Source organism: Achromobacter colocynthidis (assembly GCF_057334535.1).
The window spans coordinates 2,342-59,488 of sequence record NZ_JBHFIZ010000029.1; the positions used below are offsets into that span (position 1 = coordinate 2,342).

Consider the following 57,147-nt stretch of genomic DNA (forward strand, 5'->3'; position numbering starts at 1 on the left):
ACGAACCAGGGGGTCGTAGGTTCGAATCCTGCCGGGCGCACCAAGTTTTGAAGTGGTTTGATTGTGCTGATGTTGAGCCGAATGAATCGCTAAAAAACTTTGAGTAGAACAAGCAAAAAAAGCAGCAAAAAAAAAGCAGTAAACATGCAGTAATGGTGAAATTGTTCTGATATAATTTTGCCTCTTTGTCGGAGCGCCCGTAGCTCAGCTGGATAGAGTACCTGGCTACGAACCAGGGGGTCGTAGGTTCGAATCCTGCCGGGCGCACCAGATTTCAGGTCACACTGAAATCACCGTCAAAGAAAATAGAAAGGCCTTTGATCATTGATCGAAGGCCTTTTTGTTTTGTGCGGCGTGGAATGCATGGAAGCGATGCGGGAGTGATGCAGGGGGCGGGTGGTGTACATGCAGTGGTGTACGGCGTAGTGCGCGACGGTAGTGCACATCGAATTTCCCCCTCGATTTGCACGACCCTATTTTTTCATGTTATAAACACGCCTCTTTCGGGGCGCCCGTAGCTCAGCTGGATAGAGTACCTGGCTACGAACCAGGGGGTCGTAGGTTCGAATCCTGCCGGGCGCACCAACTTATTTTTGAACACGCGATATCCGAAATGTCGTGGTTCAGCCGAAGCGTAAAAGCAAACGGCAACACGCAATGCAAAGCGGCTTGATGGTCATCCATCAAGCCGCTTTTGTTTTGTCTGGTGCAAGGCGGATCGACGTCAGCCCGGATCAGCCACCCCGTCGTCGGTCCACCGCGGTCAACGAGACGCCGCTCTTGATCATCTTGTAGGCCTGGCCGCCCAACCAAGTGACTTTTTCGCCAGAGCTTGTGCGACAGATGCAGTGCGTCTTGGGATCGAAGCGCGAGGTGCCCAACGCGGAATAGGCATCCAGGTCCGCAACGAAGCGTTCGATGCGATACAAGGTGCCGTCGGGCGATGTGACAAGCACATCGGTCAATCTTCTTGCGGTGCCGAGCATACTCAGTACCTCCACGGGCCGGCGGTGTTGCGGCGCCAAAGTGGTGTGGACGCTTCAGGGCGCCGCGCGTGCGCGATGCAGGCGCGGCACTACAGAAAACGGCCCCCAAACAATGAATCATCAAGTTGGTCGGGTGACACGCCTAAGGCCTCGGAGACTCGGTCCAGCACAATCTGTCGAGGGCGCGGGCGTGGCCGTTCCAATTCAATGTAAATGGAATGATCCACGCCAAGCCGGGCAGCCATATCAGCGGTAGTGATATTGAGGTGCTCGCGCCCCGCGCGTATCAAACTCCAGTCGTTGCCGGTTTTTAGATTGACAACAGCTAGCGGTAAGGGGTTATGCCCGTGGGCTCGTCTTTTGTGCGGGCCAGTTGGGGCGGGGCCGTGTTTGCTCCGTTTGGCGGCGCCGCTTTTGCGGCGTTCGCTGGTCGGGGCCGTGACATCGGGTTCAGCGGTGAATATTGCGTCGCCGTTGGTTTGACGATATTGATTGCTTCCGATCCACGTAAGCGCCTCGCCGTTATCAAGCATGCATTCGCAATCCAAGTGGTAATTGCTGGGGATGCTCTCAAGTTTGGCGATGGTTGCCGTGGTCGTGGCGTGGCGCACAACACGGTGCAGCGTGCCATCCGACGCACGTACGAATACGTCGGGAAGTCTCCAGGAAAAAGGGATGATGATCTCCACGGTCGAAGCCACGATCGCCACTGTAGCCCGATGGCGACGCGGCGAGATTTGGGGTTTCCCCTCGACTGCTGCGCTAGCTCGTTTCTACTCGATGTGGGTCGTAAAGATCTTCACAAATGTTCACCAGGCTTATGCAAATTGCACGGCTATGCAAAGGCCGCCGCCAGCACGCGCGGCATCACGTCGGCGGCCGCGCCATGCAGATTGCAATGCGCCTGGGCATCCAATGGCGTGACGTTCGGGTTCACCTGCACCACCGTCGCGCCCGCGGCCAGCGCGCGTTGCGGCAGTTCCGCGGCGGGGTAGACCAGGGCCGATGTGCCGATGCTGAAGAGCAGGTTGCATTGCTCTGCCGCGCGCAGCGCGATGCTCCAGGCATCGCCAGGCAGGCTCTCGCCAAACCACACCACGCCGGGCCGCACAGGCTGCCCACAGCGCGTGCAGGCGGGCGGGGCAATGCGCCGGCCTTCGTCGGGCTCGTCGGGCGCATTGTTGGCGTAGGCTTGCGGCGCGGCGCACACCGAGCAGCGCGGCGCGTGCAGGCTGCCATGCAGATGCACCACCTGCGTGCTGCCCGCGCGTTCGTGCAGGTCATCCACGTTCTGTGTGACGACCGTCAAATCAGGTACGTGGCGCGCGAGCCCCGCGATGGCATGGTGCGCGGCGTTTGGCGCGGCGCGCAGCACTTGCGCGCGCCGCCATTCATACCAGCCCCAGACGATATCGGGATGCGCGCGAAAGGCCTCGGGCGTGGCCAGCGCTTGCGCATCGAAGCGCGACCATAGCCCCGTCAAGGCGTCGCGAAAGGTGGCGATGCCGCTTTCGGCCGACACGCCGGCGCCTGTGAAAACGACGACACGCTGCGCGCTGCGCAACGCATCCAGCAATGCCTGGGGAATATCGTGATGCGTGTTTTCCATTTCAACCCTTGAAGACAGTGCATACGCTGCGCGCCGTGGCCCGGGGCTGTCAAGCAGGGCTTTGCGTGATGTAGCGACCGAAGCACAAGGCCCGGCGTGCGCAAGCATCCCGAATGGTGGATACTGCTTTTCTAATCTGGGATTGCCCCAACGATTGCCCCAACGGTTGACCCAACCACAGGAGACCCGTGATGCCCGATTCTTCCGCCGGCCTGGACCGGCTGCGCCGCTTCATTGCCACCGCGACACGCTTGGCGACGCCGGACGCGCTAGCGCAAACGCCCGCGCTGCGCGATGCCTTTGCCGAGCTGGTGCGCCACGACGACTGGCTGCCCGAAGACTGTACCGTGCCGCATCCGCAGTACTACCAGCAATACCTGCTGCACTGCGACCCCTTGGAGCGATTCTCCTTGGTCAGCTTTGTGTGGGGGCCGGGGCAATTCACGCCCGTGCATGACCATGAAGTGTGGGGCTACGTGGGCATGCTGCGCGGGGCCGAGATCAACCAGCGCTATGTGCGCCATGCCGACGGCCGCGTGCTGCCGGTGGGCGACGCCACCACCTTGCAACCCGGCGACGTTGAACGACTGTCGCCCGCCGAGGGCGACATTCATCGCGTGTCCAATGCCTTCCTGGATCGCGTGTCGATCAGCGTGCATCTGTACGGTGGCAATATCGGCGCGGTGTCGCGCCATGTCTATGACCCGGAAACGGGGCAGCCCAAGCCCTTTGTGTCCGGCTATTCGTCGCCCAGCCTGCCCAATCTGTGGGACCGGTCGGCGGCGGTGCGCGCGACCATTGCGGCCGGCGGCCAGGGGTAGCTCCCAAGCGCGTGGCTACACAGCGCACCACACAACGCACCACACCCGCCGCGCGTTGTTCGGCGGCCTTGTCTCGTGCTATGTTCCCGTCCTAAATATTAGGAAAAACACAAGATGGACAAGACACTGCTCAAGGGGCTGATGGTGTTGGAGGCGGTGACGGATGTGGACAATCCGCCGCGCACCATCGATGCCCTGGCCGCCCGGGTCGGCCTGACCCGCAGCAATACGCATCGCACGCTGCAAACCTTGATACACGCCGGCTACGTCATCAAGGACGATGACGGCGGCGGCTACCGTGGCGCGGTACGGCTGTTTGAGTTGGCCGCGCGCCCGCTTTGGCAGTTGGACGTGCGCATGCGGGCCGCGCCGTTCATGCGCACGCTGGCGGACCAGACGGGCGAGACGGTGCACTTGTCGGTGCTGGATGGGTTCGACGTCGTGTATGTAGACAAGATCGACAGCCCGCAACCCATCCGCGCCTACTCGATGGTGGGTGGACGCGCGCCCGCCTATGCCGTGGCCACCGGCAAGGCGCTGCTGGCGTATCAGCCCGAAGGCTATGTCGAGCGCTACGCCGATCAGCTTGTGCGCCACACGCCGTCCACCATCGTGTCCTTGCCCTTGCTGAAAGACGAACTGCGCAAGATCGCGCGCGCGGGCTATGCCGTGAACCGGGGCGAATGGCGCGAAGGCGTGGGCGGGCTGGCCGTGACCTTGTTCAATAGTCTTGACCAAGCCGTGGCGGCCGTGGGCATTTCCGGCCCCCTGGACCGCCTGAGCGCCGCTAGGATGAAGCAGTTGGCGCCGGATGTGTCGGCCTGTGCGCAGTCCATTTCGCAAGGGATGGGTTATCGGCGAGGCTATCTGAATCAGTGATTCGTGCCGGCCTGGCAAGCGCCGTCGCAATGCGCACCGCCTGGTCGCGCGCCAACCTGGCGTTGACATCCATGGATGTGGTCCAGAAGTACGTGCCGCCCGCCAGGCTGCCCAGCACCGACACCTGGCCCAGCACCGCGTCCTGCGCAGTCTTCAGGCAACCCGTGTTGAAATCCAGCGCCAGGCCGCCGAACGGATCGGCGCGCGCATGGCCGTCGCGCAGCAGGGTGGCGATCAGCGGATCATCCGTGCGCGCCACGTCCACTGAAAAGCTGGTGGCGTTGATCAGGTAGTCGCTGCGCTGAGTGGTTTCGCCATTGGTGCCGCGTAGCCGGGTATGGAAACGGCCACCGGCCGGGTCATGGCCAGCGTCACGATATCGCGTATCCACATACCCCGCGCGCACCTGCAATTGGCCCGTCTTGAAGAGCGCTTGCAGCTTTAGCGCATTGCGCATCGGGAACGTGGCGCGCCGCGCCATCCACAGCGCGCGCCAACGCGATTGAAAGCGCTGGCGCTCGGCATCCGGCATCAAGTGCCACACCTGCTCTACCACCGCGTTAGTGGCAGCGGCCACGGCCTGCCAGGGGCGGGCCGCTTGCGATGATCTGCGTATTTCTTCGTCCAATGCGCGTTGCGCATCGCCGGCCAGCCCGAACACCTCATCCGCATCCAGCGCGCCATGCAGCGCCAGCACCTCGTCTTGCAGGGCGCCGGCTATCGCGTCCAGCGTCAGCGTGCCGCCCTGGCGCGCCGCCAGGCGCAGGATGCCTTCTTGGTTGAAATGGCGCAGCGCCGTCGGGGCCTGGTTGTGCGGGCTGCGTACCGAGGGCAGGCGGCCGTTGCGCGACACACAAAGCAGGGGGCCGCGATGGCCCGATTGCTGCAAGGCGGCCACCGCGTCCACCGCGCTCAGGCTGGTGCCGACGATGCACACGGAGGCGTCCGGCGGAATCTCCCGCGCCAGGTCGGCTACGGGATACGGGCTGTTGAAGTAGCCCGGCGCACCTTGCAAGGCCGGGAACGCCTGCGACGGCAGATTGCCGTTGCACAGCACGGCGTAGCGCGCCAGGCACGGTGCGTTGCCCTCGGCCTCGATTCGCACGCTGCCATCAGCCAATGGCGACACGCGCTGCACGCGGCGTTGCACCTGGGCAAGCGCCACGCCTTGCGCCAGTGCCAGTTCGCGGCAACGCTCGTACACGGCGCGCATGTAGGCACCGAACAAGGGGCGCGGAAGAAAGTCCGACGGCGCAATTGCATCCACGCCATACCCCCGCAACCAGGCAGGGTCTTGCGTACGCAGCCAGTCGACAAAGTCCATGCGCTGGTCCGCGCGCGCCGACATGTTGCCGGCGGGAATGTTGAGCAGGTTGCTGGGCAGGTCTTCCTGATACGCGCCGCCCGGGCCGCACACCGCTTGCGGTTCGAACACGGTGATGGTCAGGGGGCGGGCCGCGCTGTCTGCCTGCCACGACAGCAGCAACTGGTACAGGAAGCTGACGGCGACCGAGCCGCCGCCCACGATCGCCACGTCGGTGGCGATCGAACCTGAAGAGGCGTCAAGGGGCTTCATTTGGCGGACGACAGGCGCACCACGTCGGCCCAGCGGCCCACTTCTCGCTTCAGCACGCGGCTGGTGTCTTCTGGGGACGTGGCCACTGCATCGGCGCCCAGTTTCAACGCTGCTTGCTGCACGGATTCCATGGCCGCGGCCTTCTGCATGCCGGCCGACAGCTTGTCCACCACGGCGGGCGGCGTGCCGGCGGGCGCCAGCAGCGCGTAGGCGGTCGCCACGGAATAGTCTTTCACGCCTTGCTCCATCAAGGTGGGCAGGTCGGGCAGGGCCGTGGCGCGCTTGGCGGTGGTCACGCCCAACAAGCGGATCTTGCCGCTGGCCACTTGCGGCAACAGCGCCGGCAGGGTTTCGATGACCATGTCGATCTGGCCACCCAGCAAATCGGTAATGGCCGGACCGCTGCCGCGATACGGCACATGCATGAGCCGGGTGCCGGTCACCACCTGGAACAGTTCGCCGGCCATGTGCTGCGAGGTGCCGGGCCCGGCCGAGCCGAAGGTGATGGTGCCGGGCTTGCTCTTGGCCAGCGCAATCAATTCCTGCACGTTGTTGGCGGGCACCTTGCTGTTGACGGCCACCGCCATCGGCATGCTGGTAGCCATGGACACGCCGACGAAGGCGGTGGCGAAGTCGTAGCCAGGCTTGTCGGGCATAGCCGCATGGATGGCGTGGCTGCCCACGGCGCCCATCAACAGGGTGTAGCCGTCGGGGGCGGATTTGGCGACGTATTCCGCGCCGATCTCGCCGCCCGCGCCCGCCTTGTTTTCAACGACCACGCCTTGCCCCAGGAAGTCTCCCAGGTGCTGCGCGTAGATGCGGGCCGCGGCATCGGTGGCGCCGCCAGGCGGGAAGGGCACGACCATGCGAATGGGTTTGGTCGGCCAGGTCTGGGCCAGGGCGGGGCCGGCGGCCAGCGCCAGGCCCGCGCCCGCCAGGGCAATGCGCCACGTTTGCTTCATGAATGTCTCCTTGGTGTGCCGGGCCGTCTTGCGCAGGGCGCGCCGCGGACCGTTTTTATAAATCCTAAAATATAGGATTCGAATTCCAATAAATGGTTTACGTAGAATTCCACAGGGTGATATGCTGGTCAACAATTAAGCGCAAGACCTAGGGATTGCACTAGGAACCACCGAGAAGGTGGCGCGAATTGCCAGGCATGATGCCATCCGGAACGCGGCGCACTTATACTGATTTGCTTATCCCAAATATTGAATTTTCATAATGAGAGGTCAGACATGACACCCAGTTCGGCACTGGCCGGCATCACCGTGCTGGAAATTTGCAACGTCGCGGCGGGACCGTTTTGCGGCATGTTGTTGGCGGATATGGGCGCCGACGTCATCAAGGTCGAAAACCCCGAGGGCGGCGATACGCTGCGTAGCTGGCCGCCCATCTCCGACGGCTACAGCGAGAATTTCGCGTCCTTGAACCGCAACAAGAAGTCGGTGACGCTGAACCTGAAAAACCCCGAAGACCTGGCCCTGGCGCGCGAATTGGCGCAGACCGTCGACGTGCTGATCGAAAACAATCGGCCCGGCGTGATGGATCGGCTGGGCCTGGGGTATGCGCAACTGCGCGAGGCCAATCCCAAGCTGGTCTATTGCTCGATCTCGGCCTACGGGCAGTCGGGCCCGCGTTCGCAGGAAGGCGGTTTCGACCTGACCATCCAGGCCATGAGCGGCATCATGAGCGTCACCGGCGAGGCCGGCGGCGAACCCGTGAAATGCGGCGTGCCGGTGGCGGATTTTTCGGCCGGCCTGTATGGCGCCTTCGCCATCGCATCGGCCTTGCGCGCGGCCCAGGCCAGCGGGCAGGGCACGCACATTGATGTGCCGATGCTGGGCGCGACGCTGGGCATTGCCGCCTTGCAGACGTCGGAATTCTTCGGCAGCGGCAAAGACCCCGTGAAGCTGGGCTCGGCCCATCCGCGCAACGCGCCGTATCAGGCGTTCCGTTGCCAGGGCGGTTATTTCGGCATGGCCGCCGGCAACCAGGCGTTGTGGAAAAGCGTATGCGCCACCGTCGGGCGCGATGACCTGCTGGCCGACCCGCGCTTTACCGACACCAGCGCCCGCGCCCGCAACCAGACCGCCTTGCGCGAGATCCTGGAAGCCATCTTCGCCAACGATGACGCGCAGACCTGGCTGTCGCGCTTCCGTGCCGCGGGCGTGCCTTGCGCGCCGATCAACACCTATTCCGAAGTGCTGGCCGACCCGCAGGTGGAACACATGGGCTGGGTGCAGCCGGTTGAACTGCCCAACGGCGTGCAGACGCGCACCTTCGGCCTGCCCGTGCGCTTTGACGGCCAGACCACGGCATTGCGCTTGCGTCCGCCCGCGCTGGGCGAGCACAACGACGAAGTGCTGGGCGCCTTGCGCGCGGCCAGGAAGGGAGTGGTGGCATGAGCGCGCTGCGTATCGACAAACAGGGCGCGCGGCATGTGCTGACGCTGACGCGCGCCGACAAGATGAACGCGCTGTCCGCCGAATTGGTGGACGCGCTGATCGCCGCGCTGGACGAAGCCGAGGCGCAGGGCGCCAAGCTGATCGTGCTGAAGGGCGAAGGCAAGAACTTCAGCGCGGGCTTTGACTTCGGGGACTGGCAATCGCAAAGCGAGGGCGACCTGCTGCTGCGCTTTGTGCGTATCGAGACCTTGCTGCAACGCCTGGCCGCGTCACCCTGCCTGACCGTGGCGCTGGCGCATGGCCGCAACTTCGGCGCGGGTGTCGATGTATTCGGCGCCTGCAAATGGCGCATCAGCGCGCCGGACGCCACGTTCCGCATGCCTGGCCTGAAGTTCGGGCTGGTGCTGGGCACACGCCGCTTTGCCGCGCTGGTGGGTGCCGAGCGCGCCCGCGTGGTGCTGGAGCAGGCCGCCACGTTCAACGCGGAAGAAGCTTTGCGCGACGGCTTTGCGACCCGGCTTGCCGTGGCGCAGGAATGGCCCGATATCGAACAGCAGGCGTGGGACACGGCGCAGGCATTGACGGACGCCAGCCGCATTCAGCTCTACGCCGCGCTGTCGCAGGAAACGCCCGACGCCGATCTGGCGCGCCTGGTGCGTTCGGCGGCGGCGCCCGGCTTGAAGAACCGCGTGGCCGCCTATCTAGAAGCGCGCTAACGGCACAAGAACCAGCAGGAGGAAGACAATGGCTTCAGGCTTCAATCAACCCAACAAGCAGTGCACGGTGGCCGAACTGGCCGCGCTGGTGCCCAATGGTGCGTCCATCGCGCTGGGCGGCAGCTTTCTGCACCGTGGGCCGTTCGCGTTCGTGCGCGAACTGATCCGGCAAGGCAAGCGCGACCTGGAACTGGTCAAGCAGTCGCCGGGATACGACGTAGACATCCTCTGCCGCGCCGGCGTGCTGCGCCGCGTGCGCGCGGGCATCGTCGCCATGGAAGGCAACTTCGGCCTGGCGCCGTGGTATCGCCGCGCCGTGGAACGCCGCGAGATCGAACTGGAAGAACACGCCTGCGCGAGCCTCACGGCCGGCTTGCGGGCAGCGGCGTTTGGCGTGCCGTTCCAGCCTTGCGGCGGGCTGCATGGCAGCGGCCTGCCGGAACTGAACGGCTGGGCCTGCCTGGACGACCCCTACGGCAGCGGCCAGAAAACCTATGTGGTGCCCGCCATCCGCCCGGACTTCGCGGTGATCCAGGCGTCTGAAGTGGATGCGTTGGGCAATGTGCGCGTGCATGGCACGGCGCATTGGGACCGCATCATGTCGCGCGCGGCGGGCAGCGTGCTGGTGGTGGCCGAGAAGGTCGTCGACAGCGCGGTATTCGAAGCGCAGCCGGAATCCACGCTGGTGCCGTACTTCATGGTGCAGGCCTACACGGTGGCGCCGGGCAGCGCCTGGCCGGGTTCGTGCTGGCCCGACTACGCCATCGACTATCCGGCGGTCGAGGCCTACATGGACAAGAACAGCGATCTACAAGCGCACCTGGCCGCCGCGCCCGAAGTGCAAGGGGGCAATCATGGCTGAACAATGGTCGGGCTTTTCCTACATCGTGACGAATCTGGCGCGCTTCATCCGCCCCGATGAAATCACCTTCAGCGGCGTCAATTCCACCATGCCGATGCTGGCCTGCCTGTTGGCCAAGCGCGCCTATGACTGGGACTTCGTCTACATCAACGTGGCGGGGGGCGTGAATCCACGCCCGTCGCAGATTCCCATTTCCAGTTCAGACCCGGTGCTGGCTGAACACACCGCGTCGATCTTCTCGAACGAAGACTTCTACGACCTGTGCACGCGCGGCCGCATGGACCTGACCTTTCTGGGCGCGGCGCAGATCGATGGCGCGGGCTGCGCCAACAACTCCTGCATTGGCGACTGGCATGAACCCAAGGTGCGGCTGCCTGGCGGCGGAGGCGGCGCGGTGATGCTGCCCACGGCCAAGCGCGCCTGCACGTGGCGCACCGAGCATTCGCGCCGCACCTTCGTATCGAAGCTGGATTTCATGACGTCGTGGGGCGGCTTTCATGGGGTGGTGACGCCCATTGCCGTGTTCATCAAGCGCGACGGGCGGCTGGCGCTGCAATCGTGGCATCCGGAGTCCAGCTTGTCGGAAGTGCGTGAGCGCACCGGCTTTGAATTCGACGCGACCGGCGCCGAGCCCACCGCGCCGCCGACCGAGCAGGAAGCGCGCGCGTTGCGCGAGCTGGACGCGGACGGTCAGTTCGAACGCGACGCCGCCGTCGCGCTGCGCTAGGGAGGGAGGCCGACATGACGCTTTCCGAACCCACCTTGGTGGCGGCGTTTGCGCGCGCCTGGAGCCAGCCCGAATGGGCCGCGCGCCCGGCCATCGTCACGGCCGACACCACGCTGACTTATGCCGACCTGCACGGTCGCGTTGCGCGCATTGCGAGGGGCTTGCGCGCGGCGGGCGTCGCGCCCGGAAGCTATGTCGCCATAGCCATGGAGCGTTCGTTGGAACAGGTGCTGACGATACTGGGCGTGATGGCGGCGGGGGCGTGCCCCTGCCCGCTGGAGCCCCGGCTGTCGGTCGACGAAACGGCGCGGCGAGTGGAGGCGGTGGGTTTGACGTGGCTGGTGCATGACGAGGCCAACACGGCGACGGCGGCGGCCAGTGGCCTGGCGCCGTCGCGCGTGCTGGAGGCGGCGAATGTCGCCAATGCCGCGCACGCGGACAATGCGGACAATGCGCGGACGCTCGATCACGCCACCGATATTTCGCCTGACGCCCCGGGCTTGTTGCTGTTCACCTCCGGCAGCACCGGCAACCCCAAGGGCGTGCTGTTAAGCCACCGAGGCCTGGCGAACAACGCGCGCGGCGTGCTGGCGCATACCGGGCTGACGCCCGACGACCGGCTGCTGCACGTGATGCCGCTGCATCACACCAACGCACTGAACAACCAGATCTTCGCGCCGCTGCTGGCCGGCGCCAGCGTGGCCTTGGCGGGCCGCTTCCGCGCGGACGACATGCCGGGGCTGTTGCGCGCGTTTCGTCCCACCATCATCACCGGCGTGCCGACGATGTACGCCCGCATGCTGGAACTGGATTTCGACCCGGCCAGCCTGGCGGGCCTGCGCTTTGCGCGCTGCGGATCAGCGCCCATCACCGAAGCGCTGCATCGGCGCATTGAAGCGTTCCTGGGCTGCCCGCTGGTGGTGTCCTACGGTCTGTCTGAAGCCACCTGCACGTCTACGATGAACCCGCCCGCCGCGCGCCGCCTGGGGTCGGTCGGCACGGTGCTGGCCGGGCAAAAAGTCACGCTGCGGCTGCCGGACGGGTCCGAGGCCGCACCCGGTGGCGAAGGTGAAATCTGCATCGCGGGCGACAGCCTGATGCTGGGTTATCTGGGCGTGGACAACGGCGACGATGGCGCGCCGACCCTGTTGCGCACCGGCGACCTGGGGCGCTTCGACGACGCGGGTTACTTGAGCATCACGGGCCGCATCAAGGACGTGATCATCCGTGGTGGCGAGAACATCTCGCCCGCCCTGATCGAGGGCGTGGTGACTGGACTGCCGTTCGTTGCCGCGTGCTGTGTGGTGGGCGCGCCGGATGATGACCTGGGCGAAGTGCCGGTCATTTTCGTGCAGGCGAAGGGCGAAGTCATGCCGGGCGCGGAGGAGGCCGCTGCAATCTTGGCCGAGGTTCAGTCCAGGCTGGGCCGCATCTACGTGCCGCGCGAGGTCTTGTGGGTGGAGCGCCTGCCGGAAAACGCGGTGGGCAAGGTGGATCGCAAGGCCTTGGCCAAGCAGGTGATGGCGGCAGCCAGTGCTTGAGTAGATGCGTAAGTGCGTAGGTGCGTAAGTGCCTGAGCGCCCGACCGTTCGAGCGCGTGAGAAGCCAGAAGCGTGTGTGGCGCGTCATCGGAATGACGCGCCCGTCACATCGGCGCGGCTAGGCCTGGCTGCGTAGCCGGGCCAGTTCCGCCGACAGTTCGGCGACCAGGGCTTCTGCCCGCGCCAGGGGATCGTGCTGCGAGGCCGACGCCCCGTCATCCACGTCAACCGACACCGACGCATCCTGCAAGCGCGGATGCACGCTTTCGTGGCCGTTGCTGACGTCCACGTCGAACACCAATTGTTCGGCGCGGTGCCAGGTGGTGAACCACTCCAGCGGCCGGTCGTGCTGGTCCATGCCCTGGCCTTGCAACATCAGCAAGGGCGTGCCGGCTTGCGTGTCCAGCAGCTTGGCCAGCTTGGCGTCGGCGGCAACCGCGCGGATCTGATTGCGACCGGCGCCGGGGCGCAGCCCAAAGCGGCGCGTCAACACGCCGTGCAGGGATGCGTCGGTCAGGTCCTCGGCGCGCAGACCGGGTACCACATCGACGGGCAACCACGTGCGCACATAGGCCAGCGGCGCGTCGGCCACGTGGCGCAAGCGTTCCAGCATCAGCAATTTGGATGTGCCGAAAAACGCGGCCACTTCAGCGGGCGGTTCGGCGCGCGCAAAGGCCAGCACGCGCGTCTGCAAGGCCACGCCAGACTGCGCGAATTGCTCGTACAGGCCGGTGGACCGCTGCACCAGCCGGCGGTGTTCTTGCTGCGCGGCAACCGTGGCGGGGCGTCCGCTTTCGCGTTGGATCAGCCCCTCGGTGGCCAGCGCGGCAAGCGCCTGGCGCACCACGCTGCGCGCGACGCCAAAGCGTACGCACAGCGCGGCTTCGCTGGGCAGCACGGCGCCCGCCGCAAGCTTGTTCGACCGGATGAACCCTCGCAGCAGGGTCGCCACCTGGGCGTGCAGCGGGATGTCGCCTGAGCGATCAAGCGTGGGCAATGCGTCGTGCGTGGCGGGCGCCATGGAAATCAACCTCCGGTTTGTGCCCGCGCAGTTTCCCATACATGCGTCCAGCCCGGGGCCAGATGCGCGGCGCGCTCGGCGGCCAGGATCAGGCTGTCTTCGCGGGCGATGCCCTTGCCCGCGATGTCGAACGCGGTGCCGTGGTCCACGGACACGCGCACGACGGGCAGGCCCACCGTGATGTTGACGCCGTCATCGCCATACACGGCCTTGAAGGGCGCGTGGCCCTGGTCGTGGTAGCAGGCGATCACGAATTGCCACTTGCCGCGCACGGCTTGCGGGAACAGGGCGTCGGCCGGGATGGGGCCGGCGGCCAGGATGCCGGCCGCATTGGCTTCGGCCACGGCGGGCGCCAGGATGTCGGCGTCTTCGCTGCCGAAGATGCCGTTTTCGCCGGCGTGCGGGTTCAGGCCCGATACGGCCACGGGTTGGTCGCCCCGGCCCAGCGCCTTGGCGAACGAACCCGCCAGGCGCAGCACGGCGCGCATGCGCGTGGGCGTCAGGTCTTCAATGGCTTGGCGCAGCGACACGTGGGTGGTGGCGTGGAAGATGTAGAGGTCGCCGGCCGACAGCACCAGCGAGAAGGTCTTCACGCCGAACTCATGGGCCAGCAGTTCGGTGTGGCCGGGCCACTTGTGGCCGGCGGCGTGCATGGCGGCCTTGTTCAGCGGCGCGGTCACGATGCCGTCGACTTCACCGGCGCGCGCCAGGGCGCAGGCGGTGGTGACGAAGCGGACCGAACCGTCGCCCGCGTCGGCGCTGATTTCACCCAGCTTGACGTGGGCCAGCGACGGGCCGGCTTGCAGCACTTCGATCGTGCCGGGCGTGTTGGAACAATCGGCCGCGCGGTCCAGCTTCTTCACGATGGCGGGGTCGCCGCCCAGGTTGCGCACGGCGTTAACCATGACGTCGACATCGCCGACCACCAGCAGGCGGGCCTTTTGGCGCAGTTCGTCGTGGCCCATCAGCATCTTGGCCGTGATTTCCGGCCCGATGCCGGCCACGTCGCCCAGGGTGACGGCCAGCAAAGGCAGCTTGTTCGGTTGGGGTTGTGTCATCGCTTGAATCTCCTGTCGCGGATCGCGCGCACGGCGCGAACCAATACGTCTTCGGTGCCAAAGCCGCCGGCCTTGGTCACCACGGGCAGGCCCGCGGCCGTGCCCCCGGTCAGCGTGCCTAGCGGCACGCCACCCATTACTTCATCCACCAGCGCGATACCGCTGGCATTCAGCGCCACCAGCACGCTGCGCGCGCCGTCGCCGCCCGTGGCGACCACACCGGCCGCGCGCGAGGTGGCGATCAATTGCGCCGCCAAGCTACCCAGGCGGTCAGCAACTTTTTCCGAATCCAGTCCTTCCAGTTGCCCTTCGGGCGCCAGCAGCAGCACCGTGCCCGCTTCGGCGGGCGCCTTGGCGTGGGCCTGCAGCAGCGGCTGGCTCCAGGCCTGCCAGGCGGCGTCGTCGGCCAGTTGGGCAAGCGACGGCGTCCAGGTGTCTGCGCCCGAGGCTTGCAGCGCGGCGGCTTGGGCGCGCGCCGCGCTGTGCTGCGACGTCACCACGACCACGACGGGCGCGGTCTGGTCGGCGCCGGCCCACACGCGGGCCAGCGGCACGGCCAGGCCGCCCGCGCCCACGGGCAGGGCGTGTTCGCCCAGCAGGCCGATGGCGCGCGCCAGGCGTTCCAGGTCGGCATCGGTGCTGGCGTCCACCACCACCGTGTTGCCGGCCTGCCGGATGCGCGCGGCAAGCGTGTCGGGCGTGTCGCCGTCTTGCGCCGCCACATGGGCGCAGCCCAGCAGGGTGGGGATATGGCTTTCCGTCACCGGGGTCACCGGGTCGGTGGCGGCGGACGTCTCGGTCACCGGCTTGCCGTTCACCAGCAGTACGCCTTGTTCCACGGTACGGCCGGTGGCGGGGAACGCGGGGCAGATCACCGCCACCGTGTCCGGGCCCCAGGCATCGCGCGCGGCGTCGATCTCGGCCTTGAAGGCGCCGCGCAAGGTGGAGTCCACCTTCTTGTACAGGCGCGATACGCCGGCGGCGCGCAGTTGGCGCACGTTCTGTTCAATGACGCGGGCGGCGTCGGCGGCGGGCAGGGCGCGGCTGTGAGTCGTGACCGCCAGCACTTCGACGCCTGCGGTAGCCGGGCCGGCCAGCGCTTCGTCGGCGCCGCCGATGGACAGGTGCGTGGTCCAGCCGGCGCGCACAAACTGCACCGCGGTATCGCCGGAACCGGTCAGGTCATCGGCGACGATGGCGATGGTGGGCGTCAAAGCGCCTCTCCGCGCGCACTGGCCAACGTGGGCGCAGCGCTGCTGTCCGGATCGGCATCTTCGGACTTGAGTTCACCGGCGCGCTTGAGGAAGTACGAGGCCAGCATCGGCGCCAGGATCGAACTGATCAGCACGCAGGCGGCAACCTGCGCGGTGGCGGTCGACACGTACTGCTGGAAGTTGGGGTCGGCCGCCGCGACCACGGCGGGCGTGGCGATGGCGTTGCCGGCGGTCGTGCCGGCCGCGAAGCCCAGGCCGCTCTTGCCGCCACGGCGCAGAATCAGGCGATAACCCAGGTAGACCAGGCCGCCGGTGATGGGGCTGATGATCAGGCCCAGGATCAGGCCGCTCATGCCGCCGCTGACGACCGCGCCCAGGTTGATGCCGGTGCCCAGCGCGAAGGCGAAGAATGGGATCACGATGTTGGGCACGGGCTTGAGCACGTCGCGCCACTTCGGATCCAGGTTGCCGACCACCACGCCCAGCAGGAACGGCACCAGCGCCGCTACCAGGGCAATCATCGGAATGTCGGCCAGGCCCGAGGCGCCCAGGAACAGCAGGCTGAAGAACGGGCCGTCGTTGACCGCGCTGGCGACGTAGGCGCCGCGGTCGCGGGCGTCACCATACTGGCCGGTGTAGGCCAGCCACAGGCCGCCGTTGCTGTTGTCGAACGCGGCCAGCAAGGCCAGGATCGACACGCCCATCACGCCGTCCAGGCCCACATAGCTGCCCAGGATGATGATCAGCGTGGCGGGCACCAGCGTCTTCATCAGCAGCAGGGTGCCGGCGGTCGCCAGGATGGGGCCGCCGGTGCGGGCGTTGACTTGCGTGCCGGTCGCGAAGATCAGCAGGGCGATCAGCGGCAGGGCGCTGTTCTTGAAGAGGGCGGTGGTAAAGCCGCCGATGGCAAGCGCATCAGGGGCGAAGGTGCCGATCAGGGAACCCAGGATCAGCGGCACGAGCATCAATCCACCAGGGATTTTCTGCATGGTGCCAAAAAATGGCGAACGGGAAGAAGCGGTGGTCGACACTTGCGTAAGTCTCCAGGACGGTTCTGGTGGATTGCAGACGTTCGTGGACGCGTCTGTCAGTGGGGGTTGAAAAACCGCTAGTGTACACCTGTACGTACTGCCTGTACGTACAGGTGTCCCCATCCTGGAGGGCGGCGGCCTGCGCCGTGTCAGATCAGAATCGGTACGTCCCGCTCAGCATGACGGTGCGGCGCGCGCCGTAGAAGCAGTCGCCACGGTCCAGGCAGACCGTTTCGTAGGTGCGGTCGGCGATGTTGTTGACGTTCAAGGCATAGCGCCACGGGCCATTGTCGTAGCTGACCATGGCGTCGAACAGCGTGACGGCGGGCGTTTCCGGCGCGCCGCCGTCGCGGAAGGCCGTCAGGTAGCGCACGCCCGCGCCCACCGCGAAGCCGGGCTGGCCGGCCAGCGCAAAGCGGTACTTGCTCCACAACGACGCCATGTGTTTGGGCAAGCCTTCCAGTTGCGGGTCGACATCGGTGTAGATGTAGTTGGCGATCACGTCCACGTTCTTGGTGACGCGGCCACGCAATTCCAATTCAACGCCGCGCGTGCGCGTCTTGCCGGCCTGGAGCTGGTTGTTGGGGTTCTCGGGGTCGTTGGTCTGGCGGTTTTTTTCGCGCAGGTCGTAGGCGGCGGCGGTGAATTCGATGTCGGCATCGCGGGGCATGTACTTGATGCCGGCTTCGACCTGTTTGCCGCGCATGGGCTTGTAGCGTTCGTTGTAGAAGTTCGACCCGGCAATCGGCGTGAACGATTCGCTGTAGCTCAGGTAGGGCGACCAGCCATTGTCGGCCGCGTACATCAGGCCGAAGCGCTTGGTGGTGGCGTAGTCGGTTTCCTTGTCCTGGCCGTCGATGCGGTTGTCGGCGCGGTCGCGGCGGATGCCCGCCAGGAAGATCCAGTTCTGGTCGAACTTGATCTGGTCTTGCGCGTAGAAGCCCAGTTGCTGCTGCTTTTGCTTGGGCGTGTCCGACAGCTCGTATTCCGGCCGGTTGCCGTAGACGGGGTGGTACAGGTTCAGCGGCGCGCCCAGGCCAGAGGCCGACTGGCTGGTTTCGCGGTAGTGCGAATAGTCCATGCCCAGGATGACGGTGTGCTCGGTGCGGCCCCAGTTGAGCTTGCCCTCGATGTTCTGGTCAGCCAGCAGCGTGCGCATGCGCGGCTTGTTGACGTAGAAGTAGCGGTCGGTAGTGGTCTGGTCGGCGTCGATATAGGAGTCGCCCCGGCGCGCGCCATACACGTTGGGGTACAGCGATTGATAGTCGACGCGGCTGACGGTGTTGCGGAAGTTCTGGCGGAATTTCCAGGTGTCGTTGAACTGGTGTTCAAACAGCCAGCCCACGCTGAATTGCTCGGTGTCGTAGGCGTCCCAGCCCGGTTCGCTGACGAAGCGGCGGGTGGGAATGCGGCCGTTCGGGTTTTCTTGTACCGACCCGCTCCAGGGCAGGAATGACTGCGTGGTGCCGGCCCTGTCCTTTTGCCACAGCGCCTGCAAGGTCAGCGACGTGGCGGCGCTGGGCTGCCAAGTGAGTGACGGCGCCAGCATCAGGCGGTCGTCCTGCGCGTACTGCACCTGGGTGTCGCTGTCGCGGCCCACGGCCACCACGCGGTACAGCCATTGGCCGTCTTCGGTCACGGGGCCGGTCAGGTCGGTATGGATTTCGCGGCGGTTGTCGTTGCCCAGCACCACGCCGATTTCGCGTTGCGCTTCGGCCTGCGGACGCTTGCTGACCAGGTTGACGATGCCGCCGGTGCTGCCCTGTCCGTACAGCATGGACGAGGGGCCGCGCAGCACCTCCACGCGCTCCATGCCATAGACCTCGGTGCGCGGGTTGTTTGAATTGAAGAACTGGCGCAGGCCGTCCAGGTATTGCGCCGGTTCCGTGCCACGGACGCGGACGTAGTCGCCGCGGTTGTCCACGCCATACGCATTGGGCCGCACGCCGGCGGCGTAGTTCATGGTGTCCTGCACGTTCTGGGCGCCCTGGTCCACGATCTGGTCGCGCGGAATCACCGTGATGGCCTGCGGCGTTTCAGACAGGGGGGTATCGGTCTTGGTGCCGGTGGCGCTGCGCTTGGCCACGTAGCCGACGACCGGGCTGGTAGCGGTTTCGGCCGTGCCGGTCACCTGCACGGCGGGCAACACGGTGGTGGGGGTGGTGGCGGGGGCGGTTTGGGCGTGGGCGGTGGCGCCCAGGCAGGCGGCGAGCGCGGCGGCGGGCAATAGGGTCTGCTGGCGCGCGCGGTGGGCGGCCCGGGTCGGGTGGCGTTTCAAGTGAGTTCCCCTGCGACGTGTTCGCCGCTGATTACATATAGGAATGGCAACGATAATTATTATTAATTGAGCCGCGCTCGCGCGCCTAGCCACGCGCCCCATCCCAGATGTAAAAAAGGCCTGCAAAACGTGCCGGCCCATCCCCTTCGTCTCTGTAAAAGCCTTTTCTTTCAGCGGCTTGGCGATAGGTTTTCAGGCCGCCCTTGCCCGGCCGCGTTGTTGGCCCGGCGCGACACACCCGGCTTACGCATACTGCGCACGCCGGGTTCCTCCTTCGCGGCGGCTGGCCTTGTCCGCCACGATATTGTCTTCGGCCATGCGCCGCCCGCGCTGCTCGATGCGGCCCAGAAAGTCGCGCAGCAGGGCGACTTCGGCTTCGTTCAAGTCCTGCACCAGCAGCTCGTTCAAGCGCAAGACCTCGGGCAGCAGCGCCTGATAGCGGGCCAGCCCCTCGGCCGTGGCTTCGACCCGCACGACGCGGCGGTCGGCGCTGTCGTGCAGACGGCGCAGCCAGCCTTTTTGGCACAGCGCGCCCAGCGTGCGCGACGTGCGGGCCAGGTCCAGCTTGGCGGCGGCGGCCAGCTCGGCCGAGCTCATGATGCCGCCTTCGATAGCGCAGGCCAGAATGCGCCATTCGCGGCGCGTGATGCCGAAACGGCCTTCGCATAGGCGCACGAAGACCGGGTTGGACTGCGACCATGCCTGGTACAGCCGGTACATCAGCATGTCGGCCAGATGGGGAGGCGGGTCCGATGGGGGCTGGCCCGGGGGCTGAGCTTCGGGCTGACCTGATTCGGGCTGACCTGACCGGGGCAGACCGGATGTCGGGTGGGTTGGCATGGCGTCTCCTCCTTGCCGCGTCGCGGGCCGCGTCTTGCACGGTGCGTGCTGCATATCGTTATTGAAAGTCCTGGATTAGATCAAGCAACGGCCGCGTTGCTAAATTGATTCTGCTTATTTGGATTTGGCCAGGCAGAAAGAACCATAACCGACAGCGGGCCACTGTCCCCAGGAGAAGACGATGCATCAATGGACCAAGGGGTGGATAGCAAAAGCCATCGTGGCCACGGCCATGGCGGGGGGGGCCTCGCTGGCCTGTGCGCAGCAGGCGCCGCTGGACGGCACCTTGACGCTGGTGGTGGGCTACCCGCCAGGCGGCAGTTCCGACCGCATTGCGCGGCTGGTTGCCGACCGCTTGAAGGACCGCGTGGGCGTGCCCGTGGTGGTGGAAAACAAAACCGGGGCAGGCGGACGCATCGCGGCCCAGGCGCTGCATGCGGCGCCGGCTGGGCAGAACGTGCTGATGCTGGCCAACCCCGCGGTCATGGTCGTGGCGCCGCTGGTCTATGCCCAGCCCGGCTATGACGCCAAGCGCGACTTCACGCCGGTGTCGCTGGTCAGCCGCTACAAGTTCGCGCTGGCCGTGCCAGCCAGCTCGCCCATCAAGGACGTGCCCGCCCTGCGCGAGTGGTTGCGCGCCAACCCCAAGCAGTTCACGGTCGGCGTGCCGGCCACCGGCAGCCTGCCGCACTTCTTCGCGCTGATGCTGGGCCGCGAGATCAAGCAGGAACCCGAAGTGATCGGCTATCGCGGGTCCGCGCCGTTGATATCGGAACTGATCGGCGGCATCCTGCCGCAAGGCATCGACACGCTGGACACCCTGCTGCCGCAGCACCGCGCCGGCAAGATCCGCATTCTTGCCACGTCCGGCGACACGCGCGACGCGGATCTGCAAGACGTGCCCACCTTCAAGGAAAGCGGCGTGGACCTGGCCGCCGACGGTTGGAACGCCTTCTTCGCGCCCGCCGCCATGCCCAAGGCCAAGGTGGATCGACTGGGCGCGGACATTGCCGCCATCCTGCGCGAACCCACCATGGAAGAAGCCGTGCGCGCCGTGTTCCTGGAACCGGTATCGCAGGACGCGGCGGGTACCGCCGGCGCACTGGACGCCTACCGCAAGCAATGGGAACCGGTGGTGCGCGACTCCGGCTTCACGGCCACGCAATAGGGGCGGCAATGAGCACGGTGCAGAATGTGTTGTTCATCATGGCCGACCAGTTGCGGGCGGATCACCTTAGCTGCTATGGCCATCCCTATTTGCAAACCCCCAGCCTGGATGCGCTGGCGGCGCGCGGCGTGCGCTTTGATCGCGCCTTCGTGAACTCGGGCGTGTGTGGTCCGTCGCGCATGAGCTACTACACGGGCCGCTATCCGTCGCGCCACGGGGCTACGTGGAACCGCGTGCCGCTGTCGGTCAACGAGATCACGCTGGGCGAGTACCTGGCGGGGCAGGGGCGCGAGCTGGCCCTGGCCGGCAAGACCCACATCATTCCCGACAAGGCCGGCATGGAACGCTTGGCCATCGACGGCGCGTCCGAGCTGGGCGTGCTGCTCAGCCGGGGCGGCTTCACGGAACTGGACCGCTACGATGGCCACCACACCCCCGGCCAGGAAAGCGGCTACCCGGCCTTTCTGCGCCGCCACGGCTACGACAGCGCCGACCCCTGGACCGACTATGTGATTGCCGGCGTGGACGCCAACGGCCAGATCGCCAGCGGCTGGAACATGCGCAACGTGCATCTGCCGTCGCGCGTGGCCGAAGCGCATTCCGAAACTGCCTACATGACGGATCAGGCGCTGGACTTCATGCAACGCCGTGGCAGCCAGCCCTGGGTGCTGCACCTGAGCTACGTCAAGCCGCACTGGCCCTACATGGCCCCGGCCCCGTACCACCAGCGCTATACCGCCGATCAATGCCTGCCCGTGCGGCGCAACCAGGAAGAATTGGCGAACGCCCACCCCGTGGTCGCCGCCTATCGCCAGCAGGAAGAGAGCGTCAGCTTTTCGTCGGACGAATGCGTGCGCGTGGTGCGGCCGGCGTATCAAGGGTTGATCCGGCAACTGGATGATCATCTGGGCCGATTGTTCGACTACATGGAAGGTGCGGGCCTGATGAAGAACACGCTGATCGTGTTCACGGCCGACCATGGCGACTTCCTGGGTGACCACTGGCTGGGCGAAAAAGAACTGTTCTACGACACCGTGCAGCGTGTGCCGTTCATCGTGATGGACCCGTCAGCGGCGGCCAACGCCACGCGCGGGCAGGCCTTGAACGACATGGTGGAAAGCGTGGACGTCGTGCCCACGGTGCTGCGCGCATTGGGCACGCCCGGACCGTCGCATCGGCTGGAAGGCAGGGAACTGCAAACGCTGCTGCATGGCCGAGGAGGTGGCTCTGCATTCGGTACCGGATCGAGTACTGCATCCGGCGGTGCATCCGGTACGGTATCCGGCGCTGCATCCACCACGGAATGGCGCGACTGTGTGTTCTCGGAACTGGACTACAGCTTCCGTCAGGCCCGTATCCTGCGCGGCAAGACGCCACAGAATGCGCGGGCCTGGTCGGTGCGCACGGACCGCTGGCGCTATGTGTACTGGCTCGACGAGCCCGAGCAGCTCTTTGACCTGCACGCCGACCCGGATGAGTTCCAGGACCTGGGTACCAGTAGCACGCATGCGGCGATACGGCTGGAACTGCGCCAGCGCCTGTTGGACTGGATGCTGCGCGGCAAGCGGCGCACCACCATCAGCGACGAGGCCGTGGAAAAAGCCACCAACGCGCATAAGCGGGCGGGGGTTTTCTTCGGGCAGTGGTAGCGAGGGTAGGGGCCTGGAAGGCGGCCAAGATGCCCGGAACCCACAACGCCGATCGCGCGGAACCCATCTTGCAATGTTGCTATGTGGGAAGGCTGCGGAAGAATTGGGTGCTGCTTGATGGGTTTCGCGCGATCGGCGGTTCGTTCTTTTGGGTGCTTTGCCGCGCTCCACCCATCCTACCTGCGACGGGTGGCGCCCGTAGGATGGGTGCAGCGCGGGAAGGTCGTGCCTAGAACCCCTGGCGCTGATCGCGCGGAACCCATCTTGCAGCGGTTGCTATGCGGCAAGGCTGCGGAAGATTTGGGGTGCTGCTTGATGGGTTTCGCGCGATCGGCGGTTTCGTTCTTCTTGTTGCCTTGCCGCGCTCCACCCATCCTACTGCTACGGCTGGTGCAAAAGCCGTTGGGTTTTTCAACTTTGACCCACGCTTTGCTTTTCCGACTGCGGGGCGGCCTCGGGTTTCAATTCCCGGCGCAGGATCTTGCCTACGTTGGTGCGCGGCAGGTCATCGCGGAACTCTACCTGGCGCGGCACCTTGTAGCCCGTCAGTTGCGTGCGGCAATGCGCGATCAGCGTTTCGGCATCCAGCGTGGGATCCTTGCGGATCACATACAGCTTGACTACTTCGCCCGAGCGTTCGTCCGGCACGCCGACCGCGGCCACTTCGCGCACGCCGGGATGCAGCGCGGCGGCGTCCTCGACCTCGTTGGGGTACACGTTGAAGCCCGACACCAGGATCATGTCTTTCTTGCGGTCGATCAGGAACACGTAGCCATCCTGATCCACGTAACCGATGTCGCCCGTGCGCAGGTAGCCATCCGCGTACATCACCAAGGCGGTTTCGTCGGGACGGTTCCAGTAGCCCTGGGTAACCTGCGGGCCGCGCACGCAGATCTCGCCCGTTTCGCCCACGCCCAGTTCCACGCCTTCATCATTGCGGATGGAGATGTCGGTGGACGGCACGGGCAGGCCGATCGACCCCGTGAACGCCTTGACGTCCAGCGGGTTGACGGTGACGGCGGGCGAGGTCTCGGTCAGCCCGTAGGCCTGCGCCAGCGACTTGCCCGTGACCGCGCGCCAGCGGTCGGCCACGGCGCGCTGCACCGCCATGCCCCCGCCCATCGTCAGACGCAGGCGTGAGAAATCCAGCTTGGCGAAGTCCGGGTGATTCAGCAGCGCGTTGAATAGCGTGTTGACACCGGTGAACGCCGAAAACGGTACCTTGCTCATTTCCTTGATCAGCCCGGGAATGTCGCGCGGATTGATGATCAGCAGGTTGCTGGCGCCGATCTTCATGAACGTCAGGCAGTTCGCCGTCAGCGCAAAGATGTGATACAGCGGCAAGGCCGTGACGATGCACTCTTCGCCATCCTTGACCAGCGGCTTGATCCAGGCGTGCGCCTGGTTCAGGTTCGCCACCAGATTGCCGTGCGACAGCATCGCGGCCTTGGCCACGCCGGTGGTGCCGCCCGTGTATTGCAGGCAGGCCAGGTCGCGCTGGCTCAGCGGAACTTCGGTGAATGGCGCCTGGCGGCCCGCGCGCAGCGCATCGCCCAGGCGCACGTGGCCGGGTAGCGACCACGCCGGCACCATGCGCTTGACGCGACGGATCACGAAGTCCACCAACCGGCCTTTAAGCGGGCCCAGCATCTCGCCGATGGACGTCACCAGCACATGTTCGACCGTGCTCCCAGGCAGCGCTTTCTGCACCGTGGCCGCGAAGTTGTCCGCCACCACGATGGCGCGCGCGCCCGAGTCCGCCAACTGGTGTTCAAGCTCGTGCGCCGTGTAAAGCGGATTGCAGTTGACCACGATGCAGCCGGCGCGCAAGGCGCCGAACAGGCAGACGGGGTATTGCAGCAGGTTGGGCATCATCAGCGCGATGCGGTCGCCTTTGCCCAGGCCATTCGCGTGCAGCCAGGCGGCGAAGTCGCGCGTCAGCCCGTCCAGTTCGGCGTAGCTGATGGACTTGCCCATGCTCAGGTACGCGGGTTTGTCCGCGTAGCGGCGGCAACTGTCCCGCACGACCGAGACCAGCGTGGTGACGCCGTCCACCTCGATCTCCGCGGGAACGCCCGCGGGATAGCTCTTGTGCCAGATTCGTTCCATCGTGTGCGGTTCCGCCTAGTTGCCCAACAGGGCATTCTTCAGGGAAGTCTGCGCGGGTTTGTCGCCCAGCCAGACGCGGAGCAAGGCGCGTGCGAAATCGGGGTTGTCGACGCGGCCCCGGTGCTTGCCGTTGTGGGTCACGGCAACGCCTTGGGCGTCGAAATCCACGTCGACCACGTCGCCCTCGCGAGCAATGCCCAGATCGGCCACCAGGCTTTTCAGGCGGTCCGCCGACGCTTTCAGCGTGGCAAGTTCCTTAGGCGGCGTGTTGTCGCGCAGGCCGTCTTGCAGCGCCTCGTCCAGGCTCTCGCTGTCCACGTCGCGCAGCAATTGCAAACGGATGCGGCGGGGTTCGGTGCTGTTGATCACCGCCGCTGCGTCCTGGCTTTTCGTGGTGACGTACAACGCGGCCACGTAGACCTTCACGACAAATCGGGTGCGCAGGCCCGCGCCGTTTAGCACCAGCGTACGGCCGCCTTCGGACATGTGTTCCGGCACGCGCTGGCCAGCCACTTCCATGTCGGCGGCCAGCGCGGGCGCAGCCGCAGCCGCCAGGCTGGCGGCAAGGATCAGGCTCAGGGCGGTGTATCGCCCTCCAGAGATGCGTTGCATGAGTCTCCTCCTGTGTTCTTTTGCTTGTAGAACTTCTTGTCCGCGATATAGATCGTGCGTTCCACCACGGCATACACCACGCCGTCCTTGTCCTTCAATTCCACCGTGTACGTGCGGGTGGTTTCGTGGTCGCGCGCGAGCACGCCGCGTATCTCCGCGATTTCCCCGGGTGGCAGCCGGAAGTCGGCATACAGGGTCGTGTAGGCCGGCTTGCGAAAGCGAATCGACGCCGCCTTGTCCCACACGATGTGGTCCGGGCCCAGCGCCGACATCAGCATGGTGGGGTGGGCGCCGTCCGTCACCGCGAACAGCGACCCGCCGTACATCGAGCCCACGATATTGCGCGTGCGCCGCAACAGCGGCAGCTTGATGCGGATGTGCTGGAAGTCCGGCGACACATGCATCACGCGGCCGCCGGTGGCGCGAAACGCCGGATGCAGGTTGAAGCCCACCCGCATCAGGCGCGCGCGCCATTCCGGCGACAGGTTCTTGAACCAATAGGGCTTCATGCTAGGCATGCCGGGTTATGTCGCACGGTGGTTTTGCTGGGTTGCGCCAGGCCTTACATCGCTTCGAACAGCCCGGCCGCGCCCATGCCGGTGCCGATGCACATGGTGACCAGCCCGTACTTGCCGCCCGTGCGGCGCAGGCCGTGCGTGATGGTGGCCGTGCGGATGGCGCCGGTGGCGCCCAGCGGGTGGCCCAGCGCGATGGCGCCGCCTAGCGGGTTGACCTTGGTGGGGTCCAGCTTCAGTTCACGAATCACCGCCAGTGATTGGGCCGCGAAGGCTTCGTTCAGTTCGATCCAGTCCAGCGCGTCTTGCGTGATGCCGGCGCGCTCCAATACCTTGGGGATGGCCGCCACAGGGCCGATGCCCATCACCTCGGGCGGCACGCCGGCCACCGCGAAGCTGACGAAGCGCGCCAGCGGGCTCAGGTTGAATTCGCGCAGGATGCGGTCGGACACCAGCACCACGGCGGCCGCGCCGTCGGACATCTGCGAACTATTGCCGGCCGTGACGCTGCCGCGCGTCGAGAACACGGGACGCAGCCGCGCCAAGGCTTCGGCGCTGCTGTCCGGGCGCGGGCCTTCGTCCACTTCCACCAGGCGGCGCACCACGCGCACCGCGCCGCTGGCGCCGTCCGGCAGATGCGACACCACTTCATACGGCGTGGTTTCAGCGCGGAAATGACCGGCCGCGATCGCGGCGCAGGCCTTCTGGTGCGAGGCCAGCGCGAAGGCGTCCTGATCCTCGCGCGAGACCTTCCAGCGTTCAGCCACCTTTTCACCGGTTAGCCCCATGCCGAAGGCCATGCCGATGTTCTCGTCGTGGGCGAAGATCTCGGGGTTCATCGACACCTTGTTGCCCATGATCTGCGGCATCGCGCTCATGGATTCGGTGCCAGCGCCGATCATGATGTCGGCCTCGCCCAGGCGGATGCGCGCGGCGGCGTCCGCCACCGCCTGCAAGCCCGATGCGCAGAAGCGGTTGACGGTCACGCCCGCCACGCTTTGCGGCAGGCCCGCCAGCAGCAGGCCGATGCGCGCCACGTTCATGCCTTGTTCGGCTTCCGGCATGGCGCAGCCGGCAATCACGTCTTCGATGCGCCCGGTGTCCAGCGCCGGCACCTGCGCCAGCGCGCCGTTCAGCGCGGCGGCCAGCATGTCGTCGGGGCGCGTGGTGATGTAGGCGCCATTGCGCTTGCCCACCGGCAGGCGCGTGGCGGCGACGATGTAGGCGTCTTGTATCTGCTTGGTCATGATGCTTTCCTCAGTTGCGCAACGGCTTGCCGGTTTCCAGCGTGTGGCGAATGCGGGCCTGGGTTTCAGGCGTGCGCAAGAGCGCGACGAATTCGCGGCGCTCAACCGCCAACAGCCATTCTTCGTCCACCTTCGTGCCGGTTTCGACTTCGCCACCGCACAGGGCCACGGCGGCGCTGCGCGCCACGCGGTAATCGTGCGCGCTGATCATGCCGCCTTCGCGCATGTTGACCAGCACCATCTCGAAGTTGGCGATGCCGTTGCGGCCCGCCACCGGGATGTTCGACAGTCGCGGCGGCGGCGTGTAGCCCGCCTGGGCGGCGGCGCGGGCCTGGCCGATGGCAACAAACAGCAGCTCGTCGGGGTGGAACAGCACGATGTCGTGTTCGCGCGCGAAGCCCGCGTCGATCGCTTCCAGCGCGCTCTTGGCCACCTGCGCCATGGCGATGGTCTGGAAGACGGGTTGCAGGTAGGGGAAAACCTCGCCCGGCGTGGCGGTCTTGGCCGCCAAGGCAGCCGCGCGGCCGGCGAATTCCTTGCTGCCGCCGCCTGCGGGAATCAGTCCGACGCCCGCTTCCACCAGGCCGATATAGCTTTCCAACGCCAGCACGCGGTGCGACGCGTGCATCAGGAATTCGCAGCCCCCGCCCAGCGCCATGCCCTGCACGGCGGCCACGGTGGGAATCTGCGCGTATTTGAACGACTGGGACGCGCGCTGGAATTTCTCAACCATGGCTTCCAGCATGTCGAACTGGCCCTCGGCGCACGCCTGCACCACCTGCTGCAAGTTGGCCCCCACGGCAAAGGGCGGTTCGTGCCAGATGACCAGGCCGTCGAAATCACGTTCGGCACGCGCCACGGCTTGCAGCACGCCTTCCAATACTTCGCCGCCCAGCGTGTGGTTCTTCGATGTGACGGACAGGATGGCGATGCCCGCATCCACGTCCGGCAGGTTCCACAAGCGCACGCCTTCGTTTTCCCACACGGTGACGCCACGATCATCCGGGCCTTCACCGAAGACACGCTCGGGGAACAACTGGCGGCGATACACCGGCAATGAAGAACGCGGATGCAAGGTGCCGGTGCGCGCGGAATACGAGCCTTCGGGCGCATGCACTCCCTGGCGGTCAGATTCCTGCACCCAGGCGGGCAGGGGCGCGTTGCTCATGGCGCGGCCGGCGGCGATGTCTTCAGCCACGGCGGCGGCAATGTCCTGCCAGCCTGCGGCCTGCCAGGTTTCAAACGGGCCTTGCGCCCAGCCAAAGCCCCAGCGCATGGCCAGGTCCAGGTCGCGCGCGTTGTCGGCCACGTGCTCAAGCTGCACGGCGCTGTAGTGGAAGATGTCGCGGAACAGGCTCCACAGGAACTGCGCCTGCGGGTGCTCGCTGGCGCGCAGCGCGGCAAAGCGCTTGGCGGGGTTGCGTTCCTTCAACAGGGCGGCAACCTCATCGGCCAGCTTGCCGGCGCTGGGCACGTAGTCTTGCGCCTTCAGGTCCAGCACCAGGATGTCGCGGCCTTGCTTGCGGTAGACGCCCGCGCCGGTCTTCTGGCCCAGCGCGCCTTTCTGGATCAGGGCCGACAACCATGCAGGCAGCGCGAAGTAGCGGTGCCAGGGGTCGTCGGGCAGGTTCTTTTCCATGGTGCCCACCACGTGGGCCAAGGTGTCCAGGCCGACCACGTCGGCCGTGCGATAGGTGGCGCTCTTGGGGCGGCCGATCTTCGGGCCGGTCAGCGCGTCGACTTCGTCAAAGCCCAACCCCAGGCGCGCGGTGTGGTGCATGGCGGCCAGGATGGAGAACACGCCAATGCGGTTGGCCACGAAGTTGGGCGTGTCCAGCGCGCGGATCACGCCCTTGCCCAGCGTGGACGTGAGCCAGGTTTCCAACTGGTCCAGCACGGCCGGCTGCGTATGCGACGTGGCAATGATCTCCACCAGGCGCATGTAGCGCGGCGGATTGAAGAAGTGGATGCCGCAGAAGCGCTCACGCAGGCTTGCGGGCAGGGCGTTGGCCAGCGCGTCGATCGACAGGCCGGACGTGTTGGACGCAACGATGGCGTCGGGCGACACATGCGGGGCAATGCGCTCGTACAGCGCCGTCTTCCAGTCCATGCGTTCGGCGATGGCTTCGATGATCAGGTCGCAGCCACGCAGCGCGTCCAGGTGGTCGTCGTAGTTCGCGGGGGTAATCAGGGCGATGCGGGCCGCGCCGGCCAGCGGGGCGGGTTCCAGCTTTTTCAGGCCGGCCAGGGCCTTGTTGACGATGCCGTTGCGGTCGCCTTCGGACGCGGCCAGGTCGAACAGCGTGACGGGCACGCCGGCATTGGCCAGGTGGGCGGCAATTTGCGCGCCCATGACGCCGGCGCCCAGGACGGCAACGTGTTTGACGACGAACTTGCTCAAGGGGAATCTCCTTCAAAAAACGGGGGGCGGCGCGGCCGCCCGCCCGTGCAAGCCTGAATGCGGGGCCTGATCTTGGTGCCTAGAAGCGGGACGTCAGTTGCAGGCCCACGATGTGGGCGTTGCTGTTATAGGTGCCCGCCACGCGGCCCTTGGTCGCCGCACTGCCGGACGTGGTGTCGATGTCCGTGTCGCGCAGGTACAGATAGGTGTAGCCCAGGTCCAGCGTGGTGCTCTTGGTGGCTTCCCACTGCACGCCGGTCGAGAACCAGTAACGGTTGTTGTCGGGCAGGGACGTCGGGCGGTCGGCCTCGTTGTGGACCGGCGACTGGTCATAGGCCAAGCCGAACTTCCACTTCCAGGCCGGGGCGAACTTGTAGTTCGCGCCCACGGCGATGCGCCAGGTGTCGCGGAAATTCAGGGGCAGTTCATCGTCGCGCGCGCCGGGGCCGGAGTTGCGGATTTTCAGCTCGGGAATGCTGCTCCAACCCGTCCACGATACGTCGCCCAGCAGTTCCCAGCGTTCGTTCAACTGGTGCGCGGCGCTGAGGATCAGCGTATCGGGCAGGTCTACCGAGGCCTTGGCATCGAACGACACCGATTGCCGTGCCGGGCCGATGTTGCTGATGTCGGTATCGCCCTTGGCGGTGTGCTTGATCTTTGAACGGTACGACAGGCCGATGCGGGTGTCTTCCGTGGGTTGCAGCATGAAGCCGACGTTCCAGCCCCAGGCATCGCCCTTCAGGTTCAGGTCGGCATCGCCATTGGTGGCGACCGGCAGGCCGGCAATCGGCACCACCGTTTTTTTCTTGTAGTTGGCGTCGATGTGTTGCCAGTTCACGCCGAAGCCCATCGAGAACTTGTCGTTCACCTTGTAGGCAATCGACGGGTTCACGTTGATGGTCTTGATCTCGAACTTGTTGGAGTGGTACTGGCCTACCCAGTCGTCGTCGTATTCGGTCATGAGGCCGAAGGGGGCGCCGACGCCCAGGCCGATGTACCACTGCTCATTCAATTGCCAGGAGGCATACAGGTTGGGTACCACGCCCAGGTTGCCTGCGTCGCCACCGTTGCCGCCGGTGGGCACCGAACCGTTCAGGCCCGAGCCCGGAATGCCGGGAACGCTGGGATTGCGGCTGTCGCCGTTGTCCTTGAATTTGAACGACGGCTTGATCAGATTGACCCCGCCCGAAAAGTTCACGCCCGGCAGATACGTCATGCCGGCCGGGTTGTAGTAGATGATGCTGGCGTTTTCCGGATTTGCCGCCGAGCCTGCGTAGGCGTTGCCCAGGCCGCTGGCGTTCTGCTCTAAGAGCTGAAAGCCGGCGGCGTAGGACGTTGCGGACGCGCCCAAGCCGACCACGATGGCCGACAAGGTGCTCAGGGACAATGAACGTCTGCGCATGGTACTGCCTCCTCGAGTTGGATGTATGTCTCTATGGCACTGCCGGTCTGTTTGTCGGGCCGGTCTAATCGGCGTGAGCCGTTCTGCTGCGGTGCTAGGCATTGCTGCCCCGGTAATGCAAGGGTCCGCCCGTGAAAGGCGCGAACCCCGTTCCAAAAATCACGCCGGCATCGGCCAGGTCGGCATCGGCGACCACGCCGTCTTCCACGCGCTGCCGGGTGGCGTCCACCAGGGGCTGGATCAGGCGCTGCGCCAGGCCGTCGGGAACGGAAGAGGCGGGGGCGGCGTTGGCCTTGCCCGCTTTGTCCTTTTCCGCTTTGTCCTTTTCCACCTTGATCGGCTTGCCGTCGCGCCAGGTGTAGAAGCCCTTGCCGGTTTTCTTGCCGAGGTCGCCGCGTGCCAGCCGGTCGGCCAGGCAGCGGGGCGGCTCGGCGCCATCCGCCAGGGCTTCCCCCGCCGCGCGCGCGATGTCCAGGCCCACCGTGTCGGCCAGCTCCAGCGGGCCCATCGGCATGCCGAACGCCACCATGGCGGCGTCGACGGTTTCCGGCGCCAGGCCGTCGTCCACGCTGCGCATGGCTTGCAGCATATAGGGCGCCAGCACGGCGTTCACGAGGAATCCCGGCGCGCTCTTGACGGGAAGCGCCAGCTTGTCGATCTGACCCACGAAGGCGCAGGCGCGCGCGGTGGCGTCGCTCATGTTGCTAGTCGTGTTGGCCCCCGCGTTGCCCGCCGCGTTGCTGCCCATGTCACCCCCGTCGCCGTCGGCATGCACCACTTCCACTAGCGGCATCTTGGCCACCGGGTTGAAAAAGTGGATGCCCACCAGCCGTTCGGGCCGCGCCAGCCCGGCGCGCAAGGTTTCCAGCGACAGGCTGGACGTGTTGGTGGCCAGCAGCGCGTCGGCCTTCATGCGGGGTTCCAGCGACGCATACAGTGCGCGCTTGGCGTCGGCTTGTTCGCTGATGGCTTCGATGATGATGTCGGCGCGCGGCACGCCACCGCCCGCGGGGTCGGGAATCAGGCGGTCCAGCGCGGCGCGCGCCAGACGGGAATCTTTCAAGCGGCGCGCATACAGCGCGGCGGCGCGCTTGATGGCGGGGGCGATGCGCGCCATGTCCTGATCTTGCAAGGTCACCGTCATGCCCTTGAGCGCGCACCACGCAGCGATGTCGCCGCCCATCGTGCCCGCGCCCACCACATGCACATGGCGCGGGGGCGCGACGCCAGGCTGCTTGCCGTTGGCCTTCAGCCGTTCCTGCAAGCGGAACACGCGCAGCAGATTGCGCGCCGTGTCCGACGAAATGATGCCGTCGATCAGCTCAGGAGCCTGCAAGGCGTTGCCGCCATGCTTTTCCCAGAGCGTGACGATGGCGGGCGCGGCGGGGTAGTGCCCCAGCGGATCTTTCTCGGCGATCTGCTTGCGCGCGCGATTGGCGACGATGGCCTTGAACGGCCAGCGGTTGGCCAGGCCGCCCAGCCCGCGCGCACGGCGCGGCGGCTTTTTCGACAGCACGGTCTGGCGGGCGGCGGCGTGCAGCAAGCGCGTGGGCACGCGCGCGTCGGCCAGGCCGAGCGCGGCGGCGCGCCGGGCATCCGCGCCCCGGCCGGTCAGCATCATGTCCAGCGCGGCGGGCGCGCCAATGACTTGCGGCAGGCGCAGCATGCCGCCCCAGCCGGGAAAGATGCCCAGCATGACTTCCGGCAGCGCCAGCGATGTGCCGGGCTGGTCGGCCACCAGCCGGTAGCGGCAAGCCAGCGCCAGCTCCAGGCCGCCGCCCAGGCAATGGCCCTGAATCAAGGCCAGCGTGGGATAGCGCACGGCGGCCAGGCGGTTGAACAGGTTCCAGCCACGGGCCACCAGCCCGCGCGCTTGTTCCGGGGTGTCCAGATTGGCGAATTCGTTGACGTCGGCGCCCACGATAAAGCCCGTGGCCTTGCCGGACTGGATGATCAGCCCCTTGGGCGGGGCGGCGTCCAGCGCGTCCAGCACCACGGCCAGCTCGGCCATGGTGTCGGCCGACAGCGTGTTCACGGCGCTGCCGGCGCGGTCGAACGTCAGCCATGCCAGGCCGTCTGTGTCGCGCTCCAGGCGCCAGTGCGAAAGCGAGTCGATGGTCGTCATGGGCGGTCCTCGTCCAGGGTTTCAACCAGCATGGCGCCGCCTTGGCCGCCGCCGATGCAGATGGCCGCCATGCCGCGCTTGGCGCCGCGGCGCTTGAGCGCGTCAAGCAGGTGCAGCACAATGCGCGCGCCGGACGCGCCCACCGGGTGCCCGATGGCGATGGCGCCGCCATCGACGTTGAGCTTGGCGGGGTCCAGCGAGCCCCATGCCGGCGTTCCGAAATGCTCCTGGCAATAGGCTTCGTCGCGCCAGGCCGCCAGGCAGCCCAGCACCTGCGCCGCGAAGGCTTCGTTGATTTCCCACAAGTCCAGGTCGTTCAAGCCAAGACCGTGGCGTTGCAGGATGGGGGTGGCGGCATGCACGGGACCCAAGCCCATTTGCGCGGGGTCCAGGCCGGCCCACTGGCTGTCGACAATGCGGCCGATGGGGCGCAGGTTCCATTTGGCGACGGCGTCTTCGGAAGCCAGCACCAGCATGGCCGCGCCATCGGTCACCTGCGAGCTGTTGCCCGCCGTGATGTTGCCCCAGGGCTTGTCGAACACGGGCCTGAGCTTGGCCAGCTTGTCGGGCGTGGAGTCTTCGCGCACGCCGTCATCGTCGGGGTACAGCTTGCCCTGGGTGTCGATCAGCGGTGTGATTTCACCCAGCGCGCCCGCCGCGCGCGCAGCCAGCACGCGCTGGTGGCTGCCCGCCGCGTAAGCGTCCATGGCGGCGCGGTCGATGCCGAAACGGGTGGCGACGTTCTCGGCGGTCTGGCCCATCGACAGGCCCACCACCGGGTCCGTCAGGCCCTTGAGCAGGCCGATGACCGGCGCCAGGTTTTTCAGTTTGAAGCCGCGCAACGCCGCCAGTTTGGCGCCCACGCCGCGTGCCGCGTACCAGCCGGACAGCCAGCGCACCATCTCGTCCGAGAACAACAGCGGCGCGCGCGACAGCGCATCGGTGCCGCCGGCCAGCACCAATTGCGAGCGGCCGGACTGGATGTTGGCAATGCCGGAATCCAGCGCCTGCATGCCGGACGCGCAATTGCGCATGACCGTCCAACCGGGCACCTGGTTGCCGCAGCCCAGGCGCAATGCAATCACGCGGCCGATGTTGACTTCATCGGGCGAGGGCGCGGCGCAGCCTACGATGACTTCGTCCAGATCGGTGGGCGCATAGGGCTGGCGCAGCAACAAGGCACGTCCGGCCTGCACGGCCAGATCGCCCGCCGAAAATGCGCCCGGCCCGGTGCGGGCTTTGAGGAAGGGCGTACGGGCGCCATCCACGACATAAACCGGTTTGAATGCCATCGGGGCCCTCCGTCAAGCGACCTTGCGTTCGGCGTCGGGCCGGGCGGCCTGCGACGCGCCAAGATCAAAGGGGAAATCATCCACTTTCACCACGGTATCGCGCAAGCTGTTGCGGCGTTTCACCACGGCATATTCTTCCGCCGTGATGCCGCCTGCCGCGTAGGCGGCATCGGCAATGTCGCGCACGTTGGCTTGCGGGTTGCCTTCCAGCGTGCCGCGCTTTTCCAGTTCGCGGATCTTGGCGTCGATGGGCTCGGCTTCCAGCGTGGCGGCCAGCGCTTGTTCGATCGCGCCCACGGGCTCGTCGGCGGTGGCGGGCAGGTGGCAGCCCGAGGTCAGGCGGTCGCGCGTGGCGCCCGGGTTGATCAACAGCCGCGCCACGTCCTGGCCCAGGATGTCCGAGGGCTGCGTCTGCGTGCGGCCCCAGGGGAAGATCAGCCGCGCCATGCTCCAGGCCACAAAGCGGTTGGGGAAGTTGTCCAGCACGCCGTCAAACGCTTCCTGCAACTTGAACAGAGCGTCCTGGATCGACCAATGCGCAAGCGGCGCATCGGCGGCCTGGCGACGTTCGTCTTCAAAGCGCTTGAGCGTGGCGCTGATCAGGTACATCTGCGAGAGCACGTCGCCCAAGCGCGCCGACAAGCGTTCGCGGCGCTTCAGGCTGCCGCCCAGTACCAGCATCGACGTATCGGCCAGCAGCGCGAAGGCGGCCGAATAGCGGCTGAGCAACTGGTAATAGCGCTTCATGTCGGGCGCCACGTCGGCGTTCACCTTGACCCAGCGCGCGCCGGTCAAGGCGGTGCCCAGGGTGCGCAGCTTGTTCTTGGCCACAAAGCCCACGTGGCCCCAGAAGGCGGCATCGAAGTCGGTCAGGCCTTGCCTGGCGTCCGACGATTGCGCGGCTTGCATTTCAGCCAGTACATAGGGATGGCAACGGATGGCGCCCTGCCCGAAGATGATCAGGCTGCGCGTCAGGATGTTGGCGCCTTCGACGGTGATGCCGATGGGAATCTGCTGGTACGCCCGGCCCAGGAAGTTGTTGGGACCCAGGCAGATGCCCTTGCCGCCAATCACGTCCATGCCGTCGTTGACGACCTGGCGCGCGCGTTCGGTCACATGGTATTTGACGATGGCCGACACGACCGAGGGCTTTTCACCCAGGTCCACCGCGCCCGCCGTCATGCTGCGCGCGGCGTCCATCATGTAGGTGTGGCCGCCGATGCGGGCCAATGCTTCTTCCACGCCTTCGAACTTGCCGACGGGCATGCGGAACTGGCTGCGCACGCGCGCATACCCGCCCACGGCGCGCGCCGTCAGCTTGGACATGCCGGTGTTGGAAGAGGGCAGCGAAATCGAACGGCCCGCGGCCAGGCATTCCATCAGCATGCGCCAGCCCTGGCCGGCCATGGCGGGGCCGCCGATGATGAAGTCCAGCGGCATGAAGACGTCCGTGCCGCGCGTGGGGCCGTTCATGAACATGGCGTTCAGCGGGAAGTGGCGGCGGCCGGTGTCCACGCCGGGATGGTCGTGCGGCACCAGCGCGCAAGTGATGCCCAGGTCTTTCTTGCCGCCCAGCAGGCCGTCGGGGTCGTACAGGCGGAACGCCAGGCCCAGCAGCGTGCAGACCGGGGCCAGCGTGATGTAGCGCTTGTCCCAGGTGACGCGCATGCCGATCACTTCGCGGCCCTGCCATTCGCCCTTGCAGACAATGCCGCTGTCGGGAATGGCGGCGGCATCCGAACCCGCCCACGGGCTGGTCAGCGCAAAGGCCGGCACGTCGTCGCCGCGCGCCAGGCGCGGCAGGTAGTGGTTCTTCTGTTCATCGGTGCCGTAGTGCAGCAGCAGCTCGGCGGGCCCCAGCGAGTTGGGCACCATGACGGACACCGCCAGCGCGGACGAACGCGTCGACAGCTTGGTCACGATTTCGGAATGGGCATAGGCCGAGAACGCCAGGCCGCCATATTCCTTGGGGATGATCATGCCCAGAAAGCCCTGGGTCTTCAGATAGGTCCAGACCTCGGGCGGCAGGTCGTGACGTTCCTGCGTGACGCTCCAGTCATTGACCATGCGGCAGGCGGTTTCGGCCTGGTTATCCAGAAAGTGCTGTTCTTCGTCGGTCAGGCGCGGGCGCGGGTAGGCCAGCAGGCGGCTCCAGTCGGGGCGGCCGCGAAACAGCTCGCCTTCCCACCACACCGTGCCGGCTTCCAGCGCGTCGCGCTCGGTGTCCGACATCTGCGGCAGCACCTTGCGGTACAGGTTGAAGATGGGCGCGGACAGCAGCGCCCGGCGCAGCGGCCGCACGGTCAGCACGATGGCGGCAAGGGCCGCGATAACGAGAAGCGTGAGGATCACTGCGTCCATTTCTTTTGTCTCCGTAAGGTCTGTCTTGCGCTGTGTCTGGTCTGGTGCCGGTCTTGCGCCTGCCGTGGCCGCTAGGTGCCGGCCACGGGCGGCAAGGGCGCGCGCAGGCCGCCCAGCAGAAAGCTCATCAGCCGGGGCAGCAGCATGTCGGGGTTGTCGGGTTGTTCGGATTCATCGATCTGCCAGCCCGTGACGGAGCGCAGCAGATCGGTGCCGATGATGGCGTAGGACGTGGCGCCCAGCATGAACTGGAAGCGCCACACGATTTCGGCCTTGGGCACGTCGGGCAGGGCGGCGAACAGCGCGTTGCGGTAGCGCTCGAGCACGTCGGCGTATTCCTCGGCGAACAGCGCGCGAATGAAGTCGGACGGGTGCGTCATGGTGCGTTCCAGCAGCGGCAGGAAGGTGCTGCCGGCCTGGGCCGGATCGGCGGCCAGGCGCAGCAGCGTGCCGAAGAAGGCATCCACGATTTGCGAGGGCTTCAAGGGCTTGCCTTCGGACTGCGCCTCAAGCTCATCCAGCAGCCGCATGCGCTCGCGATTCAGCACTTCCAGGCGCCGCTTGAGCACCGCCTGAACGAGTGACTCTTTTGACCCGAAGTGATAGTTCACCGAGGCCAGATTGACGCCGGCCGCACCCGTGATCTGGCGCATCGACGTGCCGTCGTGGCCCTGCTGCGCAAAGAGCGCCTCGGCCGTGTCCAGGATGGAATCGCGGGGGTTGGGAGTTCTGATTTCTTGCATAAAGTTGAATTCAAACGTTTGTTTAAAAGCGATTATGCGGTAGCCAAGGGGGAGAAGCGAGCACGGCTATCCCCAATAGGGTTTACCCCTAAAGTGCGGAGAGTCCATGAACGGCGTACTAGTAGACGGTGCCGTTGCACCGGATCAGCTAGACCGGAAGGATGAAGGCGAGCGCCGTCGGACGAGCTGCCGCTAGCCCAGTGGCACGAGGCTGAGCCCTTCGTCCTCGGGCGCGCGACCTAGGTTGTATGTGGTCTGGAAGGCTTGGGAAAAACCCCGCAGTATCAGCGCGAGGACTTAATTGCGTTGCATCGGCGCTGCCGGCGGCGACCCCGCGCGCCCGGCCGGTGCGGGTGCCCAAGACGCCCTGACACAGGAGCGGGACAAATGAAAACCTACCGAGTGGGACTGTTGGTTGACGGGTATGAGCAACCCGGCTGGATGCATGAGATGGTGGACTGGCTCATCCACAGCCAAGACTTCGATATCTCCGCCTTGTTGGTGATGGACGGCCCGGGCGCCGAGAAGCCGCCCCGCCTGGCCACCCGTGCCTTGTTCGGCACGCTGTCGCGTTTCGAGTCCCGCATGCTGCCCGCGAAGCAACGCCAGATGCTGTCGTGCGGTGATATGCGCCAGCGCATGCCGTCTGCTTCGGTGCCCGTGCTGCCGATTGAAGTCGGCGATAAGGGGCAGGGCACGCAGGATGCGGTGACGGCGCTGGGGCTGGACCTGGTCATCACGCTGGGCGCTTCGCGCGCCACGCGCGCGCAGATGAGGGGCTGGGCGCGGTTGGGCGTGTGGCAACTGAGTTATTCCGACATTGCCGTGTCGACCAGCCGCTACGCGGGATTCTGGGAGGTGTTCCAGCGCCAGGATCACACCACCGTAAAACTCTGGCGGGTGGGTCCCGCGCCCGAGCAGGACGAACTGCTGGACCAGCGCAGTTTCAATACCGAAGTGTTCTGGCTGAAAAATCAGGCGCGCGCGTTCAGCCTGGGCAATTTCATGGTCTACGACGCCTTGCAGGCGCTGGCCCGGGCGCGGCAGAGTGAGCCGGCCCCCGAAATGCAGATCATGAGCGGGCCGCGGCGCGCGGATCCGGTCGAGTGGGACAGCGCTGCCTATATCGCCCGCCAGGCGTGGTTAATCAGTGATTTGATTGTGCGCCGCATCATGAAGCGCAATATTCGATGGCGGATCGGTATGTTTCCGTCGTCAAGGCAGCAGGCGGTAGTATCGGAGGCGATGGTGCTGCAACCTCCCAAAGGTAGGTTCTTCGCAGATCCGTTTGTATATACCCACGATAAAAAACCGTATATATTTTTTGAAGATTACGATTTTACTTCCCGCAAGGGTACGATTTCGGTTGCGACCTACTCCGACGGGGCTTTCCGGCTGTTGGGCACCGCATTGAACCTGCCGTACCATTTATCTTTTCCGTATATTTTTGAGCACGATGGCGTCACATACATGGTGCCAGAAACGTGCGGAAATCGCAGTATTGAATTGTGGAAATGCACTGAATTCCCGCTGAAATGGGAGCTTGATGTCACGTTAATGACCAATATATCGGCCGTGGATACCATTATTTTTAAACACGGCGAATATTGGTGGTTATTAACCAATATTGACCGAACAGACGGCCAAAGCCACTGTGACGAGCTTTTCGCGTTTTTCTCGGATTCGCCGCGCTCGACCGAGTGGACGCCCCACGCCTGCAACCCCATTGTGCGCAACCCCATGCGGGCCAGAAACGCCGGAATCGTTGTGTCGCCTAGCGGAGAGGTGATCCGCTGCGCCCAGTACCAGGGCTTTTGCCACTACGGCAAGGGCGTGTCCTTGAACCGCATTGAAGAGCTGACGCCGTCGACCTACGTCGAAACCGACGGTGAAATCCACTACGCCAACTTTTTAAGCAAGCGCCATGCTTCAATGCACCATTGGCACCATCAGGGGGGGCATACGGTATTTGACTTCGCCTATATGGAGTAAATGTTGCATCCGGCACGAAAATAAAAATGTTACCTATATTGCGAGTGGTCGATCCGCGCCCGGGCGCGGTGTGTCCGCGGAAACATATTGAGAGTCTTTCCGTGCAAATCTTGGGTTTCGTGCCGTGGAGAGCGTCTGCCTCGCCGCGGCTTTTTTTCGCCCTCGATCCGGCGCACATCACGACGAATCAAGCCTCTTGGCGGAGCTCGCCATAGGGAGAAAGCCGCGCCTGGCATAGCGGGGCTGGTGAAAACCCTAGCGGTAGAAAGGCGGAGGAGGCTTCCTCATCCGTATTTACGAGAGTGATTAAGGCTAACGAATGATTTCTGTTTTTATCGGATTATATCGCCCTGAAACGTCTTGATTTTGAAGGTTTCGAACCATAAGATGGGTCCATGCCATCCGTTATGTTGGCTACCAAAGTTGCCCAGCCCAAGTGCCCCGGTCCAGCTTCATTAGATATTCCGGGATATTGCGGACCACCCCCGTAGGGTTGGAAAAAAATAGTCTTCAGCACAGCGAAGATCCCTTCTAGGCCCGTCGAAAAACCGGGAGGACACCATGGCCAAGATGGTCCTGATTGAAGCCCATCCGCTACTGCGGTTGGGGTTGTGGCAGATACTCAGCAAGTTGGATGATGTTTGGGAAATCGAGGGTATGGGCTTGGCGGATTTGTCCAAGGCCGACGGCGCGCACGCGGGCGCCGATCTCTTGATCTATGGGTTGCCGGTGGAAACCGATGAGGCATGGAGCGCGCTGCACGAAATTCAGCGCGTGCTCACGCCGAAGCGGATTCTGCTGTTGACGGATGTGATGCCCTTGCCGATGCCGGTGCAGGGCTTGCCCGGCGCCAGCGTGTATGGCTGCTTGATGAAGACGGCTTCGGTCGAAATCCTCGAAGCCGCGATTCGCCTGGTCATGGCGGGCGGACAGTGCTTTCCCAGCGAGCAGGCAATGCAGGCCCCAGCCTCCGCCGTCTGCGCGTTGCCGACCCGCGATGGCGACGATGCATCCGCCAAGGCCACGATGCCGGTCAGCGCGGGGGCGCAATTGCTTCAGATCACGCCGCGTCAATACGAAGTGCTGGTGTTGTTGGCCCGGGGCTATCCGATCAAGACCGTCAGCCGGATGCTCAACATTTCGGTTGCCACTGCAAAGACGCACGCTTGCACGCTCTACCAACGTTTGCATGTCAAGAACAAGGGCGAAGCCGTGTACGCGGCGCTGCAACGCGGTGCGACCTTGGAATGGCATGAACCGAACAACGGCAGGGAGTCGGACACCGGGCAGATCTATGGGCGCAAGCTTGGGTAATGACAGGCGCGCCGCCTGCCCGGCGGCCAGGAACGAGTCTGTTCCGTTGCTGCCGGGTGCGCCCCACCATCACGCCTAAGTCATACACCGCAGTATCCGCGCCCGCCCGGGTGCGGTTTTCCTCCTCCAATCATCCTCCTGAACGAGATTCAGCGAACGTGCCCGCTGATAGCATGGGTTGTGTCCGCAAGCATGGATCGAGAGCGCGAATCACAAGGCCTCGCGACGCCGGTCCAATAGCGCGGGCAAGATTCCCTTGGGGCTGGCGCCGCACATAACCTGCTTGTTGCAGCGTGATGCGCCGACGTCATGGGAACCGTGCATGGGCCCTGTGTCACAAGGTTCTCTCCGGGATGACAACCGTACTAATAGAAGACTACGCGCTGCTTCGCGTCGCCATCCAGCATGTCCTGGAACGCGTGCGCAACGCCGACGACATCCTGGCCATTTCGCCAGCGCATCTGCTCAATATGTCCAGTTCGATCAACCGCCCAGTGGAATTGCTGGTGATCGGTTGCAGCGGCGTTGCCGAACAGGACCTTGGGCTTATCTCGCAGTCCATGGCGTTCTTCATGCCGCGCCTGGTGCTGGTGCTGTATTCCGTACTGGACCCGGCGGTGATGGGCACGTGCGCTCGGGCGGGCGTGGCGGGCTATCTGCCCAAGGCCTCCAGCCCCGACGCGCTGGCCGCGGCCGTCAGCCTGGTGGTAGCGGGTGGCGAATGCTATCCGCAGCCCGCGGGCCGGCCGCAAGGCGTGTCGCAAGCGCCGCTGCATGAACTGCGCGAATTGACGCAACGGCAAGAGGAAATCCTGCAACTGCTGGTACAAGGAAAAACCATGCGCGAAATCGGCCAACACGTCGGCATATCGGTCGCCACGGTCAAGAGCCACGCGCGCACGCTGTACTGGAAACTCAACGCCCGCAACCAGGCCGAAGCCGCCTACATCGCCGTACAAATGGGCCTGGTGAGAAGCGGCGCCGTCCTCCCCCCCGCCAAGAAAGACCCGCCCAGCTAACGCCCACACGAACGGTAGGATGGGTGAAACGCACCTCAAATGTAGGATGGGTGAAGCGCGCGCCTCAAATGTAGGATGGGTGAAGCGCGGCAAAGCCGCAAAAAGAACGAAACCGCGGATCGCGCGCAACCCATCAAGCAGCGCCCAATTTTTCCGCAGCCTCGCCACATATCAACCGTTGCAAGATGGGTTGCGCGCGATCGGTGGTGTGTTCTTGCCGAGATCATGCCGCGCTTCACCCATCCTACATGCCACGGTGCAGCGCCCGTAGGATGGGTGAAGCGCGGCAAGGCCGCAAAAAGAACAAAACCGCGGATCGCGCGCAACCCATCAAGCAGCGCCCAATTTTTCCGCAGCCTCGCCACATATCAACCGTTGCAAGATGGGTTGCGCGCGATCGGTGGTGTGTTCTTGCCGAGATCATGCCGCGCTTCACCCATCCTACATGCCACCGTGCAGCGCCCGTAGGATGGGTATAGCGCGGCAAAGCCGCAAAAAGAACAAACCCGCCAATCGCGCGCAACCCATCAAGCAGCGCCCAATTCTTTCGCAGCCTCGCCACATATCAACCGTTGCAAGATGGGTTGCGCGCGATCGGCGGTGTGTTCTTGCCGAGATCATGCCGCGCTACACCCATCCTACATGCCACGTTGCAGCGCCCGTAGGATGGGTGAAGCGCGGCAAAGCCGCAAAAAGAACGAAACCGCCAATCGCGCGCAACCCATCAAGCAGCGCCCGTAGGATGGGTGTAGCGCGGCAAAGCCGCAAAAAGAACGAAACCGCCAATCGCGCGAAACCCATCAAGCAGCGCCGGAATAAAAAAAGGACGGCAGAAAAATCCCCGTCCTTTCTTTCCTAAAGAAATCCCGTCCTTTCTCCCGCAACAAATCCCGTCCTTTCTCCCGCAAGAAATCCCGTCCTTTCTTCCGCAAGAAATCCGCGTCCTTTCTCCCGCAAAACTCAAATACCCGCTACCTCCCCACCGCCGCCGCTTCCTTGCCCCCCACCACCTTTCCAAACTCCCGTTCCGCCGCCGCCAGCACCGCGTCCACATCCAGATTATTCAGCGCATACAACCTTGCCGCAGCCCCCAGCGTCTCGCGGATCGCCGCGTTGTAGCTCAGCTTGCGCACCGCTTCGGCCATCGCCTCGGCATCTTCGGGCGGCGTCACCAACCCGCAGCGCGCCACCACGCTCGCCAGCTCAGTTCCCCGCGCCGCGCCCCACACCACGGGCCGTCCGCTGGCCAGCATTCCCGTCAGCTTCGACGGCATCACCAGGTCGGCGGCGCCGGCGCGTTGCGGCAGCAAATGAATATCCGCGGTGTTCAACAACGCGCCCAGCCGATCGGCCGGCTGCAAATCCAGAAACACCACGCGCGCCAAACCCTGGCACGCCGCTTCCAAGGGTTCGCGTTCCGGACCTTGCCCGCAGAACACAAACCACAGCCGGCTCTCGCGGCTTAAGCGGCGCGCCACATCCGCCAGCGTCTGCAAGCCTTGCTTGCCGCCCATGTTTCCGGAATACAGCGCCACGATGGCGTTATCCGGAATGCCCAGCTCGGCGCGATAGTCGCCACCCTCCGCGCGCGGCGTGATGGCGTTGACGTCGATCCAGTTGGGCAGCAGCACCGCGCGGTCGGGCTCCACGCCCTTGGTCAGCGCCAGGTCCAGCATGCGCTGGGAAATCGTCGACACCCGATCGAAGCGGCGCATCAACCAGCGCTCGGCTCGCTTCACCACCGCGCGCAGGCCGGCTCCCTTGAGCAGGCCCAGTTCAAACGCGGCGTCCACTTCGTAATCCTGTATGTGCAGCCACGCGCGCGCGCCGCACAGGCGCGCCGTGATCCAGGCGGCCGGCGCGCAGAACAACGCGGGCTCTACCACCAGGATCAAGTCCGGCCGCCCCGCCGCCGCGCGCAGCAGCGAGGGCAGGCTGGACAGCGCGAAGCTGGCCAGGTGGATCAGGCGTTTCAGCCCACCGGGACGCGAGGGCACCCACAGCGGTGCGCGGCGCACGGTCACGCCGCGCCGCACTTCCTTCTGGTAGCGCCCCGCGCGGTAGCCGTCGTGTACCTGCCACTGGGGGTAGTAGGGCGGGGCCGTCACCACGCTGACCTCGTGGCCGTGCGCGGCCAGCCATTCGGCCAGCTCGGCGCTGTACTTGCCGATGCCGGTCAGTTCGGGTGCGTAGTTGATCCCGTAGATCAGGATCTTCATGGCGCCGTCGCCATGCGTGGGCGCACCGGGCGGCAGGGGTTGCCGTGGCAGACCATCGCGGGCGGCATGTTGCGAAAGACCGAACTGCGCGCGCCCACCACGGCTTCGCGACCAATGGTGACGCCGGGGCCGACGAAGACATCGGTCGCCACCCAGGCGCCGTCCTCGACGCGAACCGCGCGTTCGCGCAGGGGAAAGTCCGGCTGGCCGGCGTCATGGTCGGCCGCGCACAAATAACTGCGCTGCGACACGACGGCGTGCGCGCCGATCTGGATGGGACCCAGGCTGTAGAGGACGGCGTCATCGCCGATCCAGGCATAGTCCCCAATCTGCACCTTCCACGGATAGGTCACCGTGGCGCTAGGCCGGATCAGCACCTTCTTGCCCACCTGCGCGCCAAAGCAACGCAGCAGCCAGCGCCGAAAGCCATACGCCACTTGCGGCGACCACCGAAACAAGGTGCTCTGCACCGTCCACCACAATTGCACCGTCAGCGCGGAGCGGCCACGTTGGCCGGGCGCCAGCGCAAAGCGATCCAGTTGCTGCAATGTGCTCATTTGGCGGCTCCGGTCACGGCGTCGGCCTCGGCATCCGCCTCGCCGGCGCGCGCCAGCCGAGCCTTTTGCAGTTCTTCGGTCTTGATGCGGATCTGCCAGTAATACATGGCGCGGGCCACCGCGTAGTCATAGCCCGCCTTGCCGTCCAGGAAGCCCAGCCGGAACACGTAGGAATGCAGGAACGAGATCGGCGCCTTGAAGGGCATGGCCTGGAAGATACGCTTGAGCAGCGCGCGCGCGCCCACGTTGGCTTCGCGCGGATCGTTCATCAGACCCTTGGTACGCAGGTTGGCTTCCCAATCCGAATAGCGGTTGTGCTTGTCGAAATAGTGGAACAGCGAATCGTGGTCGTTGTGCACCATGCGCTGGCGCAGGGCGAAGGTTTCGCCCTTGACCTGCGGCTGGTAGTGGCCTTCCACTTCCCACATATGCGCCACGTCCAGATCGTCGTAATCCAGGAAGCGCGATTGCTTGCGCGCCAAGAGCGCCAGCTTGTAGACGCGGTGGCCGTGTTCCAGCTTCTTGCCGCAGAACACGTAATCGAACGGCACGAAGGCGCCGCCCGCGCCCGCCGCAAAGCGAGGCAGCACCTCGCGGATTTCCTCGGCAAGGGCTGGGGTCATTTCCTCGTCGGCGTCCACGTACAGCACGACGGGATGCGAGAAGGGCAGCTGCTCCAGGCACCACTGCTTTTTCTTCGGGTACTTGCCGTTCCATTGGAAGTTGGAGACGCGGGCGCCCAGCGCCGTCGCCATCGCGCAGGTGGCGTCGGTGCTGTTGGAATCCACCACGAAGACTTCGTCAAAATCCACCAGCGCCTTCAGGCATTTGGCGATGTTGCGCTCTTCGTTTTTCGTCATGACCACCACGGAAACCGGTATTTTCTGCATGATTCCTTCCTGTTCAAGGCGTGCCGCGTTGCATCAGCGGCTGGAATAGCGCGATGACGTTGCGGCAGTGCCGCTCTAGGGAAAAGGCGTCGGCGCGCTCGGGGCCTTGCGCCGCCAGTTGCTCGCGCATCTTGGCGTCGTAGGCCAACCGGCGCACGGCGTCGGCCAGCGCCGCCGCGTCGCCCACCGGCACCAAGAGGCCGTAGCGGCCGGCGTCAAGAATTTCGGCGGGGCCGTGCGGACAATCGGTGGATATCACCGGCACGCCCAGGCACAGCGCTTCGACCAGCACGTTGCCGAAGCTTTCACGGATGGAGGTCAAGGCGAACGCGCCGGCGCTGGCGATGACGGGAAAGGGGTTGTCGATATGCCCGGCCAGCGTGACGGGGCTGCGCGAGGCGCGCTCGTCGATGCGCTTTTGCAAGGCGGCGTGCTCGGAGCCTTCGCCCAGGATGGTGAAGGCGATGCCGGGGTCGTCCAGCAAGGCGGCGGCGTCGATCAGGGTGGCGTAGTCTTTCACGGCTTCCAGCCGGCCCACCGCCACCACCTGATAGGGCGCCGCGCCGTCGCCTTCGGTGCGCTGCGCGCCTTGCCGGCGCACATTGTCCAGTGGCACGCCGTTGTAGATCGTATGGACCTTGCCGCGCAGCGGCGGAAACATGCTGACCAGGTCTTCCTTCACGCCGCGCGACACGCCCACCACCGCGTCATGCCGGCGATACGTCTGGCTGACCAGCCAGCACTTCAGCCGCCGCATTTTCGACGCGCCGTAATGGATGGCGGGGCTGCTGTGTTCGAAGGCCACGGTGCGGAACTTGCCGCCCAGCATTTTCCTGGCCAGCACCACCAGCATGTTGCACAGCAAACCGTGCGAACACACGATGGCCGGCTTGTCGCGGCGGATCTGGGCCATCAACTTCATGAAGGCAAAGGGCAGCATCAGCCGCAGCTTGGTGGATGATTCAATGATGGGCAGGGCGCGCGTCACCTTCGGGTTGGCGACGGGGTATTCCCGGTTGCGCGAACGCAGCAGGAACAGGGCGGAATCCACTCCCTGTTCCGGCAAGGCATCCACGATGAAGGCAACGCATCTTCCGACGCCGCCGTGCAAGTCTGGCGCGACAAACAAGACATCAGGCATGGGGTATCACTCTAGGTGGCGACCGGTGCGCGGCATCCGGACGGTGGCTGGTGGGGCGCCGGGCCACGGGCGCATCCGCCCTGGGCACGGGCATGATCTGGGCATTTCGCATCAACGACAGGCAGTAGCACAACAGGAATCCGGTGAAGGCGGTCTTGGGCGCGTAGGCCAGCCCGCCGGACAACGAATCAATGAAGATGTAGATGGGCGCGGTGGCCAGCAGGTAGCGCCGGTGCATTTCCAGGCCGGGATGCGCGTACCGCTTGAGCAAGGTCAGCAGCAGGATCAGCAAGGGCGGCAGCATGATCATGGTGGTGCCCACCACGCCGAACTTCATCAGGTAGAAGGCCCAGGAGTTGTGCGCGAAGGTGCTGAGCTCGAACCCGTTTTCGCCCATGACCCAACTGCGAAAGCCCGCGCCTTTGCCAAACACCGGGCTTTCGGCGAAGAAGTCCATCTGCCCTTCCATTTCCTGGATGCGCGCGCCGTAGCTGGAATCCTCGTCCAGCTTTTCGACGCTGAAGATGCGGTTGGCCAGGACGTCCAGGTAGCCGATGCTGGCGAACACCAGCACGCCCGCGACCGCGGCCGGCACAAAGATCAGCACCGCGCGCCGGCGGATTTCCGGGCCCGTGCCCAGCAGCACCGCGATGAAGACGGACACCGCCAATTGCAGGTACTGGCTGCGGTTCAGCGAAAACACCAGCGCCACCAGCATGAACAATGTCAGCGCGTAGGCTTTGGGGCCGGACACGTTCAAGGTGCGCCGGAAGGTCAACAGCGACACCACGCCAAAGGGGATGGCCCAGACGCCCAGCCGCACATTGCGCAGGGGATCCGCCACGCTGAAGCCCATGGCTTGTTCCAGCAACATCTGCACGGCCACGAACAGGCAGGCCGCCACGATGTACTTCTGCAGCACGGCGTAGGCGGCGGGGCTGTCGATGTCCTTGTAGCAAAGGAAGGGCGTGCACAGAAAATAGAACACGATGCGCAGGTCGCGCGCCACGTCGCCCGTTTCAATGCCGGGGTGGTCCATCGACACCAGCAACAGATAGATCACCGACAAGGTCTGCAAACCCAACAACGCGCCCAGCATGCCGCGCGGCAAGGCATAGGCGCTGGGCTCCGACAGCCGCAGCGCCTTGACCGCCAGGATCATCACGAACAGCACATCGAAGGGCGACAGCTTGAAGCTGCCGACGCCCAGGATGAAGCGGTCATCGTTCAGGGCCAGCGCGGTGAAGGCGAACAGCCCCAGCAGATGCAAGGTGGAGAAGCGGCGGTGCGGGCTCATGTCGGCATCGTCCTAGTGCGCGGCCCAGTCGTCGCGTCCGAAGATCTTCGTGGTCAGCTTTTCGAACAGGTACGTCAGGTCGCCCTGGCGTGCGTGGGCGGCCACCTTCGAGGCGCGGCACGACAGTTCGAACAAACGGCCCAGTCCGGGCTCGGTGCGCCGGATGCGCGTGACGATCTGCTCGCGCTCTTCCAGCAGCACGTCCTGCATCAGCGCCGTCTTGGTTTCGTCGTGGGCGGTGTAGACGCCCAGCGCATCGGGCACGATCAGGTTCTTGCCTTCGCGCAGCAAGCGGCTCCAGAGTTCCAGGTCCATGCAGTAGCGCATGCTTTCCTGCAGCAGCCCGTACTTGCGCAGCAGGTCGCGCCGGAAGATGGCCGACTGGTTCGGAATGGATGCCTTCACCACCGTCAACGTGCCCCGGTTGACCGGCGTGTAGTGGATCTTGCGGAAGATGTGGTTGTTGGCGTCGGCCACGAACAGGTTGCCGCTGACGATCGGCGCGCGCCCGCGCGAGGCCGCCGTGCCCAGCTTGCGCAGCGCGCCGGGAAAGTACAGATCGTCTGAATTCTGCCAGCCGACGTAATCGCCCGTGGCGCGCTCGAAGCCCTTGTTGATGGCGTGCGATTGCCCGCGGTCCGGCGTGCTTTCCCAGTAGCTCAGATACCGTTCGTACTTGCGGATGATGTCCACGCTGCCGTCGGTCGACCCGCCATCGATGATGATGTATTCCAGACGCGGATAGCCCTGGTTCAGCACCGACAGAATGGTGCGTTCCAGGAACTTGGCCTGGTTGAACGAGGGGGTCACGATGGTCACTTTGGGCAACAGGCCGCCGGCGATCGGCGCGGGCGGACGCAGCTCGCGGACGAAGTCGATGAGCTGACGTGAATACTCGTTATGACGCTTGCGCATGTAAGACCTCAGCATGTTGGTGTTATCGGGTGGCCGCGGGTAACGCGCCCGGATACTCGGGGCGCGATTGACGGATAGCTAGTGCCACGCCGGCCAGCGTGATCGCCGCATAAGCCATGCGGCCCCACGCCGCCGCATGTTCGCCCGCGGCGTGCACCAACCCCGCCATGACGCACAACATCGCCAGTCCGCCCAGCCCGTTCAGGATGGCGACGGCGCGGGAATTGCCCAGGCCCAACAACGAGAAGTGGGCCGCGGCGTTCAATGACAGCAGCCCGGAGGCCACGATCAGCAATTGGAAAGTGCCCAGGTGGCCCGCCGCCACGTTGTCGCCCAGCAGCAGGTTCAAGAGCGGGCGGCTGACCGCCAGCACCGCCAGCGTGGCGATCGACGACAGCAGCAGGTTCCACATCATCATGCGGCGGATCTCGCGTTCGGCGGCGCCCGCATAAGGGGGCGACACCGACAGGCGCGTCACGCGCGGCATCGCCTTCTGGAAGATCGCGACGGCGGCGGTGTGGATGATCTGGCCCACTTGCACGCCCACCGTATAGATCGCCAGCGCGGCCGGCCCCATCATGCTGCCCACCAACACGCGGTCCACCGAACCGAAGGCCAGCGCGCTCAGGCTGTTCAGCCAGGACCAGCGCGAAAACTTGAAGGCGTCCATCATGGCGCCCCGGTCGCGCACGGGCCGCACCACGACACGGCCATAGGCGCGCGAGAAAACGCGCATCTTCACGCTGCCCGCAATCAACAAGCCGGCGGCCTGCGCCAGGCCGGTGTAGGTGGGCGACGCTGTGTACCAGGCGGTCGCGCAGGCCAGCGCCATGGTGCCGCTGCGGCTGAACACTTCGCACAGCGCGGTAGCACGGAAATCCTCGCGGCCTTTCAGGCAGCCCGAAAACAACTGGTCGTATTGCTGGGTCAGGTAGATGGCCAGCGCGGGCATGGCCAACAGCGTGACGGCCACGCCGCCGAACGTGGCGGCCGGCCAGGCCAGGCCCACCACCGCCCACAGCAACACGGCCGCCAAGGTCACGACGCCCAACGCGCAGCCGATCAGCGACATGCTGACCCCCGCCGCGCGGTAGGCGCCGCCGGGTTCGTGCAGGCGTTCGGACACCAGCTTGGTGGCGGTGACCGCCGCGCCCAGGTTCGCGGCGTTGCCGAAGCCGGCCAGCGCGATGATCATCGAATACTGGCCAAAGCCCACCGTGCCCAACTGGCGGAACAGGATGGGCAGGGCGATGAGCGCCGCGACCGGGCCGATGCCGTATTCCACCAGCCCCCAGAAAGAGGCGTTGCCGGCGATGTGTTTCCTGACGAATCCAAACATCGGGGAACCTGTGGTTGATGCTGGCGCGGCCCTCAGGCCACGGGCAGCGCCGGTTGGGATTGATCGGCACGTTCGCGCAAGAAATGCCCGTAGGCCAGCGCGATGCCGTCGCTCAAGGACACGGTGGGTTGCCAGCCCAGCGCCTGAACCCGCGACGAATCCATCAGCTTGCGTGGCGTGCCGTCGGGCTTGCCGGTGTCGTACACGATGCGGCCTTGGTAGCCGACCACGCGCGCCACCAGCGCCGCCAGGTCCGCAATGCTGATGTCCTTGCCCGCGCCGATGTTGTAGATGCCTTCGGCGTCGGGGTGCTCCATCAGCATCACGCAGCCTTTTGCCAGGTCGTCCACGTACAGGAACTCCCGCAGCGGCGTGCCCGTGCCCCAGATCGTCACGCTTTCCTGACCGGCTTCGCGGCCTTCATGGAATTTGCGGATCAGCGCCGGCAGCACGTGGCTGCTGTGCAGGTCGTAGTTGTCGTGCGGACCGTACAGGTTGGTGGGCATGGCGCAGATAAAGCGCGCCCCGTATTCCCGCTGGTAGGCTTCGCACAGCTTCAGGCCCGCGATCTTGGCGATGGCGTAGGGCTCGTTGGTGGCTTCCAGCGGGCCGGTCAGCAAGGCGTCTTCGCGGATGGGCTGGGGCGCTTCGCGCGGGTAGATGCAGGACGAACCCAGGAACAGCAGCTTGCGCACCCCGGCCGCATACGCGGCGCGGATCACGTTGCACTGGATCATCAGGTTCTTGTAGAGGAAGTCGACGGGATGGTTCTGGTTGGCCAGGATGCCGCCCACCTTGGCGGCCGCCAGGTACACCACGTCGACCGGCGTGGTCGAGAAGAAGCGATGCACCTGGTTCTGGTTTTCCAGGTCCAGCTCGGTTCGGTTGCGGGTCAGCACGTGCTGATAGCCACGGCGGTGCAGCTCGCGGGTGATCGCGGCGCCGACCATGCCGCGATGGCCCGCGACAAACACGCGTTGGTCCAGGTTCGTCATGGCCGACTACTCCTTGTAGGCGTAGATTTCGTAGCCGTTCTGTTCGACCAGCGCATCGCGACGCGCATCCTTCAGGTCGGCCTCCACCATTTCCTTGACCAATTCCGCGAACGTGGTGCGCGGCGACCAGCCCAGCTTTTCACGCGCCTTGGTGGGGTCGCCCAACAGGGTTTCCACTTCGGTCGGGCGGAAGTAGCGCGGGTCCACGCGCACGATCACCTGGCCGGGCTTCACGTCATGCACGGGCGAGAACAGTACGGTGGCCGTTTCTTCCAGGCCTTCGCCTTCCCACGCCAACAGAATGCCCAGCTCGCGCGCCGCCGTATTGATGAATTCGCGCACGCTGTACTGCAAGCCGGTGGCGATGACGTAGTCCTCGGGGGTGTCCTGTTGCAGCATCAGCCACTGCATTTCGACGTAGTCGCGCGCATGGCCCCAGTCGCGCAAGGCGGACAGGTTGCCCAGGTACAGGCATTCCTGCAGGCCCAGCACAATGCGCGCCAGCCCGCGCGTGATCTTGCGCGTGACGAAGGTTTCGCCGCGCTTGGGCGATTCGTGGTTGAACAGGATGCCGTTGCAGGCGTACATGCCATACGCTTCGCGGTAGTTCACGCTGATCCAATAGGCGTAGAGCTTGGCGGCGGCGTAGGGGCTGCGCGGGTAGAAGGGGGTGGTTTCCTTCTGCGGCGTTTCTTGCACCAGGCCGTACAGCTCTGAAGTCGACGCCTGATAGAAGCGCGACTTGTTTTCCAGCTTCAGGATGCGGATGGCTTCCAGCAGGCGCAAGGTGCCCAGGCCGTCGGCGTTGGCGGTGTACTCCGGCTCTTCGAACGAGACCCCCACATGGCTTTGGGCGGCCAGGTTATAGATTTCGTCGGGTTGCACCGATTGCACGATGCGGATCAGGCTGCAAGAGTCCGTCATGTCGCCATGGTGCAGCACGAAATTGCGCGGCTTGTCGTGGGGGTCCTGGTACAGATGATCGATGCGCGCGGTATTGAACAGCGAAGCGCGCCGCTTGATGCCGTGGACCTCATAGCCCTTGGCCAGCAGGAACTCCGCCAGGTAGGCCCCGTCTTGGCCGGTAACGCCGGTAATCAGTGCCCGTTTTGGCATGGTTGTGTCCTTAAGACTTAGTGACTGCACGAAAGGAGCCGAAGGCTGTGGAACCGATGTGCAATGAGATTACTGTTGCACCCGCCGCCAAGATATCGGCCAAAAGGTCTAAGAGTTCAGCCTGTCGGTAGGGAAAAAAGGATTGGATGGTTTCGTCCACCACCGCCAGCGCCGTCACGGCCAACATGGCCACCAGCGCCGGGCGCCGGTTGACCGACAGGTAGATCAATCCCGTCAGGACGGCGTAGGCCACAAGATGCAGGCGCTTGTCGCCGAAGGCGTCGGACATGTCGGCCGCCAGGCCGGGCAGGTTGCCCACGGTGACCAGCACCAGGAAGAACAGGCCGGCCACCGGCAGGCAGAGCCTGGCGACGCCTGGCCGCCAAAAAGGCTCAGCGGTCAGTCGCCCCTCACCCCCGCCGCCGGGCCGCCCCAAGGCGGGGGTAGCCCCCTCGGGGGGCAGCGCGCGCCGGGAAGGCGCGGCGCGGGGGGGCTGTTCACACTCGGCCATACATGTCCTGAAAACGCACGATGTCGTCTTCGCCGAGATACGCGCCGGATTGAACCTCGATGATCTCCAGCGGAATCTTCCCCGGGTTTTCCAGGCTGTGGGTTTCGCCCAACGGGATGTAGGTCGACTGGTTCTCCGTCAGCAGGTATTGCTTGTCGCCGTTGTAGATGCGCGCCGTGCCCGACACTACGATCCAGTGCTCCGCGCGGTGGTGATGCATCTGCGACGACAGCCGCGCACCGGGCTTCACCGTGATCCGCTTGACCTGGTAGCGCGGGCCGTGGCCCACCGAGTCGTAGGAGCCCCAGGGCCGCTGCACTTCGCGATGGTGATTCAGCTCGGAGCGATGCTGCGTCTTGAACGTTTCCACCAGCCGCTTGACGTCTTGCGAGCGCGACTTGTGCGCCACCAGCACGGCGTCCGCCGTTTCGATCACCACTATGTCGTCCAGGCCCACCGAAGCGACCAGCCGGCTGGTGGAATGGATCAGGCAGTTGCGGGAATCCTCCACCATGACGTCGCCGCTGGTGGAGTTGCCTTCCTCGGTTTTCTGGGCGATGCCCCAGACCGCGTCCCAGGCCCCCACGTCGCTCCACGACGCCGCCAGCGGAATGACCACGGCGCTGTCGGTGCGTTCCATGATGGCGTAGTCCATCGAGTCGCTGGGGCAGGCCTCAAACGCCGGCCCATCCAGGTGGAACAGCGCGTTTTCCCCATGGCCGTCGGCCACCGCCGCCTCTACCTGGGCCAGCATCTTCGGCGCCAGCCGCCCCATTTCGGACAGGAACACCGATGCCTGGAACGCGAACATGCCGCTGTTCCAGTAATAGCCGCCGTCTTCGATCAGGCGTTGCGCGACTTCGGGCGAGGGCTTTTCCACAAAGCGCAGCACCCGGCGCGCCGGCGCCATCTCGCCGGGTTCGTCCGACTGGATGTAGCCATAGCCGCTGAGCGGCGCGGTGGGCGTAATGCCGAAGGTGACCAGCGCGCCCTGACGCGCCGCCTCGTACGCCTGGGCGAAGGCGGCGCGAAGCACTTCGCCATCCTCCAGCACATGGTCCGACGGCATGATCAGCATGATGGGGTCTTCGCCGTCGCGCATGGCGCGCAGCGTGGCGGCGGCGATCGCCGGCGCGGTGTTGCGCGCGAAGGGCTCCAGAATCACTTCCGCGTCTTTAATGCCCAGTTCCTGCGCCTGCTCTGCGGCAATGTACTGGTGCGCATCGTTGCAGACCAGCATCGGCTTGGCTTGCGCGCCCGCCGAGCTCAACCGCAGCAGCGTGTTTTGCAACAGGCTGCGCGAATCGGTCAAACGGATGAACTGCTTGGGCAACAGTTCGCGCGACAGCGGCCACAGGCGCGAGCCGGAACCGCCGCAAAGGATGACAGCCCGGTAGGCGGGAGGGGGATTCGTCATGGCGCTCACTCCTTGAAGTAGGCCTGGGTGTACGGATGCACGCCGGGATCGGCGGCGATCTCTTCCGCTTGCAGCCAGCGGTAGCCGTGGTGCTGGCCGCGCGGAAGGCTTGCGGTGTCCAACGAAAGCTCGGCCTCGTAGGCGAGGACGACGTAATGGGTGGAGCGTCCCGCTTCACCCGCGAAATTGGTGCCATAGAAGTGTTCGTACACGCCGCGCGGCGTCCACGCATCGGGCGCGATGGCCAGGCCCAGTTCTTCACGGGCGATGCGATCCAGCGCGGCGCGCAGGGGCTCGTTCTTGCGGATGCGGCCGCCCGGCACAAACCAGGCGCCGCGCGCGGGCGGGTTGGTGCGCAGCCCGGTCAGGTAGCGGCCGCCGGCATCGCGCAGCAACAGGGCGATGGAAACGAGCGGCAGCATCTGCACGGCGTGGCGGAAGTCCGCGGGCGGCAATACACCTTCCGGTGTGACGCTGGGTGCGGGGGGGGCCCCCGAAGCGGGCCCCGTGCGCGCGGCGGGCCATCCCAAGGGGCTAGTAGACATTGCGGCCCGTCCATCCCGACACGGCCGTGCGGGCGATGATCAAGAGGTCCATCCGAAACGTCCAATGCTGGATGTAGTAGATGTCGTGCTCGACGCGATCGCTCATCTTGCGCAGCGTGTCCGTCTGCCCGCGAAAGCCATTGACCTGCGCCCAGCCGGTGATGCCCGGCTTGACGCGGTGGCGCATCATGTAGCGCTGCACCAGGTCCTTGTACATTTCGTTGTGCTCCAGCGCGTGCGGACGTGGGCCCACCACCGACATGTCGCCCATCAGCACATTCAGGAACTGCGGCAGCTCGTCCAGGCTGGTGCGCCGCAGAAAGCCACCGATACGGGTAATGCGGGAATCGTTACGCGTGGCTTGCGTCACCGTGCCCCGTTCCTGGTGCACGGTCATGGTGCGGAACTTGTAGACGTGGAACACCTTGCCGTCCACGCCCAGCCGGGGCTGCGTAAAGAACACCGGCCCGCGCGAAGTCAGCTTGATGGCCAGCGCAATGGACAGCATCAGGGGCGCCAGGCCGATCAAGGCGAAGAACGCGAAGCTGCGGTCAAACACTTCCTTGGCCCAGCCGCGCACGCCGGCGGCCGGCAGGCTGTTGAGCTGGATGGCGGGCAGGCCCAGGAATTCACCGATGCGATGGCCCAGCAACTGGATCGACATCACATCCGGAATCCAGCGGATATCCACCAGGTCGTTGCGCAGGTGATACAGCACTTCGCGCAATTCCTGGCCCGCCTCCATCGGAAGGACGATCCAGATCTCGCGCACATTGTTTTCGCGCACGAAGGTGTGCAGGTTGTCGAGCTCGTGCAGGCGGCGGACTTGCGGCGGCAGGCTTTCGTGCGGCTCGGCGTATATGCCGGCCACTTCATAGCCCGCGCCGCGATAGCGTTCGACTCGGCGCCACAGGTCATGCCCCAGCGCGCCGAAGCCCACCAGCAACACATGCTTCTTGTTCAGGCCGCGATCGCGCGCGGCGCCCAGCGCGGCGTAGACCGCGATGCGTACACCCGCCAGCGTCAGGGCGGTCATCCCAAACCAGGTACCCGCCCACATGCGCGATATCGCGGCGGTCTGATGCATGAGAAAACTGACAAGGATGCCCAGCGCGAACACGGTCGCCCACGCGGCCAGGCTGCGCACCACCAGATCCGTCAGCAGCCGGCCGCGCCATGACACGTACAGGCGAAATGCCGGGAACAGGGCAATCACGCCCAGGCCGCACAAATAGATCAGGAACAGATGAATCTGCGGAGGCTCCGCCAATGCATCGTCCGAGAATTTCAAGCCGGTGGCAGTCAGGCCGCAGGTGATGACGATCGCGGCGTCGAGCAGGCGGTACAGATAGCTTGCTCCGCTGAATCTTGCCGATGTGTCCGATTGGGACGGGTCCATCGCGCACTCCTGTTCGTGGGGCGTTTTCCGCGGCGAAAAGAAAAAACGATGCACTGCCGCAAAACATGTGGCTACCGACGAAATCTTATTGAGTGCGAGGCTTACCCGAAACCTCCAAACGATGTAGGAGAAGGCTTAGGGCATCCGTCGAATGTGCGGGACTTCGAAAAGAGAGTGGAATGTCGCAACCCGTTACGCATCGGGCTCCATTCCAAGCAACGAAGTCATTCACAGTGGATTTGCCATGACGACATTTATCGGAACGTTGAGCCGAGCCATCGCCGCTATCGCGCTCGTGTCCTCGCTGGGCGCTTGCGCCTTTTCCCCCGGTATGACCTTTAAAGCCGACCACCTCGTTGATCCCCTGGATCCGAATTCCGTGGCGACGATCAAGGAAATCACCCCCTCGCTGGTCGTCGACGACCTGCGCAACCGCCAGGCGTTGATCAACAACGACGGAGTCGAAAAGCTGGTGGGAAGCCCCGAGCCCTACCGCATCGGGCCGGGCGACATTCTTTCCATCGTGGTGTGGGATCACCCCGAGCTCGTCCTTCCGACGCAAACCTACGCAATCGGGACTGGGGTGACCGAACTAGTCATGGGGGATACCGCCTCGGGCATACCGGGGTATACCGTCTCATCCACTGGATATATCCAATTTCCCTATACGGGATTGCTGAAAGTGGCGGGGTTGACGGAACTGCAGGCGCGCAATCTCATAGTGAATAGTTCCGGCAAGTACATCCAGGATCCGCAGATCACGGTACGCGTGCTGGGCTATCGAAGCAAGCGCGTCTACGTGGAAGGCGAGGTCAAGTTCCCGGGCACGGTTGCCATCAACGACATTCCGATGACTTTGCTCGAAGCGGTCAACCGCGCGGGTGGCTTGCTGCCCACCGCCGACCGCAGCGCCGTCTATGTCATTCGCGATGGCCGCCGCACCCGTGTGAACTTGCCCGCGCTGGTTGAACGCGGTCAGGACTTGAATCAAGTGATGCTGAGGTCGGGCGACATCGTGCGTGTGACGCCGCGCGATGACAGCAAGGTCTTTGTGATGGGCGAAGTGTTCCTGCCCACCACGGTCGTGATGCGCGATGGACGCATGTCGTTGACCGAGGCGTTGGGCTTGGCGGGAGGCCCCAATCAGTTGACGGCCGATGCGTCGCAAGTGTTTGTGGTGCGGAGTACCGAGCAAGCGACGCCCGAGGTGTTCCACCTGAACGCCAAGTCGCCGCAGGCTTTGGCAGTGGGATCGAAGTTTGAGCTGGACCCCAAAGACGTCGTATTCGT

At 65.2% G+C, this 57,147-nt stretch carries 47 protein-coding genes and 3 tRNA genes (2 of these 50 only partly in view); 16 read left to right on the top strand and 34 right to left on the bottom strand.

What is annotated here, in order from left to right; genetic code table 11:
- The 3 genes from ACE04A_RS12515 to ACE04A_RS12525 all read left to right on the top strand — a co-directional run.
- Positions 1 to 43 (top strand) — tRNA-OTHER (locus ACE04A_RS12515); it begins 64 nt to the left of the window's first position.
- Positions 44 to 193: 150 nt separating this feature from the next.
- Positions 194 to 270, top strand: a tRNA-Arg gene (locus ACE04A_RS12520).
- A 238-nt stretch (positions 271 to 508) separates the two neighbouring features.
- A tRNA-Arg gene (locus ACE04A_RS12525) sits at positions 509 to 585 on the top strand.
- Between the two features lie 149 nt (positions 586 to 734).
- Here ACE04A_RS12525 and ACE04A_RS12530 read toward each other — a convergent pair.
- The 3 genes from ACE04A_RS12530 to ACE04A_RS12540 all read right to left on the bottom strand — a co-directional run bounded on the left by ACE04A_RS12530 (position 735) and on the right by ACE04A_RS12540 (position 2,595).
- Positions 735 to 986: a hypothetical protein gene (locus ACE04A_RS12530; RefSeq protein ID WP_172616223.1), complete on the bottom strand. Its 252-nt coding sequence runs from the start codon at positions 984 to 986 to the stop codon at positions 735 to 737.
- Positions 987 to 1,075: 89 nt separating this feature from the next.
- Positions 1,076 to 1,675, bottom strand: coding sequence for a helix-turn-helix domain-containing protein (locus tag ACE04A_RS12535; RefSeq protein WP_485820168.1), 600 nt, complete (start codon positions 1,673 to 1,675; stop codon positions 1,076 to 1,078).
- Between the two features lie 146 nt (positions 1,676 to 1,821).
- Positions 1,822 to 2,595, bottom strand: a complete 774-nt coding sequence (locus ACE04A_RS12540) for an SIR2 family NAD-dependent protein deacylase (protein ID WP_485820169.1) — start codon at positions 2,593 to 2,595, stop codon at positions 1,822 to 1,824.
- 191 nt (positions 2,596 to 2,786) lie between these two features.
- On the opposite strand from ACE04A_RS12540, the gene ACE04A_RS12545 reads away from it, so the two are divergent.
- Positions 2,787 to 3,416, top strand: coding sequence for a cysteine dioxygenase family protein (locus ACE04A_RS12545; RefSeq protein WP_448718122.1), 630 nt, complete (start codon positions 2,787 to 2,789; stop codon positions 3,414 to 3,416).
- A gap of 114 nt (positions 3,417 to 3,530) precedes the next feature.
- Complete coding sequence (locus ACE04A_RS12550) at positions 3,531 to 4,295, top strand: IclR family transcriptional regulator (protein WP_485820170.1); 765 nt, start codon at positions 3,531 to 3,533, stop codon at positions 4,293 to 4,295.
- On the opposite strand, the gene ACE04A_RS12555 is transcribed toward ACE04A_RS12550, so the two are convergent.
- Both ACE04A_RS12555 and ACE04A_RS12560 read right to left on the bottom strand, forming a co-directional pair.
- On the bottom strand, positions 4,204 to 5,871 hold the full coding sequence (locus ACE04A_RS12555; RefSeq protein WP_448718125.1) for an FAD/NAD(P)-binding protein: 1,668 nt from the start codon (positions 5,869 to 5,871) through the stop codon (positions 4,204 to 4,206). The genes ACE04A_RS12550 and ACE04A_RS12555 overlap by 92 nt on opposite strands.
- Positions 5,868 to 6,833, bottom strand: coding sequence for a Bug family tripartite tricarboxylate transporter substrate binding protein (locus tag ACE04A_RS12560; protein ID WP_485820171.1), 966 nt, complete (start codon positions 6,831 to 6,833; stop codon positions 5,868 to 5,870). Before ACE04A_RS12560 ends, ACE04A_RS12555 begins: the two co-directional genes overlap by 4 nt.
- A gap of 276 nt (positions 6,834 to 7,109) precedes the next feature.
- Here ACE04A_RS12560 and ACE04A_RS12565 point away from each other — a divergent pair, with 276 nt between their 5' ends.
- From ACE04A_RS12565 to ACE04A_RS12585, 5 genes are read left to right on the top strand one after another with little or no spacing between them, the layout of a single operon-like run.
- Positions 7,110 to 8,279, top strand: coding sequence for a CaiB/BaiF CoA transferase family protein (locus ACE04A_RS12565; RefSeq protein WP_448718127.1), 1,170 nt, complete (start codon positions 7,110 to 7,112; stop codon positions 8,277 to 8,279).
- Positions 8,276 to 8,995: an enoyl-CoA hydratase/isomerase family protein gene (locus ACE04A_RS12570; protein ID WP_485820172.1), complete on the top strand. Its 720-nt coding sequence runs from the start codon at positions 8,276 to 8,278 to the stop codon at positions 8,993 to 8,995. The genes ACE04A_RS12565 and ACE04A_RS12570 overlap by 4 nt, the downstream gene beginning before the upstream one ends.
- Positions 8,996 to 9,023: 28 nt before the next feature.
- Positions 9,024 to 9,857, top strand: a complete 834-nt coding sequence (locus ACE04A_RS12575; RefSeq protein ID WP_448718130.1) for a CoA transferase subunit A — start codon at positions 9,024 to 9,026, stop codon at positions 9,855 to 9,857.
- Complete coding sequence (locus tag ACE04A_RS12580) at positions 9,850 to 10,584, top strand: CoA-transferase subunit beta (RefSeq protein ID WP_100856624.1); 735 nt, start codon at positions 9,850 to 9,852, stop codon at positions 10,582 to 10,584. The genes ACE04A_RS12575 and ACE04A_RS12580 overlap by 8 nt, the downstream gene beginning before the upstream one ends.
- Positions 10,585 to 10,598: 14 nt before the next feature.
- On the top strand, positions 10,599 to 12,125 hold the full coding sequence (locus tag ACE04A_RS12585) for a class I adenylate-forming enzyme family protein (protein ID WP_448718132.1): 1,527 nt from the start codon (positions 10,599 to 10,601) through the stop codon (positions 12,123 to 12,125).
- Between the two features lie 118 nt (positions 12,126 to 12,243).
- On the opposite strand, the gene ACE04A_RS12590 is transcribed toward ACE04A_RS12585, so the two are convergent.
- From ACE04A_RS12590 to ACE04A_RS12615, 6 genes are all read right to left on the bottom strand, one after another.
- A complete protein-coding gene (locus ACE04A_RS12590) occupies positions 12,244 to 13,146 on the bottom strand; it encodes a GntR family transcriptional regulator (RefSeq protein ID WP_448718134.1) in 903 nt (300 codons plus the stop codon).
- 5 nt (positions 13,147 to 13,151) lie between these two features.
- Entirely contained in the window at positions 13,152 to 14,204 is a 1,053-nt protein-coding gene (gene pdxA, locus ACE04A_RS12595) for a 4-hydroxythreonine-4-phosphate dehydrogenase PdxA (RefSeq protein WP_050448674.1), read from the bottom strand.
- A complete protein-coding gene (gene dtnK / locus ACE04A_RS12600; RefSeq protein WP_259245964.1) occupies positions 14,201 to 15,418 on the bottom strand; it encodes a D-threonate kinase in 1,218 nt (405 codons plus the stop codon). The genes pdxA and dtnK overlap by 4 nt, the downstream gene beginning before the upstream one ends.
- Positions 15,415 to 16,407, bottom strand: a complete 993-nt coding sequence (locus ACE04A_RS12605) for a 2-keto-3-deoxygluconate permease (protein ID WP_259245965.1) — start codon at positions 16,405 to 16,407, stop codon at positions 15,415 to 15,417. The genes dtnK and ACE04A_RS12605 overlap by 4 nt, the downstream gene beginning before the upstream one ends.
- Before the next feature lie 196 nt (positions 16,408 to 16,603).
- The gene (locus ACE04A_RS12610) at positions 16,604 to 18,676 is read right to left on the bottom strand and encodes a TonB-dependent siderophore receptor (RefSeq protein ID WP_448718172.1); all 2,073 of its coding nucleotides are present in this window, start codon (positions 18,674 to 18,676) and stop codon (positions 16,604 to 16,606) included.
- A 294-nt stretch (positions 18,677 to 18,970) separates the two neighbouring features.
- Complete coding sequence (locus tag ACE04A_RS12615) at positions 18,971 to 19,453, bottom strand: MarR family winged helix-turn-helix transcriptional regulator (protein ID WP_259249214.1); 483 nt, start codon at positions 19,451 to 19,453, stop codon at positions 18,971 to 18,973.
- Between the two features lie 295 nt (positions 19,454 to 19,748).
- Here ACE04A_RS12615 and ACE04A_RS12620 point away from each other — a divergent pair, with 295 nt between their 5' ends.
- Positions 19,749 to 20,735 carry a Bug family tripartite tricarboxylate transporter substrate binding protein gene (locus ACE04A_RS12620; RefSeq protein ID WP_167401049.1) on the top strand — a complete coding sequence of 329 codons (987 nt, stop codon included), beginning with the start codon at positions 19,749 to 19,751 and terminating at the stop codon, positions 20,733 to 20,735.
- A gap of 8 nt (positions 20,736 to 20,743) precedes the next feature.
- The gene (locus ACE04A_RS12625; RefSeq protein ID WP_448718136.1) at positions 20,744 to 22,384 is read left to right on the top strand and encodes a sulfatase-like hydrolase/transferase; all 1,641 of its coding nucleotides are present in this window, start codon (positions 20,744 to 20,746) and stop codon (positions 22,382 to 22,384) included.
- A gap of 411 nt (positions 22,385 to 22,795) precedes the next feature.
- On the opposite strand, the gene ACE04A_RS12630 is transcribed toward ACE04A_RS12625, so the two are convergent.
- The 10 genes from ACE04A_RS12630 to ACE04A_RS12675 all read right to left on the bottom strand — a co-directional run bounded on the left by ACE04A_RS12630 (position 22,796) and on the right by ACE04A_RS12675 (position 37,191).
- The gene (locus tag ACE04A_RS12630; RefSeq protein ID WP_259245967.1) at positions 22,796 to 24,493 is read right to left on the bottom strand and encodes an AMP-binding protein; all 1,698 of its coding nucleotides are present in this window, start codon (positions 24,491 to 24,493) and stop codon (positions 22,796 to 22,798) included.
- A gap of 15 nt (positions 24,494 to 24,508) precedes the next feature.
- Positions 24,509 to 25,105: a chalcone isomerase family protein gene (locus tag ACE04A_RS12635; RefSeq protein WP_447990388.1), complete on the bottom strand. Its 597-nt coding sequence runs from the start codon at positions 25,103 to 25,105 to the stop codon at positions 24,509 to 24,511.
- Complete coding sequence (locus ACE04A_RS12640; RefSeq protein WP_448718138.1) at positions 25,069 to 25,614, bottom strand: DUF4442 domain-containing protein; 546 nt, start codon at positions 25,612 to 25,614, stop codon at positions 25,069 to 25,071. The genes ACE04A_RS12635 and ACE04A_RS12640 overlap by 37 nt, the downstream gene beginning before the upstream one ends.
- 53 nt (positions 25,615 to 25,667) lie before the next feature.
- A complete protein-coding gene (locus tag ACE04A_RS12645; RefSeq protein ID WP_448718140.1) occupies positions 25,668 to 26,867 on the bottom strand; it encodes an acetyl-CoA C-acyltransferase in 1,200 nt (399 codons plus the stop codon).
- 10 nt (positions 26,868 to 26,877) lie between these two features.
- Positions 26,878 to 29,268: a 3-hydroxyacyl-CoA dehydrogenase/enoyl-CoA hydratase family protein gene (locus ACE04A_RS12650; protein ID WP_448718142.1), complete on the bottom strand. Its 2,391-nt coding sequence runs from the start codon at positions 29,266 to 29,268 to the stop codon at positions 26,878 to 26,880.
- 79 nt (positions 29,269 to 29,347) lie between these two features.
- Positions 29,348 to 30,670: an OmpP1/FadL family transporter gene (locus ACE04A_RS12655; RefSeq protein ID WP_259245972.1), complete on the bottom strand. Its 1,323-nt coding sequence runs from the start codon at positions 30,668 to 30,670 to the stop codon at positions 29,348 to 29,350.
- 94 nt (positions 30,671 to 30,764) lie between these two features.
- Positions 30,765 to 32,795 carry a 3-hydroxyacyl-CoA dehydrogenase NAD-binding domain-containing protein gene (locus ACE04A_RS12660; RefSeq protein ID WP_485820173.1) on the bottom strand — a complete coding sequence of 677 codons (2,031 nt, stop codon included), beginning with the start codon at positions 32,793 to 32,795 and terminating at the stop codon, positions 30,765 to 30,767.
- Entirely contained in the window at positions 32,792 to 34,087 is a 1,296-nt protein-coding gene (locus ACE04A_RS12665) for an acetyl-CoA C-acetyltransferase (protein WP_448718146.1), read from the bottom strand. The genes ACE04A_RS12660 and ACE04A_RS12665 overlap by 4 nt, the downstream gene beginning before the upstream one ends.
- 12 nt (positions 34,088 to 34,099) lie before the next feature.
- A complete protein-coding gene (locus ACE04A_RS12670; RefSeq protein ID WP_485820174.1) occupies positions 34,100 to 36,448 on the bottom strand; it encodes an acyl-CoA dehydrogenase in 2,349 nt (782 codons plus the stop codon).
- Positions 36,449 to 36,519: 71 nt separating this feature from the next.
- A complete protein-coding gene (locus ACE04A_RS12675; protein WP_485820175.1) occupies positions 36,520 to 37,191 on the bottom strand; it encodes a TetR/AcrR family transcriptional regulator in 672 nt (223 codons plus the stop codon).
- A gap of 387 nt (positions 37,192 to 37,578) precedes the next feature.
- On the opposite strand from ACE04A_RS12675, the gene ACE04A_RS12680 reads away from it, so the two are divergent.
- From ACE04A_RS12680 to ACE04A_RS12690, 3 genes are all read left to right on the top strand, one after another.
- The gene (locus ACE04A_RS12680) at positions 37,579 to 39,183 is read left to right on the top strand and encodes a glucosamine inositolphosphorylceramide transferase family protein (RefSeq protein ID WP_448718149.1); all 1,605 of its coding nucleotides are present in this window, start codon (positions 37,579 to 37,581) and stop codon (positions 39,181 to 39,183) included.
- Positions 39,184 to 39,744: 561 nt separating this feature from the next.
- Entirely contained in the window at positions 39,745 to 40,497 is a 753-nt protein-coding gene (locus tag ACE04A_RS12685) for a response regulator transcription factor (RefSeq protein ID WP_259245977.1), read from the top strand.
- Between the two features lie 353 nt (positions 40,498 to 40,850).
- A complete protein-coding gene (locus tag ACE04A_RS12690; RefSeq protein ID WP_259245978.1) occupies positions 40,851 to 41,516 on the top strand; it encodes a response regulator transcription factor in 666 nt (221 codons plus the stop codon).
- A gap of 971 nt (positions 41,517 to 42,487) precedes the next feature.
- Here ACE04A_RS12690 and ACE04A_RS12695 read toward each other — a convergent pair.
- From ACE04A_RS12695 to ACE04A_RS12755, 13 genes are all read right to left on the bottom strand, one after another.
- On the bottom strand, positions 42,488 to 43,735 hold the full coding sequence (locus ACE04A_RS12695) for a glycosyltransferase WbuB (protein WP_485820176.1): 1,248 nt from the start codon (positions 43,733 to 43,735) through the stop codon (positions 42,488 to 42,490).
- Positions 43,732 to 44,292 (bottom strand): putative colanic acid biosynthesis acetyltransferase, encoded by a 561-nt coding sequence (locus tag ACE04A_RS12700; RefSeq protein ID WP_268082020.1) that lies wholly within the window; start codon positions 44,290 to 44,292, stop codon positions 43,732 to 43,734. The genes ACE04A_RS12695 and ACE04A_RS12700 overlap by 4 nt, the downstream gene beginning before the upstream one ends.
- Positions 44,289 to 45,182, bottom strand: a complete 894-nt coding sequence (locus ACE04A_RS12705) for a glycosyltransferase family 2 protein (RefSeq protein ID WP_100856598.1) — start codon at positions 45,180 to 45,182, stop codon at positions 44,289 to 44,291. Before ACE04A_RS12705 ends, ACE04A_RS12700 begins: the two co-directional genes overlap by 4 nt.
- Before the next feature lie 13 nt (positions 45,183 to 45,195).
- Positions 45,196 to 46,323: a glycosyltransferase gene (locus ACE04A_RS12710; protein WP_259245982.1), complete on the bottom strand. Its 1,128-nt coding sequence runs from the start codon at positions 46,321 to 46,323 to the stop codon at positions 45,196 to 45,198.
- Positions 46,316 to 47,620 (bottom strand): O-antigen ligase family protein, encoded by a 1,305-nt coding sequence (locus tag ACE04A_RS12715; protein WP_448718154.1) that lies wholly within the window; start codon positions 47,618 to 47,620, stop codon positions 46,316 to 46,318. Before ACE04A_RS12715 ends, ACE04A_RS12710 begins: the two co-directional genes overlap by 8 nt.
- Before the next feature lie 12 nt (positions 47,621 to 47,632).
- Positions 47,633 to 48,535 (bottom strand): glycosyltransferase family 2 protein, encoded by a 903-nt coding sequence (locus ACE04A_RS12720; protein WP_279996103.1) that lies wholly within the window; start codon positions 48,533 to 48,535, stop codon positions 47,633 to 47,635.
- A gap of 22 nt (positions 48,536 to 48,557) precedes the next feature.
- Positions 48,558 to 49,874, bottom strand: a complete 1,317-nt coding sequence (locus ACE04A_RS12725; RefSeq protein ID WP_448718158.1) for an oligosaccharide flippase family protein — start codon at positions 49,872 to 49,874, stop codon at positions 48,558 to 48,560.
- Positions 49,875 to 49,906: 32 nt separating this feature from the next.
- A complete protein-coding gene (locus ACE04A_RS12730) occupies positions 49,907 to 50,869 on the bottom strand; it encodes a GDP-L-fucose synthase family protein (RefSeq protein WP_259245986.1) in 963 nt (320 codons plus the stop codon).
- Positions 50,870 to 50,875: 6 nt separating this feature from the next.
- Positions 50,876 to 51,985, bottom strand: coding sequence for a GDP-mannose 4,6-dehydratase (gene gmd, locus ACE04A_RS12735; RefSeq protein WP_100856592.1), 1,110 nt, complete (start codon positions 51,983 to 51,985; stop codon positions 50,876 to 50,878).
- 10 nt (positions 51,986 to 51,995) lie between these two features.
- Positions 51,996 to 52,337: a VanZ family protein gene (locus tag ACE04A_RS12740; protein WP_259245987.1), complete on the bottom strand. Its 342-nt coding sequence runs from the start codon at positions 52,335 to 52,337 to the stop codon at positions 51,996 to 51,998.
- Positions 52,338 to 52,482: 145 nt separating this feature from the next.
- On the bottom strand, positions 52,483 to 53,913 hold the full coding sequence (locus ACE04A_RS12745) for a mannose-1-phosphate guanylyltransferase/mannose-6-phosphate isomerase (protein ID WP_259245988.1): 1,431 nt from the start codon (positions 53,911 to 53,913) through the stop codon (positions 52,483 to 52,485).
- 5 nt (positions 53,914 to 53,918) lie between these two features.
- Positions 53,919 to 54,335, bottom strand: a complete 417-nt coding sequence (locus ACE04A_RS12750) for a GDP-mannose mannosyl hydrolase (RefSeq protein WP_485820212.1) — start codon at positions 54,333 to 54,335, stop codon at positions 53,919 to 53,921.
- A gap of 112 nt (positions 54,336 to 54,447) precedes the next feature.
- Positions 54,448 to 55,857 (bottom strand): undecaprenyl-phosphate glucose phosphotransferase, encoded by a 1,410-nt coding sequence (locus ACE04A_RS12755; RefSeq protein WP_259245989.1) that lies wholly within the window; start codon positions 55,855 to 55,857, stop codon positions 54,448 to 54,450.
- A gap of 244 nt (positions 55,858 to 56,101) precedes the next feature.
- Between ACE04A_RS12755 and ACE04A_RS12760 the strand changes: the two genes are divergently transcribed.
- Positions 56,102 to 57,147 carry the 5' portion of a polysaccharide biosynthesis/export family protein gene (locus ACE04A_RS12760; RefSeq protein WP_259245990.1) on the top strand. 91 nt of this gene lie beyond the right edge of the window, so the window shows 1,046 of its 1,137 coding nt (coding positions 1-1,046); it begins with the start codon at positions 56,102 to 56,104; its stop codon lies off the right edge, out of view.

Bases quoted from the DNA above. Each gene is read 5' to 3' on its own strand.
- ACE04A_RS12580 (WP_100856624.1), top strand. From the start codon at position 9,850: ATGGCTGAACAATGGTCGGGCTTTTCCTACATCGTGACGAATCTGGCG.
- ACE04A_RS12660 (WP_485820173.1), bottom strand. From the start codon at position 32,795: ATGACGACCATCGACTCGCTTTCGCACTGGCGCCTGGAGCGCGACACA.
- ACE04A_RS12655 (WP_259245972.1), bottom strand. From the start codon at position 30,670: ATGCGCAGACGTTCATTGTCCCTGAGCACCTTGTCGGCCATCGTGGTC.
- ACE04A_RS12675 (WP_485820175.1), bottom strand. From the start codon at position 37,191: ATGCAAGAAATCAGAACTCCCAACCCCCGCGATTCCATCCTGGACACG.
- ACE04A_RS12550 (WP_485820170.1), top strand. From the start codon at position 3,531: ATGGACAAGACACTGCTCAAGGGGCTGATGGTGTTGGAGGCGGTGACG.
- ACE04A_RS12710 (WP_259245982.1), bottom strand. From the start codon at position 46,323: ATGCCTGATGTCTTGTTTGTCGCGCCAGACTTGCACGGCGGCGTCGGA.
- pdxA (WP_050448674.1), bottom strand. From the start codon at position 14,204: ATGACACAACCCCAACCGAACAAGCTGCCTTTGCTGGCCGTCACCCTG.
- ACE04A_RS12605 (WP_259245965.1), bottom strand. From the start codon at position 16,407: ATGCAGAAAATCCCTGGTGGATTGATGCTCGTGCCGCTGATCCTGGGT.
- ACE04A_RS12585 (WP_448718132.1), top strand. From the start codon at position 10,599: ATGACGCTTTCCGAACCCACCTTGGTGGCGGCGTTTGCGCGCGCCTGG.
- ACE04A_RS12625 (WP_448718136.1), top strand. From the start codon at position 20,744: ATGAGCACGGTGCAGAATGTGTTGTTCATCATGGCCGACCAGTTGCGG.
- ACE04A_RS12750 (WP_485820212.1), bottom strand. From the start codon at position 54,335: ATGCTGCCGCTCGTTTCCATCGCCCTGTTGCTGCGCGATGCCGGCGGC.
- ACE04A_RS12640 (WP_448718138.1), bottom strand. From the start codon at position 25,614: ATGAAGCCCTATTGGTTCAAGAACCTGTCGCCGGAATGGCGCGCGCGC.
- ACE04A_RS12540 (WP_485820169.1), bottom strand. From the start codon at position 2,595: ATGGAAAACACGCATCACGATATTCCCCAGGCATTGCTGGATGCGTTG.
- ACE04A_RS12755 (WP_259245989.1), bottom strand. From the start codon at position 55,857: ATGGACCCGTCCCAATCGGACACATCGGCAAGATTCAGCGGAGCAAGC.
- ACE04A_RS12715 (WP_448718154.1), bottom strand. From the start codon at position 47,620: ATGAGCCCGCACCGCCGCTTCTCCACCTTGCATCTGCTGGGGCTGTTC.
- ACE04A_RS12725 (WP_448718158.1), bottom strand. From the start codon at position 49,874: ATGTTTGGATTCGTCAGGAAACACATCGCCGGCAACGCCTCTTTCTGG.
- gmd (WP_100856592.1), bottom strand. From the start codon at position 51,985: ATGCCAAAACGGGCACTGATTACCGGCGTTACCGGCCAAGACGGGGCC.
- ACE04A_RS12575 (WP_448718130.1), top strand. From the start codon at position 9,024: ATGGCTTCAGGCTTCAATCAACCCAACAAGCAGTGCACGGTGGCCGAA.
- ACE04A_RS12680 (WP_448718149.1), top strand. From the start codon at position 37,579: ATGAAAACCTACCGAGTGGGACTGTTGGTTGACGGGTATGAGCAACCC.
- ACE04A_RS12530 (WP_172616223.1), bottom strand. From the start codon at position 986: ATGCTCGGCACCGCAAGAAGATTGACCGATGTGCTTGTCACATCGCCC.
- ACE04A_RS12555 (WP_448718125.1), bottom strand. From the start codon at position 5,871: ATGAAGCCCCTTGACGCCTCTTCAGGTTCGATCGCCACCGACGTGGCG.
- ACE04A_RS12665 (WP_448718146.1), bottom strand. From the start codon at position 34,087: ATGGCATTCAAACCGGTTTATGTCGTGGATGGCGCCCGTACGCCCTTC.
- ACE04A_RS12695 (WP_485820176.1), bottom strand. From the start codon at position 43,735: ATGAAGATCCTGATCTACGGGATCAACTACGCACCCGAACTGACCGGC.
- ACE04A_RS12545 (WP_448718122.1), top strand. From the start codon at position 2,787: ATGCCCGATTCTTCCGCCGGCCTGGACCGGCTGCGCCGCTTCATTGCC.
- ACE04A_RS12620 (WP_167401049.1), top strand. From the start codon at position 19,749: ATGCATCAATGGACCAAGGGGTGGATAGCAAAAGCCATCGTGGCCACG.
- ACE04A_RS12635 (WP_447990388.1), bottom strand. From the start codon at position 25,105: ATGCAACGCATCTCTGGAGGGCGATACACCGCCCTGAGCCTGATCCTT.
- ACE04A_RS12645 (WP_448718140.1), bottom strand. From the start codon at position 26,867: ATGACCAAGCAGATACAAGACGCCTACATCGTCGCCGCCACGCGCCTG.
- ACE04A_RS12590 (WP_448718134.1), bottom strand. From the start codon at position 13,146: ATGGCGCCCGCCACGCACGACGCATTGCCCACGCTTGATCGCTCAGGC.
- ACE04A_RS12685 (WP_259245977.1), top strand. From the start codon at position 39,745: ATGGCCAAGATGGTCCTGATTGAAGCCCATCCGCTACTGCGGTTGGGG.
- ACE04A_RS12705 (WP_100856598.1), bottom strand. From the start codon at position 45,182: ATGCAGAAAATACCGGTTTCCGTGGTGGTCATGACGAAAAACGAAGAG.
- ACE04A_RS12745 (WP_259245988.1), bottom strand. From the start codon at position 53,913: ATGACGAATCCCCCTCCCGCCTACCGGGCTGTCATCCTTTGCGGCGGT.
- ACE04A_RS12720 (WP_279996103.1), bottom strand. From the start codon at position 48,535: ATGCGCAAGCGTCATAACGAGTATTCACGTCAGCTCATCGACTTCGTC.
- ACE04A_RS12730 (WP_259245986.1), bottom strand. From the start codon at position 50,869: ATGACGAACCTGGACCAACGCGTGTTTGTCGCGGGCCATCGCGGCATG.
- ACE04A_RS12670 (WP_485820174.1), bottom strand. From the start codon at position 36,448: ATGGACGCAGTGATCCTCACGCTTCTCGTTATCGCGGCCCTTGCCGCC.
- ACE04A_RS12615 (WP_259249214.1), bottom strand. From the start codon at position 19,453: ATGCTGATGTACCGGCTGTACCAGGCATGGTCGCAGTCCAACCCGGTC.
- ACE04A_RS12700 (WP_268082020.1), bottom strand. From the start codon at position 44,292: ATGAGCACATTGCAGCAACTGGATCGCTTTGCGCTGGCGCCCGGCCAA.
- ACE04A_RS12570 (WP_485820172.1), top strand. From the start codon at position 8,276: ATGAGCGCGCTGCGTATCGACAAACAGGGCGCGCGGCATGTGCTGACG.
- ACE04A_RS12560 (WP_485820171.1), bottom strand. From the start codon at position 6,833: ATGAAGCAAACGTGGCGCATTGCCCTGGCGGGCGCGGGCCTGGCGCTG.
- ACE04A_RS12690 (WP_259245978.1), top strand. From the start codon at position 40,851: ATGACAACCGTACTAATAGAAGACTACGCGCTGCTTCGCGTCGCCATC.
- ACE04A_RS12630 (WP_259245967.1), bottom strand. From the start codon at position 24,493: ATGGAACGAATCTGGCACAAGAGCTATCCCGCGGGCGTTCCCGCGGAG.
- ACE04A_RS12565 (WP_448718127.1), top strand. From the start codon at position 7,110: ATGACACCCAGTTCGGCACTGGCCGGCATCACCGTGCTGGAAATTTGC.